Here is a 55,682-nt window from a genome sequence, read left to right as displayed (position 1 = left end):
TCCGCGATGACGAGGTCCGCCCAGCCGTCCGCGACCTTCTCGAGCGCCTCGCGGGCATCGGCGCCCCGCACCCGTATCCGGGCCTGGGGGTCCAACGGCAGCTCGCGGCGGACCAGTTGGACCAGGGCGGAGTCGCGCTCGACGACCTGCTGGGTGGAGCGGGGGCGGGTCGCGGCGATGTAGCGCGCCATCGTGAGGGCGCCGCCGCCCAGGTGCAGGGCGTGGACGGGCTTGCCCGGCGGGGCGACGAGGTCGGCGATGTGGCCGAGCCTGCGCTGGTACTCGAAGTCGAGGTGGGCGGGGTCGTCGAGGTCGACGTGCGACTGCGGGGCACCGTCCACGAGCAGCGTCCAGGCGCGCGGCCGGTCCCGGTCGGGCATCAGCTCCGCGAGCCCGCCGTCGACCTTCTCCACGACGGCTTCCCGCGCGCTGTCCCTGGACCGTGCCTTCCTCGCCATCGGGCCATTATCCGCGGCCGCGGGGGCGCGCACCCGTTGATCTCCCGGGGGCCTGCCCGGGGCCGGGGTCAGCGGCAGTTGTCGGCGGCCTCGATGGTCCGTGCCGCCTGGCCGAGCGCGGCGCGCAGGACCACCGGGTCCGTGACCGGGTCGGCCTCGCGGGGCGGCACCAGCCAGCCGGTCCCGGCGACGGGCGGCGCGGGGTCGAGCTCGGGGCGGGTCTCCGGGGCGAGGGACACACCGCGCCCGTACGTCTGCGTGCACGCGCTGCCCGGCAGGTCCCAGCCGTCCGCGGTGCCGGGCGGCACCAGGAAGCCGAGGGTGTCGCAGCCGCCGTCGTGCAGCACGGGCCCCACGCCGTCCCCGGCCCCGCGGCGCAGGATGTCGACCGCCTCCAGGCCCTGCCGGGCCGGGACGGTCACCAGGTCGCAGGGGGCCGCGCCGGACGGGGGCGCGCTGTGCTCGGGCGTCGGCCGGTGCCGGGCCGTGGTCTGTGAGGGCTGGGGGGACTGGGGCTGGGGCTGGGGGGACTGTGGGCTCTGTGGGGGCTGTGGGATGCCGCCGAGGCGGCTGCTGTCGCCGATGCTCTCCATGCCGACCTCCAACAAGGGAACCCCTCCTCGTCAGTGCGGAAGCCGCATGGTCGCGGCGCTCCCTCTCCGCATGGTTCAACGCGCGACGTCGTCAACGGCTACGGCGCCACGCCGCCGCAAAGGATGGCACTTCATGGCAGATCGCGGGTGAGATATCCGGTTTGTAGCCAAACTCCGCGTGCCGGAGCGGTCACAGCCGGTACCTTCGTGCTCCGCCGGAACAGGGGCAGCGATGCGGGGTCCCGACCGATCCCGCACCACTCGTCCGGCACGCTCCGCACGAGAGGGCAAACGGCCATGGCGTCGTCATCGATGGCATCGTCAGCGCAAGCACCGCAGTCCCCCGCTCCGGGGGACCCGCGGCCCAACCTCGTCTTCCGCAGGCTGCGCGGGCAGCTCTCGCCGGGCGAGTTCGCCGCCGCGGTGCGCCGGGCCGCCCGCGAGATCGGGGAGCGGGTCAGCTGCGACGCCCGCTACATCGGACGCGTCGAGGCGGGCCAGATCCGCTGCCCCAACTACGCGTACGAGCGGGTGTTTCTGCACATGTTCCCCGACCGCACGCTGACGGACCTGGGATTCGCGCCCCGCGAGACGGTGCGCGGGCGGGGGGCGCAGACCGTGGGTGCGGCGCCCCCGCCGCACCCCGAACTCTCCACCGCCACCCAGCCGTTCGAGATCCAGCACAGCGAGATCCAGAGTTACGAGGAGAGCGACGTGCAACGTCGCGCGTTCATGACCGGCTCCACGGCCACCGTGGCGGCCGCCTCTTTGGTGCCCTTCGGCCTCAACGTCGGGGAGCCCGCCGAGGCCCTCGACCGACGGGCCCATGACATCCGCCGGGTGGGCGAGGCGGAGGTGAGCGCGGTCGAAGAGGCCGTGCGCAGGATCCGGCTGCTCGACGACCGGCACGGCGCCGACGGGCTCTACCGGCGGGCCGCCGCCCCGCTGCGCACCGCCTTCGACCTGCTCGACGCGGGCACCACCCGCCAGTGCACGGCCGACCGGCTGCACGCGGGCGCCGGTGAACTGGCCATCTCCGTCGGCTGGTTGGCGCACGACTCGGGCCGCTTCGACGACGCCCGCTCGCACTACGCGGAGGCGCTCGCCACCGCGCGGATGGCCGGCGACCCGGGCCTCGAGGCGCACGCCTTCTGCAACACGGCCTTCCTGGCCCGCGACGCCGGGCGCCCCCGCGAGGCGGTGCGGGCCGCGCAGGCCGCCGCGCGCGCCGCCAAGCACCTCTCCTCGCCGCAGCTGCTGTCACTGCTCGCGCTGCGGGAGGCGGGGGGCTGGGCGGGGCTCGGCGACCGGGCGGGCTGTGAGCAGTCCCTGACCCGCGCCCACGCCCTGTTCGACCGGGGCCCCTCGGACGCCGACCCGGAGTGGATGAGCTTCTACGGGGAGGCCGAGCTGGAGGGCCTGGAGGCGCAGTGCTGGTCGGCGCTCGGCGACTGGGCGCGCGCCTCCCGGCACGCCCGCCGCGCGGCCGCCGTGGCCTGTGCGCAGACCCCGCAGTTCACCCGGAACATCGCGCTCTACACCGCCGAGCTCGCCGACGACCTGGCCCGCGCGGGGCGCCCGGACGAGGCGGCGACGGCGGGGCTGCGGGTGATCGCGCTCCTGGACGAGGTGCAGTCCTCGCGGATCCAGTCGATGCTCGCGACGACCGCGCGGGTGCTGCTACCGCACCGGCGCGCCTCGGGGGTCGGCGGGTTCCTGGAGCGGCACGCGGCGCTGCCGAGGGCCGTGTAGGCACGTGCTTCGCCGTGACCGGTTACACGTGCTCCAGGTGGCCCGTCTCGTTCCAGGACTCGATGGCCGGGGCGCCGTAGGCCCAGCCGAGGACGGACAGCGAGGTGGGGCTGAGCCGGATACGGGCGGCGAAGTCGATGTCCTCGCCGAGCCAGCGCGCGCCGATCGCCCGCAGCATGTGCCCGTGCGCGAAGACCAGCACGTCGCGGTCGGCCTCGCGGGCCCAGGCCACCACCTCGTCCGCGCGCGCGGTGAAGTGCTCGATGGTCTCGCCCCTGGGGACGCCGTCGCGCCAGATGAACCAGCCGGGCCTGATCTCCTGGATCTCGGCGGGCGTCATCCCCTCGTACGCGCCGTAGTCCCACTCCATGAGCGTGTCCCACGTGGTGGCGCGGTCCCCGAAGCCCGCCAGCTCGCAGGTCTCCCGCGCGCGGGAGAGGGGGCTGGTGCGGATCTCCACTTCGGAGAGGCCGTCGAAGGGGGCGCGGTGCAGGCGCTCGCCGAGGAGCTTGGCGCCGCGGCGGCCTTCGTCCAGGAGCGGGACGTCCGTCCTGCCGGTGTGCTTCCCGGACAGCGACCAGGCGGTCTGTCCGTGCCGGGCCAGCAGGATGCGCGGTGCCATGAGGGGGGCCTTCCGACTTGGGATGATCTGTGCTGCCTCTCCATCATCACTCACTCGTACGGGAGGCAACCCGCTCGTGGATCTCAGCGTCTTTGTCGACCAGGGGCAGCCCTGCGGGTGCCACGGCACGCCGTAAAGTGTGGCGGCGGCCTTGCCGCAGGAAGTCCAGAGATTTGATTTGGGGGAACCACCGGATGCCGCAGACCGACGCTCCGGGCACCGCGGGCATATCCGGGCACCGGCTCCGCTGGTGGACCGAGCTTCCGCTGATCGTCCTCGTGTACGCCGCCTACTCGGCGGGACGGCTGCTCGCGCGCGGGTCCGTGCAGAGCGCCGTGGACCACGGCGTCGGGATCCTCGACATCGAGAAGGCCCTGCACATCAACGCCGAGAGCCCGCTGAACCGGCTCTTCACCCAGCAGGCGTGGATCGGCGTCCCGGCCGACTTCTGGTACGCCTCGCTGCACTACCTGGTCACGCCCGCGATCCTGATCTGGCTCTTCCGCAGCCGCTCGGTCCACTACCGGGCCGCCCGCGCCTGGCTGATGACCTCGACCCTGATCGGCCTGATCGGCTTCACGCTCCTGCCGACGTGCCCGCCCCGGCTGCTCAGCGCGGGCCATGGCTTCGTCGACACCATGGCGCAGTACAGCAACTGGGGCTGGTGGGGCGGCGAGGCGAGCGCCCCGCGCGGCATGGGCGGCATGACCAACCAGTACGCGGCGATGCCCAGCCTGCACGTGGGCTGGGCGCTGTGGTGCGGGATCATGCTGTGGCGGCACGGGCGCTCGCCGCTGACCAGGGTGGCCGCGGTGGTCTACCCGCTGGGCACGACGATCGTGGTGATGGGCACCGCGAACCACTATCTCCTCGACGCCGTCGCGGGTGTCGTGGTGATGGGCATCGGGTTCCTGCTCGCCAAGCCGGTGATGCGCGTCGCGGACCGGGTGAAGGCCCGCCTGTTCCCGTCCCTCGCGGGCTCCCCCGCCGCCTCTGACGACGCAGAGTCCTCAATTGTCGGTGCCGGGTGCCAGACTTCCCCGCGTGAGCGAATTCCCCGACAGCGCAAGCAGCCTGCCGAGCCGGGAGCCAGTGCGGGATCCGGTCCGGGAGCCAAGACGGGTACCCAGCCCGCCGACGCGGACGACGGCGCTCCGGCACCGGCTCGCTGAGCTGCGCGGCCCGGACGTCCCCGCGAAGGCGCTGGACGCCCGCGCCCTGGCCGCACTCGCCGCCAATCCCGGGTGCCGGCGCAGAGCGCTGCTGGACGGCGCAGGGGTGGACAAGGCGGCGCTCGCGGACTCGCTGGGCGCGCCCGGCGCCTTCGGTCAGTCCCAGTTCGCGTTCATGCGCGGCAACGCCTTCGAGGCGAAGGTGAAGGCCGACGGCGGCGCGGAGCTGCTGCGGCTCACGCACACACACGTGGGCGGCGGCGACGAGCCGCTCCCCGGTGAGGCGGCCGTGCCCGACCTGTCGGCGGTGGGCCCCGAGGGCCGGGCCGCCCGCACGGCGCTCGCCCTGCGCGAGGCCACGCATTCGGGAGGCTGGACGCTGCTCGACCACCCCATGCTGGCGCTCGACGTCGCGGGCACCCCGGCGTTCCTGGAGCCGGACGCGGTGGTGGTCGCGCCGGACGGGAGCTGGACCGTCGTCGAGATCAAGTCCTTCCCGATGATCGACGGCGCGGCGGACCCGGCGAAGGTGGGCGCCGCGGCCCGGCAGGCGGCGGTGTACGTGCTGGCGCTGGAGCAGGTCGCGGCCCGGCTGCCCGAGCCCGCCCCGCGCCTGCGCGACCGGGTCCTCCTGGTCTGCCCCAAGGACTTCTCGAACCTCCCCACGGCGGCCGCGATCGACGTCCGCAAGCAGCTCTCGGTGACCCGCCGCCAGCTGGCCCGGCTCACCCGCGTCGAGGACATCGCGGCGGAGCTCCCCGAGGGCACGACGTTCGACGTCTCCCGCACCCCCGAGGAGCTGACGTCGGCGGTCGCCTCGGTCCCGGCGACCTACGCCCCCGAGTGCCTGGCCGCCTGCGAGCTGGCCTTCCACTGCCGCGACCGCTCCCGCGCGGGCGGCGAGGTCACGTCCCTGGGCCGGTCCCTGCGCGGCGAGCTCGGCGGCCTGACGACGGTCGAGGGCGTGCTGTCGGCGGCCTCGGGCCACACCGGCGATCCGGACGACCCGGCGGTGGCGGCCCTGCGCAGGGCGTCGGCGCTGCGCGCGGAGGCGCTCTCCGGGGCGGGTGCCGCACGCACGGCGGGGGTGCCCGCGTGTCTCTGATCGACAACCTGGCCCGCCTCGAAGCGGTCTCCACGGGCCGCGCGCAGCCGCGGGCGACCGTGCGGCACCGGCGGCTCTCGCAGCGGCCCCTCGTCCTCGTCCCGCTCACCACGGCGGGCGAGGCGGGGGCGCCGCTCGGGGCTCTCGTGGGGACGGAGCGGACCGCGCCGCGGCTGCTGTTCGTGGCCCAGCCGCGCGACCGCGACCTGCGGTTCACGTTCCTGGCCGAGCTCGCCGACGTCGTCCTTCCGTACGTGGAGTCGTATGCCACGGAGATCGAGGCGGTCGAGCGCAAGGAGACCGACGCGGAGACCGGCAAGCGCATCACCGTCGAGGCCGAACTGTGCGCGGACGCACCGCAGTTGATCGTGCCGAGCCGCGCGGGCATCGAGTTCGTACGGCTCCTGGGGCGCTCCATGCGGTTCCGGCGCACCGCCGAGCAGGACCCGGACGCCCCGTATCCCGCGCCGCCCCGCGTCCCCCTCCTGGGCCGCTGGCTGACGCACTTCGGGGAGCGCGCCCGCGTGCCCGGCTCGTCCCTCCTCACGGCCATGACGGACCTCCTGTCGCGGCACTGGGCGACGGGCCAGTCCACCCTGGAGGAGCAGCACCTGGGCGCGCTGCTCGCCTGGATCGAGGCCCCCGAGGGCACGTCGGGCGCCGAGGCCGCGCTCCGCGCCGAGCTGGGCCGGGACGCGGCCGGACAGCTGCTGTGCCCGCCCGCGGGCCCGGCCACCGACCCGGCGTTCGACAACGACCTGCTGGCCCCGGCCATCGAGCGCCACGACCGCGCGCGCAGCTCCCTCGCGGCGGCGGAGGACGGCGTCGAGGCGGACGCGCGCCTGGCCGAACTGGCCGTGGCGGAGCGGGAGATCCGCGCCCTGATCGAGAGCCGCACCCGGCCCACGTGGGACGCGGTGTGGCGCGGCCTGGACGCCCTGTGCACGCTCCCCGAGGCCGCGCACGCCGAGGACCGCTGGACCCGCGACCGCTGGTCGTTCACCGGCCACCGCGACCGGGTGAGCGCGGGCGAGCCCCCGCAGCCCCGCCTGGACGACGCGGTGACGGCGGCGAACAAGCTGGCCACGCGCGAGCGCGAACAGGCCCGCCTGGACGCCCAGGAAGCCCTCGACGACCCCCTCGTCATGGCGGGCCGCCGGCTCGCGGGCGAGGCGTTCGCGGGCGAGGTGACGGAGGCGGTCATGGCGTACAGCGAGAAGGGGCGCCCCCGCCCGCTGCTCACCGTCGCCACGGACGACCGGCCGCACCTGGGCGAGCGCACGAAGGTGTACCGCTCCCTCGAAGGCAAGCCCCAGTCGGCCGAGTTCGTCGCGTACGAGGAGGAGGGCGACGTTCAGGTCGTGGTGCTGCGCCTCCTCGACAAGATGGGCCGCGGCAAGGAGCCCGACGCCGGCTCCGTACCGGAGAAGGGCGACCGGATCTGCTGGACGCTGTTCGAGCACGAGCAGCGCGGCGGGCCGAAGCTGCCGGACCCGGAGGAGACGCCGTGGACGCACGGCGGCCCGCCCGCCGCCACCGCCGAGAGCCCCGACCCCGTCACGCCGGAGGACACGCTGTGACCGATGTGACTACTGCGACCACGCGGCACACCCCCTTCGACCCGGCGGCCGCGGCGACGCGCGCCACCGACGCGATCCTCCACGACACGCTCCACGGCGAGCACCGGGGCGTCGTGGTCGACTCCCCGCCGGGCGCGGGGAAGTCCACGCTCGTCGTCCGCGCGGCCCGCGAACTGGCCGCCGCGGGCCGCCCGTTGATGGTGATCGCGCAGACGAACGCGCAGGTGGACGACCTCGTCCTGCGCCTCGCCGAGAAGGACCCGGAGCTGCCGGTCGGCCGTCTGCACAGCAGCGACCCGGACGCGTACGACAAAGCCCTGGACGATCTGCGCAACGTCCGTACGTCGACGAAGGCGGGCGACCTCGCCGGGCTCGACGTCGTCATCTCCACGGCCGCGAAGTGGGCGCACGTGAGCAACGTCGAGCCGTGGCGGCACGCGATCGTCGACGAGGCGTACCAGATGCGTTCGGATGCGCTCCTGGCGGTGGCCGGGCTCTTCGAGAAGGCCCTCTTCGTGGGCGACCCGGGCCAGTTGGACCCCTTCGCGATCGTCGGCGCGGAGCAGTGGGCGGGGCTGGCCTACGACCCCTCGGCCTCCGCCGTCTCCACGCTCCTGGCGCACAACCCGGACCTCCCCCAGCACCGCCTCCCCGTCTCCTGGCGCCTGCCGGCCTCGGCCGCACCCCTGGTCTCGGACGCGTTCTACCCGTACACGCCGTTCCGCAGCGGCACGGATCACGGCGACCGGACGCTCAACTTCGCGGTCCCATCTGACGGTTCGGGCCCGGACCGGGTCATCGACGAGGCGGCGCAGGCGGGTTGGGGCCTCCTCGAACTCCCCGCGCGCCACACCCCGCGTACGGACCCGGAGGCGGTACGGGCACTCGCCCAGGTCGTCCGCCGCCTCCTGGACCGGGGCGGCGCGGCGACGTCGGAGCGCTCCCCGTCCCCCACCCCCCTCACCGCCGACCGCATCGCCGTCGGCACCGCCCACCGCGACCAGGCGGCGGCGGTCCGCGCGGCCCTCGCCGAACTCGCCGTCACGGACGTCACGGTGGACACCGCGAACCGCCTCCAGGGCCGCGAGTTCGACGTGACGGTCGTCCTGCACCCCCTCTCGGGCCGCCCCGACGCCACGGCCTTCCACCTGGAGACGGGCCGTCTCTGCGTCCTGGCCTCCCGCCACCGCCACGCCTGCATCGTGGTGTGCCGCGCGGGCGTGGGCCCCCTCCTCGACGACCACCCGTCGACGGACCCGGTCCAACTGGGCGTCACGGTCAAGTTCCCTGATGGCTGGGAGGCGAACCACGCGGTGCTCGCGCGCCTTGAGGAGCACCGGGTGGCGTGGCGGCCCTGACCCGGTGGGCGGGCCCGCCGACGTACTTGCGGCTCCAGGGACAATGGGAGACGGCCCAGTGCCGAGTGGCCGGTGTCGATGAGGAGGAGTGACCCATGGCGGAGCCCGAGCGGCCCACGGAGCAGCGGCGGATGCGACCCGCGCCGTTGCTCTTCGAACCCGCGGAAGCCGCCGCCGATCCGGAGAACTTCTTCGACCTGGAGAAGATCGAGGACCCCCGCGAACTGCTCTCCCGGGCCACGGAGCTGACCCACGCCTTCCGAGCCGCGACGGACCGCTCCATCGAGTTCCAGGCCATCGCCGCCGCCCAGCTCGCGGATCCGCGCCGCTTCGACCGGCTGACCGCCGCGGCGATCGCCGAGCGCGCGGAGTGGACCGAGGACTACGCGAAGAAGATGGTCGAGTTCGGCCGTGACCTGCTGCGCGGGCGGGCGGCAGGCGAGTCCTGAGCCGCAACTGAGCCGCACGGGCAGCGATCACCCGAGCCGTTCCGAAGGCCCGCACACGATCTTCTGGCATATGCCAAGGGGGCAAGGTACTCCACCCCACCCACCCTTGTCCCGTTTTCCGGCAACTCTCAGAAATGGAACCCTCACTACCGGTAGATGTATCCGGCATGAGCAGCACACCTCTCCCCACACATCCCGCTCTCCCCGCGCCGCACCCCCACGAGGTCACCTCCGAAGGCGCCGCCTGGCTCGCCTCCGCCGAAACGTATCCCCGCAGCGCCCTCACCCACTGGCGCGCACGGCCCGCCGCCCCGGCCGTCCTGCCCTGCGGCTCCGTCTTCGACGTGGTGAGCGTGCCCGCGGTCTTCGGGCGGCGGATGCTCGACCGGTTATGGGAGGACGGGCCCGGCTCGGGCCCCGTCGCCGCGCACCGCGGCCGTGTGCTGCTCTTCGCCGCCCCCGGCACCGCCCACCGCCTCCCGTCCCTCCTGGAGTGGGAGGAGTGGGGCTCCGCCGTGCCCTCGGTCCTCTGCCACGGCGTGGGGGACGCGGTGACCGTCCCGCCGCCCACCACGGGGGCCGACACCCCGCCCGCCGCCCGGCCCTCCCCCCGGCTCGACTCCCGCTGGCTGGTGGCCCCCGACACCCGCCACCCCTGGCTCCCGGGGCCCGAGGTCATGCTCTGGGCCTGCGTCCGGGCGGCCCGCTCGACCTCGGCTTCCACCGTGCGTATATCGATTTTTCCTCCCGCCGATCAGGATGCTAAGGTCTACGACGTCAGCAGGCGCCGCTAGCTCAGTTGGTTAGAGCAGCTGACTCTTAATCAGCGGGTCCGGGGTTCGAGTCCCTGGCGGCGCACGTGACGAGTGGCGGGTTGTGATCGCAGAAAGCGCGATCGCAACCCGCCACTTCTGTTTCTGCGCGGCTTCGCCGCGCGTTGTGGGGGCTCCGCCACCCACACCCCCCAGTAGGGCGCCCTAGCCGGAGACGACCTTCACCGTCCACGCTCCCGAAGCCGTCCGCCCCTCCACCGTGACCCGCACGTCCTCGCCCGGCACCGTGAAGCTCTCGCCCGCGCGCACCGGCGCGTCCGCGAGCGGTGGGTAGACCGACTCCGACCAGCAGGACTCCGAGCGGGGATGGGCGTCGACGACCTCGACGGGGCCGCGGCCGGACGCCGCCGCGCCGCTCACCCGGTAGACCAGGACGCCCTGGCTGCAGGTGGCGTGGTCGTTGCCGGAGGGGCCGCGGGCCTCCAGGGCGATGGCCGAGTCGCGGCCCGTACGGATCACCGCGAGCTTCGCGCCGCCCACGTCGCCGCGCACGGGGGCCGAGGAGAGCGGCTCCAGGGTGAGCCGGTCGGTGCCCGGGGTCACGCACCGCACCTGCCGCGGGTCGAGCCAGCCCAGCTTCCACTTGTGCCAGCCGAAGAGGTCCGGGGCGAGCCCGAACTGGCTGCCCATGACGTCCCAGTCGCCGACGTAGGTGTCCCAGTCGCCCTTGCCGTCCGAGGGGCGGTGGTAGAGGTCCGGGAGGTCGAAGACATGGCCCGTCTCGTGGGCGAGGACGTTGCGGTCCGGCGGGTGCTGCTCGAAGACCGTGACGATCCGCTTCAGGTCCGTGCCGTCGGCCCGCATCGGCTCGTCGAAGTTGACCACCTTCGTCGCGTCCGAGTCGACGCCCGGGGCGTCCGGGTCGGCGACGAAGTAGACGATGTCGTACTTGCCGAAGTCGACGTGCGGATCGGCGGCGGCCACCGCGTCGCGGAGGTAGGCGGTGCGCCGCGAGGCGTTCCAGTCACGCTGTATCTCGTACGAGGTGGAGTCCTCCGGCATCTCGATCCACTCGCGCTGAGGGTGCGGGCGCAGCGTGAACTTGCCATACGAGGCGCGCTCGAAGAACTGGCTGGTGGCCGGGAAGTAGTCGGCGGTCAGCTCCTCGGGCGTGGTCAGCGGCGGGGAGTCCGGGAACGAGAGGAAGACCATCACCGCGTCCAGGTTCCGGTCCGGCCGCGGATAGGCCGTGTTCCAGCTGTCCAGGCCCTCCGAGTGGTGGGCCGAGGTGCGCTGGAGGGCGCACGGGGGCGCCGCGGCGTGGGCGGTGGTGGGTCCGGCGACGAGCCCGGTGGCGGCGAGGGCGGTCAGGGACGTGAAGGCGGCGGCCGTGCTGCGGAGCCAGGGCCGCTCCCCTCCACGGGTGAGTCCCCAAGGGGGGAGCTGACGCGGCACGTCGACCTCCGGGTGCGGAATGCGGGACACCCCACCCACCCTGTGATGTTTTGTTGAACTTCGCCCTGTTTGTCTGACCCGGGAGAGTGAGTGGACGGCTCCCGGACCATTCACGGAATGTCACAAGCGATCGGTTCGGGACCGTAGGCGACGGGAGCGGTCGGGGGCCGAGCAGAAATCGTCGGCCGCCCGGAGCGGCCGCCACGCGAGACCGGGACGTGGCTGGAACGCCGCTCTGGCCTGCCTCTATGATCGGCACACTTTCCTGCGCGGACCCGGCCCGATTGGCACTGCCCGAGATCAACTGCACTGCGGGAGCAAGCGGTGAACGGAACGTCTGAAGGGCCCACGCCCACGGCGGTATCAGAACCCGAACCAGTGAGGCCGCCCGTCACGGAGCGTCGCACCCCGCCCCAGGGCGAACCGTGCGCGGATCCCTTGGCGCAGGGCGGCCGGCACCATCGCAGCACCGACTTCTCCGCGGCCTTCGCCGCGGCCCCCCTCCCCCTCGCCGTCGTGGACCGCGACGGCCACGTCGTCGCCCCGAACGACGCCTTCGCCGCCCTCACCGGCGTCTCCCCGGCCGAGCTGACCGGGAAGATCGCCGCCGATCTGGTGGACCTGGCCTCCGACGCCCGCACCTGGCACGCGTACCGCGAGGTGCTCCGCGGCCGGCAGGCCCGGCTGCGCTGCACCCGGCGGCTCAAACACCCCGACGGGCACTCCCTGTGGGCGCAGATCACCGTGACGCCGATGCCGCACGGCGCCTCCGCCGTGCTGCTCTCCGTCGCCGACATCAGCGCGCGCCGCGAGCTCCAGGCCCGCCTGCGCCACCTCCAGATGCACGACCCGGTGACCCGCCTGCCCAACCGCAGCCTCTTCTTCGAGCGGCTCGCCACGGCGCTCGAGGCGGGCGCGTACGACGACACCAGCACCGGGCGGATCGGGCTCTGCTATCTCGACCTGGACGGGTTCAAGGCGGTCAACGACACCCTCGGGCACCGCGTCGGGGACCGGCTGCTCGCCGCCGTCGCCGAGCGGCTCACCCGCTGCGCCGACCAGGCCGGGTACGGCAGGGCCGCGGCGCCGCTGGTGGCCCGGCTCGGCGGTGACGAGTTCGCGCTGCTCGTGGAGGACTCCACCGGCACCGACCAGCTGGCCGACCTCGCCGAGGCGGCCCTCAAGGCGCTCCAGGAGCCCTTCGACCTGTCGGGGCAGCGGCTCGCCGTCTCGGCCTCCATCGGCGTCGTGGAGCGGCGCGCGGCGGGTACCACGACGACCGGTCTGATGCAGGCCGCGGACACCACGCTGTACTGGGCGAAGACCGACGGCAAGGCCCGCTGGACGCTCTTCGACCCGGAGCGCAACGCGCACCGCATGACCCGGCAGGCCCTCTCCAGCTCGCTGCGGCCCGCCGTCGAGCGCGATGAATTCGTCCTGGACTACCAGCCGTTGGTGAGCCTGGACGGCGGCGACGTGAGCGGGGTCGAGGCACTCGTGCGCTGGCGGCATCCGCAGTTTGGCCTATTGACGCCGAATCGGTTCATCGGCCTGGCCGAGGAGGACGGGTCGATCGTGCAGCTGGGGCGGTGGGTGCTGCGGACCGCCTGCCGCCAGGCCCGTCGCTGGCAGCTCGAACACCCGGACAGGGATCCGCTGTTCGTGAGCGTGAACGTCGCGGTGCGGCAGGTCTGGGACTCCGACCTGGTCGCGGACGTCGCGGAGATCCTCGCCGAGACGGGGCTCGCGCCGCGCCTGCTGCAGCTGGAGCTGACGGAGTCCGCCGTGATGGGGTCGGCGGGCCGCCCGCTGCAGGCCCTCCAGGCGCTCAGCGACATGGGTGTGCGCATCGCCATCGACGACTTCGGCACCGGCTACTCGAACCTCGCGTATCTGAGCCGGCTCCCCGTCTCCGTACTGAAGTTGGACGGATCGTTCGTCCGGGGCTTCCAGTACGAGGCGAACGCGGATTCCGGCGAGGCGCCGCACATCAACCCCGCCGACGAGGTGATCGTCGAGGCGCTGGTGCAGCTGGCGCACCGGCTGGGGCTGACCGTCACCGCGGAGTGCGTGGAGACCTCCGGCCAGGCCGAGCGGCTGCGGCGGATCGGGTGCGACACGGGGCAGGGGTGGCTCTACTCGCGGCCCGTGGCGCCGGATCGTATCTCCGCGCTGCTCGCCGCCGGCTAGGACGCGGGTTCGTCCGGCCGGTGTTCACCCCGTACGGCGATCGAAGCCTGTACGAAGTCCCGTACCACCTCCGGCACTTGACCCCCCTTCGGCCACGCCACCCCCACCTCGCTCGGGCTCACCCCGCGCACCGGGCGGTAGACCACGTCGGGGCGCTGGTAGAAGCGGGACGTGGCCTCGGGGGTGAGGGAGACGCCGTAGCCGTTGGCGATGGCGTTGAGCCACTCGTCGGGGTTGTGGGCGACGGCGCCGATCGTCGCCGGGTGGCCCTCGCGTTCGTCGGTGGCCAGCCAGTAGTCGCGCCACCAGCCGGACTCGGGGGGCGTGGCCACGAAGGGCTCGTCGAAGAGGTCATGGAAGTCGATCGTCTCGCGGGCGGCCAGGGGGTGGGTCGCGGGCAGCGCCACCCAGCGCTGTTCGGTGATCAACACCTCGGTCCGCAGGGCGTCCTGGCCGGGGCAGGGCAGCCGCAGCAGGGCCGCGTCCGCCGCGCCGCTCGCCAGGCCCGCGGTCGGGTCGTCCCAGGCGGTCTGGGTGAGCTGGACCCGCCAGCCGGGGCGGCGGCGCGCGAACTCGGCGACGATGCGCTGCGTCAGCTCGTTGGCGCCGCTCGCCACGAACCCGACCCGCAGCACCCGCGCCGCCTGGCTCGCGGCGCCGCGCGTGGTCCGCAGGGCACCGTCCCAGGCGTCCAGGACGGCGGGCGTCGCGGCGGCCAGGGCGCGGCCCGCGTCGGTGAGCGCCATCCCCGCCCGTGAGCGCGTGAAGAGCTCCACGCCGAGCTGGGCCTCCAGCTGCTTGATCTGCTTGGTCAGGGCGGGCTGCGAGATGAAGAGGCGCTCGGCGGCCCGGGTGAGATGCCCCTCCTCCGCGACGGCGGCGAAGTAGCGCAGCAGGCGGGTGTCGATGTCCATGCCATCAGGTTATGGAAAGGGGTATTGGACCGGGGTGCGGGGGCGGGGCGAAGCTCAATGCGTCACCAGGAAAGCCACCCGGCAACAGACCACGGACACCGGACAACGGACAACAGACAACGGCCTTATGGAAAGGGGGAGATCACGATGGCGCTCACCGGACCCGAGCTCGTACGGCGCTTCTTCGCCGCGTACGCCACCGGCGACCTGCACACGCTGCGCACCGCCGTCCTGGCGCCCGACGCGGTGTGGCACGTGCCCGGCGACCATCCCCTCGCCGGGACCCACCGGGGCGCCGACGCGATCGTCGCGTACTTCCGGCGGCTCGCGGAGTGCGACTTCCGGGCCGAGGTGCTCTTCCAGGGCGCCGACGACCGGCACGTCGTCGAGGTGCACCGGTGCCGCTCCGACGACGGCACGCTCGACACGACCTGGGTGCTGATCTTCCGTATCAACGACGGAGTCGACGGAATCGACGGCCGACGGATCGCCGAGATCCGGAAGTACCCCGCCGACCAGGCGCAGGCGGACGCCTTCTTCCGCCGCGTGTACACCGCCTGACGCTCACTCATTTCCCCTTCCTTCCCCTTCTGCTGAGGAACCCCATGACCACCTCCCTGGACACCCGTTTGCCGGAAACGGCCCCAACCATCCCTGTTTCCCAGGGATTTGGGCTTCGCGCCTGGCTCATTCTCATCACCCTCGCCGGGGCCTCCTTCATGACGGGCCTCGACTACTCGATCGTCATGGTGGCGCTGCCCGAGATCGGCCGCGATCTGGCCTTCGGATCCGCGAGCACCCTGCAGTGGGTGGCGACGGCGTGCCTGCTGCCCACCGCCGGGCTGCTTCCGCTCTTCGGGCGGCTCTCCGACCTGGTGGGCAGGCGGCGGCTCTTCCGTCTCGGCACCTTCCTGTTCACCGCGCTGTCCCTGGTGGCCGCGGCCGCCGTGTCGCCCGCCATGCTGATCGCGGCGCGCGCCGGGCAGGGGATCGCGGCCGCGATGATCGCGCCGACCGCCATCGCCCTGATGACCTCGGCCTTCCCCGAGGGCCCGCAGCGCACCAAGGCGCTCTCCGTGAACGGCGCCCTCGTCTCGCTCGGCTTCGTCGTCGGCACCATCGGCGGCGGCGTGATCACCAGCGGGCTCAACTGGCGCTGGACGATGGTCCTGCTGATGGCCCTCGGCTCCGTCGTCCTGCTCGGCTCCTTCACCGTCCTGCCCAAGACCGACGTCCGCCGCGCCAACCGGCTCGACCTGCCCGGCGCCGTGCTCTCCAGCGCCGGCCTGACCGCCCTCGTGTACGGCATCTCCACCGGCTCGGACGCCGGGTGGGCCGCGCTGCCGACCCTCGCGTCCCTCGTCGGCGCGGTGGCCCTGCTCGCCGGGTTCTTCGCCGTCGAGGCCCGCCACCCGGCGCCGCTCGTGCCGCTCGGGCTGCTGAAGCGCCGCACGGTCAAGTGGGGCTTCCTCGTCGGCACGATCACCTACGGGATGTGCGGCGGCGCCACCCTGCTGCTCACCCTCTACATGCAGGACGTGCTCGGCTGGTCGCCGCTGGCCACCGGCTTCGGGTTCCTCGCCGAGGGCGTGGCCGCGATCGCCGGCGGCACGCTGGCCGCACGGGTCATCGCCCGGCGCGGCACCGCCGCGGCGCTCCTGCTCGGCCTGGCCGTCCAGGCCGCCGGGACCACCGGGATGTTCCTGCTCCCGGCCGACGCCAACCTGCCGCTGCTGCTTGTCACTTCGGGTGCGATGGGCTTCGGCCACGTGCTGTCGGTGGTGGCAGTGGTCGCCACCATCACCTCGGGTCTGAGCGAGGACGAGCAGGGCGTGGGCGGTTCGATCGCGCAGATGCCGCTGTACGTCGGCGCGATCGGCACGGCGATCCTGACGGCCGTCGTCTCGGCGAGCGGGACCGACCTGGTCGCCGGGCTGCACCACGGCTTCCTGGTGGCGGGCCTGATCGCGGCCGCCGGGCTGCCGGTGGTGGCGACGGCGCTGCGGCGCCGGTGAGTTGAGAACGTACGACGTACGCAGGTGCCGCCCCCTCACCGGGGGCGGCGCCCGCGTGTGTGCTCAGGAAGCGTCCGGCAGCCCGTACGCGTCCGCGATCAGCTCGTAGCTGTGCACGCGGACGTCGGAGCTGTGCGCGTTGGCCGTCAGCATCAGCTCGTCGGCGCCGGTGCGCTTGGCCAGGTCGTCGAGGCCGGTGCGGACCTCGTCGGCGGTGCCGTGGATGACGTTGGAGTTCCAGTTCGCGATGAACTCCCGCTCCATCTCGTTGAATTGATACGCCTCGGCCTCCTCGGGCGTCGGCACGAGACCCGGGCGGCCGGTGCGCAGCCGGACCATGTTGAGGGCGGCGGCCATGACCTGGCGGCGGGCCTCCCGCTCCTCGTCCGTCGCGAGCGCCGAGACGCCGATCAGGGCGTACGGCTCGGCGAGCACCGCCGAGGGGCGGAAGGACTCGCGGTAGAGGTCGAGGGCCGGGACCGTGTTCTGCGCGGAGAAGTGGTGCGCGAAGGCGAACGGCAGGCCGAGGACCCCGGCGAGCCGGGCGCTGAAGCCGGAGGAGCCGAGCAGCCAGACCGGGGGCCGGTGCGCGGACTGCACGCCACCGGGCGAGGTCGCCTGGATCGGGCCCGGCACGGCGTGGATGCGGGCGTACGGGTGCCCGTCCGGGAAGTCGTCGTCGAGGAAGCGGGTGAGCTCGGCGAGCTGTTCGGGGAAGTCGTCGGCGCCTTCGTTCAGGCGGTCCGTGCGGCGCAGGGCGGCGGCCGTGGCGCCGTCCGTGCCGGGCGCGCGGCCGAGGCCCAGGTCGACGCGGCCCGGGGCGAGCGCCTCCAGGGTGCCGAACTGCTCGGCGATGACGAGGGGCGCGTGGTTCGGCAGCATGACGCCGCCGGAGCCGAGCCGGATGCGGTCGGTGTGGGCGGCGAGGTGGGCCAGGATCACGGCGGGCGAGGAGGAGGCGACGCCCGGCATCGAGTGGTGCTCGGCCACCCAGTAGCGGTGGAAGCCGCGCCGCTCGGCGAGGCGCGAGAGGGTCACGCTGGTGCGCAGCGCGTCGCTCGCGGTGCGCCCGGCGCCGACGGTGACCAGATCGAGGACGGACAGGGGCACGGGTGCGGTGCCGTGCCGCTCGCCGCGGATCCCGTCGCCCGCGTCGCCCGGTTCGCCCGCGCGCCCTTCGTTCCGGTCCACTGCGTCCTGTGCCACGGGGGCCTCCTGCTGCGTTCGCTGTGCTGCGTCCGTACGTACGTCGTGTGGGTACGCCATGGGTGCGTCATGAGGTACGTCATGGGGTACGCAGAGGCGAACAGGAGTGGTTCTCCGTTTATTCCCGGACCGTGGGACCGCGGGACCGTGCCCCGGGAACGGCTCAGCCGCCGCCGAAGAACCGCCACAGCGCGTAGATGAGCCCGTACACGACCATCGCGAGCAGCCGGTGCAGCACGAACGCGAGCAGACAGGCGCAGGCCCCGAACGCGATGCGCCCGCCGCGCCAGGTCCGCGTCACGGGGACCAGCCAGCTCGCGACGAGCAGGGCGAGCGACGGCGCGTAGACGACGAACCATGCGGCGGGCAGCGGCATCGCCGACTGGTTCAGGTACACGATGAGGAGCGCGAGCGGGGTGCAGAGGGCGGGGGGCAGCCACCACAGGGGGTCGGGTGGGGCGGGCGGGCGGCGCACCCAGGGTGCGGGGGGCGGCCGAGGTGCGGGTGGCGGCCACGGCCCGGGGGGCGGCCATGGTGCGGGCGCGTACGGGTTCGGGTGGCTCGGGTCGCTCGGATGGCTCGGGTCGCTCGGGTGCCTCATGCGGTCAGTCCACCGCCCGCCCGGGAGAGCGGGCAGGGCACTCCTACTCAGTACGCGGGCACCCCGTACTCAGCTCCCGGCGCCCCGGAACCCGTACTCACCTCCCGCCGCCCAGGAACCGCAGCACCGCGAGCACCCTGCGGTGGTCCGCGTCCGCCTTCGGCAGGTCCAGCTTCGCCAGGATGCTGTTGATGTGCTTGGCGACCGCGCTCTCGCTGACCACGAGGCGGGCCGCGATGCCCGCGTTGGAGCGGCCCTCCGCCATGAGGGCGAGCACGTCGCGCTCGCGCTCGGTGAGCCGGTCCAGGGGGTCGCTGGGGCGGCGGACCAGGAGCTGGGCGACGACCTGGGGGTCCAGGGCGGTGCCGCCCGCCGCGACCCGGCGCAGCGCCTCGATGAACTCCTCGACGTCCGCGACCCGTTGCTTGAGGAGATATCCGATGCCGCTCGTGTTCGTGGCGAGGAGCTCGGCCGCGTACCGCTCCTCCACATACTGGGAGAGCATCAACACCGCGGTGTCCGGCCGCTGTTGGCGGATGGCGAGAGCCGCGCGCACCCCCTCGTCGGTGAAGCCGGGCGGCATCCGCACGTCCACGACGGCGAGGTCCGGGCGGTGCGCGTCGACGGCGGCGAGCAGCCCGTCCGCCTCCCCCGCCTCCGCGACGACCTCGAACCCGGCCATCTCCAGGACCTTCACCAGGCCGACGCGGAGCAGGACCGAGTCCTCGGCGATCACGGCACGTCGTCGTACGTCGGGCACGGCAGCTCCACGCTCATCACGGTCGGGCCCCCCACGGGGCTGCTCATCCGGAAGGTTCCGTCCACGGACCGCACTCGCTGGGCAAGCCCCTTGAGTCCGCTCCCCTTGGCCGGGTCGGCGCCGCCCGAACCGTCGTCGGCGATCACCACCCGCAGTATGTCGCCGAGCCGGGTGACCGTCACCTCGGCGCGGGTCGCGTCCGGGGCGTGCTTGGCGATGTTGGTCAGCGCCTCGGAGGCGACGAAGTAGGCGACGGCCTCCACGGCGGGCGCGGCCCGGCGCGGCAGCTCGGAGCGCAGCCGTACGGGCACGGGGGCGCGGGCGGCGAGGCCCGACAGGGCGGCGTCCAGGCCGAGTTCGTCGAGGACGGCCGGATGCAGCCCGCGCACCAGCTGGTTGAGCTCCTCGATGGCCTCCTTCGCCTCCCGGTGCGCCGTGTCGATGGCCTCGCGGGCCTCGGGCGGCAGATCGGTGAGCGTCGCCCTGGCCAGACCGAGGCCCAGGGCGAGCGAGACGAGGCGCTGCTGGGCGCCGTCGTGCAGGTCGCGCTCGATGCGGCGGCGCTCGGCGTCCGCCGCGTCGACGGCGCCCGCGCGGCTCTCGGTGAGGTCCTCGACGCGCCGCTCCAACTCGTCGGAGCGGCTGACCCCGAGGACACCTCGTCCGACGAGGTTCTCCAGGCGGACGAGCCCGGCGGCGCAGGCCGGCACGGCGGCGAGCAGGCCGAGCCCGAGGGCGGAGATCACCGTGGCCCAGGTGCTGTAGCCGGGGTGTCCGGCCCGCCAGTCGACGGGGACCAGCCAGACCCACCCGATCGCGAGGGCGGCCGCGACCCCCGTCAACGCGGCGCCCAGCAGGGCGAGTTCGAGGATTCCGAGCAGCGGGCCGACCAGCCAGTTGTAGCCGAACTGCCGCTTGGGCTGGGTGAGGCCGAGCCGTGGCAGGTCCACGCCGCACAGGGTGCGGAAGCGCCTGCGCTGCACTTCTGTGAGGCCGTATCCGGTGAGGAGCAGCAGCCCGAGGGGCGCCGGAATCATCATCGGGGCGGCGTCCGAACCGCCTTCGAGGATCTTGATGAAGAGGCCGAGCGCCCAGAAGAAGAGGGCGACAGGGATCAGATGCGGCAGCACCCCGGCGGCGGCGAAGAGCAGGTCGCGCCGGAGCCGGGTGAGGGCGCGGCGCAGCCGGGGCGGAATGGTCATGATCAAACGATAGGGCGCGGGGGGTGACGGCCGCGCTGCACGCAGTTTCCGTCTTCGGGGTGCAACCTGTGCCACCCCAAGACGGATACGGGCGTTACTGACGGGGGCCGCGCGGTGGCGGAGCGTGGTGAGGGAGCCCGAAGGCCGGGTTCACCACAGCCGGAGGCACGACGTGATGACCCTCGCCCCTTCCCCCCACTTCATTTCCCCCAACTCCATTTCCCTCAACTCCCCTTCTCTTACGAGTGGTCGGACGCCCGTCGACACGCGGCGCCGTCGGCGGTGGCAGGGCCGGGTCCTCGTCGGCGCGGGCCTCGCCCTGCTCCCGTGGATGGGCTACCTCGCGGGCACGCTCCCGCCCGCCCAGGCCGCGGCGTGGGTGGCCCTGGACGCCCTGGAGGCGGCGTGCCTGTGCGCGGCGGGGGCGCCGCTGCTGCGGGGCGAGCCGGTGCGGAGGGGTGCGGCGTTGGGGGCCGCGGTGCTTCTGGTGGTGGACGCGTGTGTGGACGTGGCGACGGCGGGGGCAGGGGTGGAGCTGGTCCAGGCGGTGGGGATGGCGGTGGGGGTGGAGTTGCCGTTGGCGGGGTTGTGCGGGGGGTTGGCGCGGAGCGGCAGGTGACGGCAAGAGCGCCACCCGCCCCCCGGGGGGGGCGGGACCGGCGCCCTAGACCTGCACCACGGGCTCGCGGCTGAACAGCGCCCCCAACCCCGGCGCGTTGACCCTCCGGCCCGCCAGCCGAAGGGCCTCCCACAGCGTGACCTGGTTCGCGGTGAGCACCGGCTTGCCGAGCGCGGCCTCGACCTCCGCGACATACGCGGCCGTGTGCAGCGCGGTATCGGGCAGCAGCACCGCCTCCGCGTCCGGGTGGTCGCCCTCGCGGGCCAGCGCGAGCACCTCGTCCCGCCCCCACGTCCCCACCTCCGCCGCGGTGATGATCCCGCTCCCCCGCATCGCGACGACCTCGGCCCCGGCCGACTTCAGGAACGCCGCGAAGTGTCCCGCGACGTCCTCCGGATACGTGGCGGCGACCGCGACCCGGGCGGCGCCCACCTCCCGTACCGCATGGGCGAACGCGAACGACGTCGAGGACGCGGGCAGCCCCGCCGCCCGCGCGAGGCCCCGCACCTGCTCGTGCGCGCCCTCCCAGCCGAAGACGAAGCTGGCGCTGGTGCACGCCCACACCACGGCCTCCGCGCCGGTGAGCCGCAGCTCCTCCACCCGGTCCGTGAGGCGCTGCGCGGAGCCCATCTCCAGGAGCGCGTCCACCCGGTGGGCGTCCTCGCCGATGTCCGTGTGCACGACGTGCAGCCGTACGTCGCTGTCGAGCATCTGCTCCATGCGGGGGTAGTCGTCCTCGGCGGAGTGCCCCGGGTAGAGGAATCCCAGTGCGGTCACGTCGTCCAGCCTCCTTCTGACTCTGCGGGCGGTGGCGGCCCTTCGGGCAGTCCCGTCAGCTCCCCTCCCGGTACCCCGGGCAGCCCCGGTGTCTCCGCCGGGGGACCGAGCGGCGTCTCCGGCGGCGCGGCGACCGCCGGCGGCAGTGGCGGCGCCAGCGGCTCGGCGCCCGGCCGCGCCGCCGGATCGATCAGAGCCTGGTACGGGCCTACGGCACGCGTACCCACGCGGCGCAGGGCCGACCACATGGTCACCTGGTTCGCCGAGATCACCGGCATCCGCAGCTCGGCCTCCAGCTGCGGGATCACGTCGTAGGTGGGGAGGTTGGTGCAGCTGATGAAGAGCGCCTCGGCCGGGCCGTTCCCGTCGCCGAGCACGGCCCGGCGGGCCATGTCCGCCACATCCCGGTACGGCACCTTCCAGATGTGCCGGGTCAGCCCCAGATAGGCGCGTCCGACGACCCGGACCCCGGCCTCCTGGAGGTACTCCTCCAGCGACTGCGTGACCGACCAGGTGTACGGCGTGACCAGCGCGATCCGCCGCACGTCCAGCTCGGCGAGCGCCTCCAGGAGCGCGCCCGACGTGGTCACGGAGTGGATGCCGCCGCCCTCCCGCGTCATGGCCTCGCACATGGCGCGCTCGCCCGCGGTGCCGCCGACGAAGCTGCCGGACGTACAGGCGTAGGCGAGGACTTCCGGTTCGGCGGCGCTCAGCGCGCGGACGGCCTCGGCGAGCGTCTCGTGCTCGCTGACCAGGCGGGCCAGGTCGAGGCTGACCTCGACGGGGACGAACGGCGTACGGGTGAGATGCAGGGAGACCTCGTCCGGAACCCAGCGCCACAGTTCGCGGTCGAGGGCGAAGTCGAAGGGGGCGACGACGCCGACACCGCGTTGTGGGTGCGGTCCGCCGAGGAAGGAGACGTCCATGAGCAGGCCCCAAGATCGTCGTGCGTGTTGACATGAGGGACCGGCCGGGGGCCGGGAGGAGCAGTTGCCGGCGACGCGCCGGGACGTCGGGACGGGGACGGTTCGGCCACGGGGCTCTTTGGCCACCGTGCCTTTGTGCCGCTGTGCCTTTGTGCCTCAGGTGTACCGCTGGTGTGCCTCAGGTGTGCTTCTGCGCAGCTGATCCGCTGTCGGTCCACTGTTGATCCGCTGTGCGGTTGTGCCTCTGTTGACGAAGGTAGGTTCCGGTGCCAGCGTGGTCAATCCGCACACCAATCCGTACATCCCAGACGGCTGCCGACGCCGGCTCATAGTGGCGGCGGACGCCGGGGACTCCAGAAAAGCGGAGGCTCGTTGCCGAACGGTTTCCCCTCGATGTCCGACGCGTCCCGGCCGACGTCCGACACGTCCCGGCCGCCGACGTCCGACACGACCTTGCCGACCCTCCTCGTGCTCGACGCCGGGCCCGATGTGCCGCCGCCCCGGCTCGGCCGCCTGGCCGGGCGGGTGCACGTCCGGCACGCCGACGCGTCGACGCTCGCGGACCGACTCCCGTCCGCGGACGCCCTGCTGGTGTGGGACTTCGCCTCGCACGCGGTCCGGCACGCCTGGCCGGGCGAGGGGCCGCGGCCGCGCTGGGTGCACACGGCGAGCGCGGGCGTGGACCACCTGATGTGTCCCGAACTCGCCGCCTCCGACACCCTCGTCACCAACGCCCGCGGCGTCTTCGACGCGCCGATCGCGGAGTACGTCGCCGCGCTCGTCCTCGCGATGGCCAAGGACCTGCCGCACACGCTCGCCCTGCAGGCGGAGCGCACCTGGCTGCACCGCGAGACCCGGCGCGTGGCGGGCACGCGCGCGTGCGTGGTGGGCTCGGGTCCGATCGGGCGCGCCATCGTCCGCGTCCTGGAGGCGCTCGGCATCACCGTCGCCCTGGTCGGCCGGACGGCGCGGGCGGACGTGCACGGGCCGGACGAGCTGGACCGGCTGCTCACGCGCGCCGACTGGGTGGTGTGCGCGGCGCCGCTCACCGATGACACCCGGGGCATGTTCGACGCGCGCCGCTTCGCGCTCATGCCGCCGTCGGCCTGCTTCGTCAACATCGGCCGCGGCCCGCTGGTCGTCGAGAAGGACCTGGCCCTGGCCCTCACGGACCGGGGGCTCGCGGGCGCGGCCCTGGACGTCTTCGAGCAGGAGCCGCTGACGCCGGACAGCCCGCTGTGGTCGGCGCCGGGCCTGATCGTCTCGCCGCACATGAGCGGCGACACGGTGGGCTGGCGCGACGAACTGGGCGCACAGTTCGTCGAGTTGTACGAGCAGTGGGAGGCGGGCAGGCCGCTCGCGAACGTGGTCGACAAGAAACGTGGGTATGTCCCAGGACATTGATCACGCGCACGGAGCCACGTAGTGATGTGACCACGCAGCCATGTGGCCACGCAGCCACGAAGTCATGTGGCCACGTAGTGCCGTGATGCCGTAACGACGCAGGAGGCTGGATGTCCGAGCTCACCGACCTCACCGCCGTACAACTCCTCGACGGCTACCGCAAGGGCGAATTCGGCCCCGTCGATGCGACCCGCGCGGCGCTGCGCCGGGCCGAGGAGACCGAGCCCGCGGTGAACGCCTTCGTGCGCCTCACCCGCGACGAGGCTCTCGCCCAGGCCGAGGAGAGCACACGGCGCTGGCGGGCGGGCGAGCCACAGGGGCTCCTCGATGGCGTGCCGGTCTCGGTGAAGGACATCCTGCTGCAGCGCGGCACCCCCACCCTGCGCGGCTCCAAGACCGTCTCGCCGGACGGCAGTTGGGACGAGGACGCGCCCTCCGTGGCCCGCCTTCGCGAGCACGGCGCGGTGTTCATCGGCAAGACGACGACGCCGGAGTTCGGCTGGAAGGGCGTCACCGACAGCCCTCTGAACGGGGTCACGCGCAATCCGTACGACCCCTCGCGCACCGCGGGCGGCTCCAGCGGCGGCAGCGCGGCGGCGGTCGCCCTCGGCGCGGGCGCCCTGTCGCTCGGCACGGACGGCGGGGGGTCGGTGCGCATCCCCGGCTCCTTCTGCGGCATCTTCGCGCTGAAGCCGACGTACGGGAGGGTGCCGCTGTACCCGGCGTCGCCGTTCGGGACGCTCGCGCATGTGGGGCCGATGACGCGGGACGCGGCGGACGCGGCCCTGACGATGGACGTGATCAGCGGCCCCGACTGGCGGGACTGGTCCGGGCTCGGCCCGGCGGCGGGCGACTTCCGCTCGACCGTGGGAGGCGGCGTGCGCGGCCTCCGCATCGCCTACTCCCCCACGCTCGGCGGCCAGGTGGCGGTGCGCCCCGAGGTGGCCTCGGCGGTCCGGCGCGCGGTGGAGGCCCTCGCCGCGCAGGGCGCCTGGGTGGAGGAGGCCGACCCCGACTTCTCGGACCCCGTGGAAGCCTTCCACACCCTGTGGTTCAGCGGGGCGGCGCGCGTGGTGCAGCATCTGCCGCCCGCCAAGCGGGAGTTGCTCGACCCCGGCCTGCGCGAGGTCGTCGGGGCGGGCGCGCGGTACAGCGCCCTGGACTACCTCGCGGCGGTCGACGTACGGATGGAACTGGGCCGCCGCATGGGCCGCTTCCACTCGACGTACGACCTGCTGGTGACGCCGACGCTGCCGATCACCGCTTTCGAAGCGGGCGTTGAGGTGCCGAAGGGCACGGGATCCCGGCGCTGGACGGGCTGGACCCCCTTCACGTACCCCTTCAACCTCACCCAGCAGCCCGCGTGCACGGTGCCGTGCGGGGTGGACGGCGACGGGCTGCCGATCGGGGTGCAGCTGGTGGCGGCGCGGCACGCGGACGCGCTGGTGCTGCGGGCGGCGCACGCGCTGTACGGGGCGGGGACGGCCGACATCGCCGCCCCCGGCAACCCTGGACCCACGTCCGGCGAAACCCGGGCTACGCCCGGCGGAAGCTGAGGGTCTCCCCCAGCGCCCCGCCCCGCCACAGGTCCTGACACGCCTCGGCCATCCGGTCGAGGCCCTCGACCACCTGGCCCCACACGATGCCGGGGACCCAGCCCACGTCACCGTTGATCAGGAGATTGTTGCGCTCATAGAAAAGGGCCAGATCGACGACCGTGCCCTGCTGGTCCTTTTCGTAGCCGTACGACTTGGTGCCCAACTCCGTCCCGGTGAAGGTGAAATAGCAGAGGTCACCGGGGATGGGGGTGATGGTGGGGTTCTCGAGGGGCGGCTCTTGTGGGGCGAACGCCGGGAAGAGGGCGTAGATCTCGTTGCGGGCGTATTTCGCGTGATAGACGTCGCTGCCCAGGGGGAGGGCGTCCCACACGGCCGCGCAGGTGCGCGGGGCGCGGTCGTCGAGGAGTTTGGCGGTGCAGCGCACATCGCGCTTGTCGAGCGAGACTTCGATAAACCGGTCTGCCATACGGTCTCCTTGCCCTTTTGGACACCTCACCAAAAGACAGTAGAAGCGACTCCAACGAGGCGAGCAGAATCTCTGGGGCCGCATTTTGGGATGTCGAGCGTCCCATGTTGCAGCACGCAAGGATCTCTCGCAATGCCCCGGGGCGCGCGCCCTGGATCTAGTGGAGGAGATGGTGGAGTTGACCGAAACGATGACCCCACGCGCCGACGAAGCGCCGCGTGCACGGCGCATGACCCCGCGCATGAGGAAGGGCGCACTCGGCCTCGCCACCGCCGCACTCGGCATCGGCGCGACATTGGGCGGTGCCTCGGCGGCCCAAGCCGATCCGGTGCCGACGAACAAGGGCCCGCACTGCTACCACGGGCCTGCCAACTGCACGCTGACCAAGTACCACCCCCGTAAGGGAACGGTCATCGTCAAGATAAACCTCAGCGGTCACAATAAGCAAAGGACTTTCGGGTGGGACATCCGCAAGGGCAACAAGCTCAAGTGCTGGGGCACCGTAAAGGAAAGCTGGAAGACCAAGACATATAAGTGCAAGAACGTCCCGAAGGGCAAGATAATGCTCATCACGCCGTACCCTCACTCGGCCTCTATAAGCATGAAGTGGTGACCTTCGGACAGAAAAGCAAATCGTCCCCCCGGTGAAGACGCAGAAAGTCGCGACCCAGCAAGGAGAACCATGCCCACTCTCCGCAGTCTCCCCACCCGGCGCGGTGCCGTAGCCATGACAGCCGCAGTTGCGACACTCAGCCTTATAGGCGGCGCCGCAGCCTCTACCGCCTCTGCCTCGCCGTCCACGGGTAAGCACGCCGTACCCAAGCCGGTCATCGGAAAGAGCAAGTACGGCAAGTGGGTAAAGATGGGCGTATACAGGTCAAAGTGCCGCGTCCAGCTCTCCATTGCGGCGGGTAACACCGTCAGCGGCGGAGCGGAGGGGTACTGCAAGAAGAAGTCACAGCAGGCCGTCGTGGGGCGCATTTACTTCGACGCCAGCGGAAAGTACAAGGACATCAAGAAGCTGGGTACCGGCAAGTACGTCGGCGTGGGCGGCGGAGAGATGAAGAACCCGAAGGGGAAGCAGAAGATGTGCATCGTGGGATACACACAGAGCCCCTGGGACGGCGGCGAGCCTTGGCGCCGCAGCGAAGCGAAAGTTTGCATCACGTACTGATAACTCGCCGGTTTCAGACCGAAGCTCCCGATGAATGCACGTGCATTCATCGGGAGCTTCGTGCATGTCACCAGGAAGGCGAACGCCGCGAGTTCGAATGTTGACAGAGTGCAGGCATGGACAAACAGACACTCCCAAAGCAACCTAGAAACAGGATGTCACGATATGTGTGATTCATTCACATGTGCACCAACCTCGGCACGCCTAACTCGGATCAAGGGCTTGAATCAATTGGCATACGTGGAGTCGATCCGGGTAGCCGCGCGCCCATGGCTCCACCACTTTGGAACGACCCAGAGAGCAATGAGACGGAGAGCTCCCCTGCCAGGGGGGCGATGGGCGCGGCGGATACGGCGTCGCATAAGACGACAGGCTCGTCGAAATCAGGCCATAGCCTGATACGTCGGCGTTCGCTGCTCCTCGGCGCCACGGCATTCGGCGCCGTGGGCGCGCTCGGCGCGGCCGGGTGCAGCAAGATCCCCACCGGGGACACGCTGGCACGCCTGAAGTCACAGGGCACCGTGCGGCTCGGCATCGCGGGAGAGGCGCCGTACGGCTACATCGACGAGGACGGGAAGTTCACGGGTGAGTCGGTGGAGCTCGCCAAAATAATCTTCAAGCGCCTGGGGATCGATCACGTGCAGCCCGTGGCCACCGACTTCTCCTCGCTCATCCCCGGCCTGAACACTCAGCAGTTCGACGTGGTCTCGGCGGGCATGTACATCAACAAGGACCGGTGCTCGCAAGTCATCTTCTCGGACCCCGAGTACCAGATGCTCGACTCGTTCATCGTCCGCAAGGGCAACCCGAAGAACATCCACAACTACGCCGACGCCTTCAAGGCCAAGGCGAAGATGTCCAGCGGACCCGCCTACACCGAGATCGAGTATGCGATCTCCGCGGGCTACAAGCGCAACGAGATCCAGATCTTCACCGACCCGGTCATCGGCATGAACGCTGTCGAGGCGGGCCGTGTCGATGTCTTCGCGGGCACCGCGCTCACCAATCGCAATGCCACGCGCAAGAGCAGCAAGGCCGAGTCGACGAAGCCCTTCAAGCCCATTGTGGACGGCAAGCCGCACGTCGACGGCGGCGCCTTCACCTTCCGCCCCGACGACACCAAGCTGCGGGACGCCTTCAACGTGGAGCTCCACAAGATGCGGAAGAGCGGCGAGATCTTCCGCATCCTGCGGCCGTTCGGCTTCACCAAGACCGAGATGACCCAGCTGACCGCAGAGGAGCTGTGCAAATGACAGCGGGACTGTGGCAACACTGGGTGCTCCCCGGCATCTGGATCACCATCCAGCTGACCGTCTACAGCGCGGCCCTCGCGACCGCCGTCGCCTTCGGTATCGGCATGGCCCGCACCCACCGGCTGTGGATCGTGCGCTTCCTCGCCGGCGTCTACACCGAGATATTCCGGGGCACGTCCGCCCTGGTCCTGATGTTCTGGATCTTCTTCGTCCTGCCCCAACTGGCGGGCTGGGCCCTCGTACCGATGTGGGCCGCAGTGCTCGCCCTGGGCCTTTCGTACGGTGCCTACGGCGCCGAGATCGTGCGCGGCGCCCTCAACGCGGTGACCCCTGCACAGCGCGAGGCGGGGGTCGCGCTGAGCTTCACGCCCTGGCAGCGGATGCGCCTCATCCTGCTGCCGCAGGCCGTACCGGAGATGATCCCGCCGTTCTCCAACCTGCTGATCGAGCTCCTCAAGGGCACCGCCCTGGTCTCGATGCTCAGCATCGGGGACGTCTCCTTCGCCGCGAACCTGGTGCGGCTCGCGACCACCGAGAGCGCGGAGATCTACTCGATCACCCTGGTCATCTACTTCGTGATCGCGTTCCTGCTGACCCGCCTGATGCGCGGCCTCGAGCGCAAGGCAAAGGCGAACATCGGGCAACGGCCCGATCCGGGCGTCGGCATCATGCGCAAGCTCAACATGCGTCAGACGACTGAGGCAGCCAATGTTCCCCCCGGCAGCGGTGGAGGCGTCGCAGCATGAGTAACACGACAAACATCGCAGCCGCCCAGACCGACAACTGGGACTGGGGCGCCGTCTCCGACTTCATGCCGCACTTCTGGGACGGGCTGCTCGTCACCCTGCAGATCCTCGCCCTCGGCTCGCTGATCTCCTTCACGCTGGGCCTGGTGTGGGCGCTCGCGTTCCGCGCGCCGACCCGCTTCGTCCGCTGGCCGGTCGGGATCATCACGGAGTTCATCCGCAACACCCCGCTCCTGGTGCAGCTGTTCTTCCTGTTCTTCGTGCTGCCGGAGTGGGGCGTCCAGTTCTCCGCCCTGACCACCGGCATCATCGCGATCGGCCTGCACTACTCGACGTACACCGCGCAGGTCTACCGCGCGGGCATCGAGGCCGTGCCGGTCGGCCAGTGGGAGGCGGCCACCGCGCTGAGCCTGCCCTACCGGCACACCTGGACCGCGGTGATCCTGCCGCAGGCGTTCCGCCGCGTGGTCCCGGCCCTCGGCAACTACGTCGTCGCGATGCTGAAGGACACCCCGCTCCTCTCGGCGATCAGCGTCCTCGAGCTGCTGCAGCGCGCGAAGCTCCAGGCGGGCGAGACCTTCCAGTACACGGAGCCGCTCACCGTCGTCGGCGTCGCCTTCATCCTCATCGCCTACCCCGCTTCTCTTCTTCTCCGAGCCCTGGAGCGTCGTCTTGTCCGCTGACACCACTGACACCAACTCTTCCCAGGAACAGGCCAATCCGGCGGTCGACGGCAGCGAGCTGATCCGCTTCGACAAGGTCGTCAAGCGCTTCGGGTCCAACACGGTTCTCGACGAGCTCGACTTCTCGGTGGCCTCCGGCAAGCACGTCACGCTGATCGGCCCGTCCGGCTCCGGCAAGACGACGATCCTGCGGCTGCTGATGACCCTGCTCAAGCCCGACGAGGGCACGATCAAGGTCGGCGGCGAATACCTCACGCATGAGGAGAAGAACGGCAAGCTGATCCCCGCGGGCGAGAAGCACATACGGGAAGTCCGCAAGAACATCGGCATGGTGTTCCAGCAGTTCAACCTCTTCCCGAACATGAAGGTCCTGCGGAACATCACCGAGGCCCCCGTCACCGTCCTCGGCCTGCCCAAGGACGAGGCGGAGGTCCGCGCCCGCGAGCTGCTCGACCTGGTCGGGCTCGGCGACAAGCACGACGCCTACCCGACGCAGCTCTCCGGCGGCCAGCAGCAGCGCGTCGCGATCGCCCGCGCCCTCGCCATGCGCCCCCAGATCCTGCTCCTCGACGAGGTCACCTCGGCCCTGGACCCGGAGCTGGTGGCGGGCGTCCTCGACGTCCTCCGCGACATCGCCCACACCACGGACATCACGATGCTCTGCGTGACCCACGAGATGAACTTCGCGCGCGACATCTCGGACCAGGTCCTGATGTTCGACGCGGGCCGCGTCATCGAGTCCGGGACGCCGGAGAAGATCTTCACGGACCCGGAGCACGAGCGGACCCGGGAGTTCCTCAGCGCGGTCCTCTGAGGGCCCCTCCGCAAAGACGGAGGCCCACCGCCTGGGGCATGACCTGGGCATATGCCAGGGTGGCGCGTTCCAGCTGACAGGTCTGGAGCGCGCCGCCCTTTCTCGCCAACAGCAGCTCCGCAAAAGGCTCTTGGCCGTTATCGTGGAACACGAAAGACCGACGAAAGAGCCGGACGAAAGACCGACGGGCTGTCCTAGCATCGCAACGCCGCAGGGGGGAAGCCGTGGCGCTGAAGCACGAGCCGACCACACCGGACTCCATCCAGAGCGCCCTGCGGGTGCTCGAACTCGTCGCCCGCCGGGGCACGGGGGTCACCGAGACAGAGCTGTCCCGCGACACCAAGCTCCCCGCCGACCGCCTCACCCCCCTCCTGCGCATGCTGCGCCGCGAGGGCTACGTGGAGCAGATCGCCGACGGCGCCTACGTCACCGGCGAGTCCCTGGCCCGGCTGAGCTCCACCCACCACCACAGCCAGGCGCTGCGCGAGCGGCTCCAGCACACCCTGGACGGGCTGCGCGACTCGATCGGCGCCGCGGTCTACTTCAGCCGGTACGAGGACGGCGAGATCAAGATCACCGACGTCGCCGAGGGGCCCCGCACCCCGAAGGTCAACGAGTGGGTGGACTTCCGCTCCTCGGCCCACGCCAGCGCGGTCGGCAAGAGCCTGCTCGCCCAGCTCGACGTGGACGGCCGCCGGGACCACCTCTCCCGCCACCGAATGGCCCGCCTCACCTCGCGCACGATCACCAACGAGCGGGTCCTCCTGAACCGCCTCGCCTCCCAGCCCGCGACGGTCCCCGTCCTCGACCTCCAGGAGTACGCGGTCGGCACGGTCTGCGCCGCGGTCCCCGTCACCGCGGGCGCCGCCGTCGGCTGTCTCGCCCTCTCCCTCCCGGTCGAGCACGCCCACCGCCTCCGCGAGGCCGCGGACACCCTGAACCGCGGGGCGGCGCCGGTGCTGCTCTCCCTGTCCATCTGAGGCCGGTCCATCTGAAGCCCATCCGTCTGCGGCCGGGCCGTCCCCGTACCGCCGTGGTCGGGAGCACCCCCGCGGACCAGGTACTATTTACGAGTCAGCAGGCGCCGCTAGCTCAGTTGGTTAGAGCAGCTGACTCTTAATCAGCGGGTCCGGGGTTCGAGTCCCTGGCGGCGCACAGACAGGCAAGGCCCTCCGTGATCACGGGGGGCCTTCGCTTTTGGACCGCGCCCGGCAGCAACTCCCGAAGGCGGCTGGGGGTCCGGGGGTCATCCCCCGGGAGATGCAGCATCAGCGGGTCCGGGGTTCGAGTCCCTGGCGGCACACGATGCGACCAGGTCGCTTAGATCGCTGACAAGGAGCCCCTCGGTTCTCCGAGGGGCTCCTTTCGTGTTCCGTGACTCAAGCGCCGGCGAACGAATCCAGGAAGTCCTTCAGCACAGCGGCCGAGAAGGCGTCGGTGGCCGGATCCTCCGGAGTGACAAGGCTCACCCCGTAGTACTGGGCCAGGAGCAGCATCGTGCCCTCCACGGCCTGTGCGGCCTCCGGATCCGGGCAGCGGACCCCCGAGACCTCGTCAGCGCGCAGCGGCTGTGAGCGCATCCTGTAGAAGACCGAGTACGGGCCCTCTCCGGCCTCGTCGAGGGCATAGCCGTTCTCTTCCCAGAAGTCCTCCATGTCCTGGCCGGAGGAGAAGGAGACAAGGCCCGGAACAGTGTCGTCGGGGGAGTTCTCGGGGAGGTTCCACGACTCCAGCGCCGGTGCCGGACCGGCTGCCTCTCCGTCGAGGAACAGGCCGGGCCAGCGCAGCTGCGAGCGCAGGGCGAAGCGCCTCATCGCCGCGGGAAGGGACAGGTCCACGATGAAGTCGGTCGAGTGCCCGGTGATGTCCATGAGGTTCCTTGACGTGCCGTGGAGTTCTGTGGGGGCGGGTGCGGGTCCGGTCAGGAGCTCCATTTCGCCGTGGGACCGTGATACTTGATCGCTTCGCGCGGAATGGTGACGTCCTGCTTGGAGAACCAGACGTGGTCCCGGCCTCCCTTCAGGCGGCCCGAGAACAGCTTCTTCTCCATTTCGAACTCAATCATGTACTCGCTCTTCTCACGGGTCAGGCCGAGATACTTCTTGAACCCGCCCGGCGCCTTGGCCACGTCCGCCGGACTCATCGGTGTCACGTACACCGCCGAGGCGTTCTTTCCCTTGGAACTCTTGGGAACCTTCAGCGTGATCGCGTCCTTGCTTCCGCCGCTCATGATCTTCTGGTAGCCGTCCTTGGTCGTGTAGTGCCGGATGACGGCCTTGCACGACGGGGCCAGGCCCAGCGGGTCGATCCAAGTGAGGGGGTTCACCACGTAGTTGTGGTGGTGCGGCGCGGGCTCGAGACCGAGCGGATCCGGGCTGCAGTAGCGCGCGGAAGCCGGGTCGTAGTAGCGGTACTGGTTGTAGTGCAGGCCGGTCTCGGCGTCGTGGTACTGGCCGGGGAAACGGAGCGGGCAGTGGACGCCGCCGTCGAGGGCGTCGCCGGCCGGCAGCCCCCACAGGGACGTCCGGGCACGCCAGGCCGTGCCGCCCTTCTCGTCGATGAGTTCGGTCGGTGTACCGACGGCGTCCGTGACGATGGAGTAGAACTGGCCGTCCACCCAGTCCTGGTCGTCCACTCGCCCGCGCAGGTCTGCCCCGGCCCGGCCCGGGCGGGTCACCTGCCGCTGCACCACCGGGCGGTCGCTGCCGGGCTCCCAGTCCCACGTGGTGATCTGTCCGTGCTCGTCGGCCTGTTCCGCCAGGGACCGGCCGTCCCACACGAAGTCGGTGCGCTCGGCCACGGTCTCACCGTCAGCGGCGAGCAGCTCCTTGGCGATGCGCCTGCCCAGGGGGTCGTAGAGGTAGCGCCAGCGCCGTCCGTCCGGCGTGGTGACCGTGCGCAGACGGTCGTCGGCGTCCCACTCGAAGTCCCATGTGCGCGCCCCGCCGGAGAGCAGTGCCCGGACATGGCGGACCACCCGGCCCTGCCCGTCGTACTCGTACCGGGACCGCCCCTCTGTCCGCAGCAGCGTCCCGGAGTACGCCAACTCGGCTCGGCTGTCCGGCCCTTGGGGTGCGGCGGCGACGAGGTTGCCCACCTTGTCGTATGCGTACGCCTCGCTGCGGCCGGTGCCCGTCACGGCCGTCACCCGGCCGTTGACGTCCAGTTCGTACGCGGCCGACGTGCCCGCGGCGTCGTCGGCCACCGACGTGATCAGGCCGTCGGCACGATGCGCGTAGCGGCGCTGGACCGCGGCGGACCGGGCACCAGCCCCGTGGAGTGCCTGGGAGCTGAGGCGGTGCCCCGCGCTCCACTCGTGCGCGAGCGTGACGCCCGCGGGCAGGAGGCGCCGGGCCTCGTTGCCGACCGGGTCGTACCGGAAGCCCACGGTGCGGCCGGAACCGCGCAGCTCCACGGGCTGGTCCGCGGCGTCGTACGTCCACTCGCTGACCGCGCCGCTCGGCGTGACCCGGCGTACTCGGCGCCCCACGGCGTCGTAGGTGTGGGTCAGGACGCGGCCGTTGCAGCTCTCCGAGAGAACGCGGCCGTGGGCGTCGTACGTGAAGGTGAGTTCCGCGTCGGCGTTGGCGGCCCGGACGACGCTGCCTGCCCGGTCGTACGCGAACGTCGTGACGTTCCCGTCGGAGTCCCGCTGCTCCACCACTCGGTCGAGCGCGTCATGGACGTAGTGGATCGACTGCCCGGCCCCGTTGGTACGGGTGGTCAAGCGGCCCGCCGCGTCATAGGCGTAGGTCAGCTCGCGGCCGTTGAAGTCCGTCTCGCGGACGACGCGGCCCAGGGCGTCGTACACGTAGGTCCAGTGGGCGCCCTGGGCATCGGTCACGCGGACCGGGCGGAGCTCGGTGTCATAGGCGATGGCGGTGCGGGCCCCGTCCGGTCCGGTCCGCGCGGTGGCCTGGTCGAAGGGGGCGATCTCGTAGCGTGTGACGCCGCCGAGCACATCCGTGTGTGACAGCGGATTGCCCTCGGGGTCGTACGTCCAGCTCTCGACGGACCCGTCCGGGTGCTCCCGCCGGGCCGGCAGCCCTTCGGCGGTCCAGGCGAAGCGACCGGTCGCGCCGTCGGCCTGGCGGACCTGCCGGATCCGCCCGAAGGCGTCGTGCTCGAAGTGGGTGCTTTCGCCGAGGGGGGAGATCATCGCCGTGGCGAGGCCGACCGCGCTGTTCTCGACGCGGCTCTCGTGGCCGAGCGCGTCCGTGACGGAGGCGACGGCGCCCCGTTCGTCGTACGCGTAGTCAGTGGCGGCACCGGTCGGGTCGGTGAGCCGCACGACGTTCCCGCGGTCGTCGTACGCGAATTGCCAGTACGCGCCGTCCTGCTCGGTCGTCGAGACGAGTGCACCGTGTGCGTCGTGCTCGTACGCGGTGAAGCTGCCGTCGGGGCGCACGACACGGACGGTGTTGCCGGATGCGTCGTACGTGTACGCGGTGGTGCGTCCGAGCGGGTCGGTGACGGACTCCAGGTTGTCGTAGCGGTCCCAGAGGCGGGTGGTGACCTGGCCCAAGGGGTCGGTCTCTGCTGTCAGTTGATACGCGTCGTTGAACTCATAGGCGGTCGTGAAACCGAGAGAGTCGGTGGCATGCGAGAGACGGCCCGCGCTGTCGTACGCGTAGGAGTAGGCGAGGATGCCGTCGGTGCCCTGAGTGCGCACGCACCGGCCCGTGCTGTCGTACTCATAGTGGTACGAGGTGCCGTTGCGGTCCTGCCACCCGGTGATGCGGCGCCCGTCGTCGTAGGTGAGGCGCTGCGGTGTCCCGGAGGAGTTGTAGATCTCGGTGAGGTTGCCGCGGTCGTCGTAGCCGTAGCGCAGAAGGACGGGCTGCTCGGGATCGTTGAGAAGAGTGAGCGCCGTGATGCGGGCGTCTTCCGTGGTGACCCCGATGCGGTAGCCACCGCTGTGGGCGATCTCCCGCGGAGTGCCGTCGGTGTCGTAGGCGACACCGATCTCGTTGCCGTTGCGGTCAGTCACGGCGGCGAGGGGCAGCTCGGCGGGCGAGCGGCCGGGCAGCGGGCGGAAGTGGAGCGTGAGGCCGGAGTCCGGCTGCCGCACCGTCATCGTGCCGCCCGCCGAGCCGTCCCAGGAGAGCGGCCAGCGCGGGCCCTCGACCGGGTGCAGCGCCAGGTCCGTCTCCGGCACCGGATAGTGCAGGATCATGCCGTCGGCCGTGGAGAAGCGGACTCCGTCCCGGTCCAGGACGAGGCGTTGGTCCAGCGTGGACGCCCAACTCGGTCCGAACCAGCGACCGGTGCGCAGTCCACTGCGGTGGTGCCGCTCCAGCTCCAGAGCGAGCACGCCGGGCAGCTCGACATCGGTCTCGGACATCACCACCTGGCCGGTGGCCATGTCGATGGGGTCGCCGCAGGTGAACAGCTTCTTCATCTGCCGCCCCAGCGCACGGCCGCCCTTGCCGAGCCCCTTGGCTCCCATGGCCATGCCCTTGAGGCCGACCTTGCTGAGCCCCTTGATCCCCTTGGCCAGACCGCGGAGGGACGTCAGCCCCTTCATGCCGGGTATGCAGTCCAGGGCGGCGAAGCCCACGTCCCAGAGCGATGCTTGTCCGTTGGCGTATTTGTTGAGGGTGTCGGCCAGGACGACGAGGGCGGCGACCAGCACGATCGCGCCGAGGATCGGCCCACCAATGATCATGGCGACGATGCCGAGGACGGCGACGACGACCTTGCAGACGGCGACGATGGTGTCCCAGTTGTCGGAGACCCAGTCGCCGACCTCCTCCCACCACTTGCGGTTGTGGATGCCCGCGTCGGAGGCTTCGTCGATCTTCTTCTTCGCCGTGCCCGCGGCGTCCTCGCGCATCTTGCGGGCGTCTTCCGCCATCTTCTTCGCGGCGTCGAGAGCGTTCTGCGCGTCGGTCACATCCGACTTGGCCGCTGTCTGGGCCTTCTCGGCCGCGTGCGCGTTGCGGGTGGCGGCCTTGACCTTGTCCTCGTCCGGCTTGGGGACATCCCCCTTGCCCCCGCCGTCCTTGTCCTTGTACTTGTCGGCTTCCTTGCCCGCCCGGTCCACCCACGAGTCCGCCGAGGACAGCTTCGACTTCGCGGAGGACAAGTCCCCTTGTGCTTCACGGCCCTTGGCGAGTGCCTTGTCGGCCAGGGCCTGGGCGCGCTCCAGCTTGGGCCAGTAGTCCGCGAGGGCGTCGCCCGCCATCTCGTAGCTCTTCTTGAGCTTCTTCAGCTTGCCCGGAGCATCCTCGAACTCGGCGGTGAACGAGTCCGCCGTCTTCCCCGCCCAGGTCAGGATCGCGTCATCGCCCGCCATCCCCTTGATGTCCCGGAGCACATCGGACACGTCGTCCGCGAAGTCATGAAGATTCTTGGCGAGTTGGCGAACTCGCTGCGGATCCCCCGGAGTCGGATCCTTGTCCAGGTCGAGTATGTGCCAATCGGCCGGACGGTATGACACTGTTCAATCCCCCGTGAAACTTGCCGACTGCGCCTGTCCAGCTGGCTGTCCAGCTGACTGTCCACGTGATCGTAGCCTCGTTGAACCAGCGCGGAGGCGCCCGCTAAGCGGCCGCGGTGGTCCTCGCCGGGCTCGGGAGGCCGCGTGTGTGGAGGCGGTGCAGGTACTCGTACGCCGTGGGCAGTGTCTCCAGGAGCGTCCGCTGCTGGCGGCTGATCCTCGTGAAGTGCTCGTCCGCCCTGCGGGCCGCCACCGTGTGGTGGCTCAGGGCGGGGGGCGGGGTCGCGCCCCTCGGGTCCAGGGCCGTCAAGAGGGTGCGGAGCCTCGCCTCGTGCGGGTCGTGGGGGTCAGGGGGGAGGCCCGTCGTGTGGTTCTCCAGGCACGTCAAGAGGCGCTCCGACAGCGGGAGTTCGTGGCGTGAGCGCCAGAACGCGGTGTCCTTGCGGGGGGAGGCCCAGTAAAGGAGGCGGGTCGTGTCCGTCGCCTCCTCGTACGCGGTGCGCGTTGCCCTGTCGTAGCCGGGGGACGGGGCCTCCCGTGCCTGCTGCGACGGGAGGCTTCTGATCATGTACGTCAGTTGGGACAGCACCTCCGTCAGGCCCGGGGGCGTGAGCGGGTCCGTCCGCCAGGCCGCCTCGCCCAGCGCCACGCAGTTCTTCACCCACGCGCTGCGGGACCGGCCCGCAGCATGGAGCGTGTGGACGTGGTCCACGCCGGTCCGGTCCAGCAGGGGGCGGCGCCACACCCAGCCGTCCGGGAGTGCGGTGAGGGTGCTGAAGGGGGCGACGGAGCCGGTCCGTGCCATCGCCGTGGGGTGGGGGATCATCACTCTCGTCACGGTGTCGGTGCCCTTTCCCTCCGCTCCCAGCCATTCCTCCCCCAGGATCGCGGAGAAGAGTTTCCGCTCCCTTCCCGTGCAGTCCACGAAAAGATCCGCCTTGATGGCCCGGCCCTCTTCCGTGTGCAGTGATGTGAGCATTCCGTTCTCGTCGCGGGTCGCCCGGAGCGGTGTTCCTGTCACCGCCCTGGCCATTCCGTGCGCGATCGCCGTCCTGCGCAGGAAGTTCCTCAGCATTCCCGCGTCCGCGTGCCAGCCGTACGGAACCGCCGTCCTGCCGTCCAGCCAGCGCGGGGACTTCCCCGCGTCCAGGAGCGGGGGCTCGCGGAAACAGGCGTAGTCGTACGGTTCTGTGGTGCGGCCCTCGGCGCGGCGCAGGCGCCAGAAGTCGGAGAGCGGGAAGTTCTCGCACTCCGGTGTGCCCGCCCACGGCAGATAGAAGTGGTCGGGTGCCGCGACGGCGTTCGGGGTGCGCCAATTCTCGTGGCGCACGGCCAGGTTGAAGGTCGCCGACGCCGCCCGCATCCAGGTCTCCTCGGGGATGCCGAGGGGGTCGAAGAGGTCCCGCTGCACGTGCGGGGCCAGGGTGATGACCTGGTCCGTCTCCGTCGGTGCGGTGGTGCGTCGCGGGGGTTCGAGGACCGTGACACGGACCGTGCCGGGGAAGGCCGAGGCCAGTCGCGCGGCCGCGGTCCAGGCGGTCAGCGTGCCGCCGACCATCACTATGTCTTCGATTCTCCTGTCCATACGGGGAGGGTTCTCCCGTCTTCTGTATTTCAGCTGTATACGGGCTATGGAATCCCCTCCAGTTACTTTCTTCCCGGCTATAGGGCGGGCGGGGAATTGGTATAGCGCCGAGCTCCACTCTGTTGGTGCGGGACCTGAACGGGACCCGATACACACAGGAGGAGAAATGTTCGACAACGAGATTCCCCCGGCCCAGGTCCAGCACCCCCTGGAAGTTCTGACCGAGATCGAGCGCAGCGCGGCGATGGACCAGGAACTCCTGCTCCGGGACGGCGGGACCCCTTGGTCCGATCTGCTGGCCGAATACGTCGACGCCCTGAACGCGCTCGCCACCGACGGCACCGTCGAGAACGGATTCATCGCCACATACGGTCTTGACGAAGGCCATGCGGGCGGCTGCGGATAGCACGCGGGAACGGCCTGGTGGCCGACCGGGAGAGGACATCCGGTCGGCCACCAGGCCGTGAGAGAGAAAGAAGAAAGGGAAAGGGAAGGAAAAGAAGGGGGAAATCAGCGGGAGAGTGCCGGCACTCGCGTCTCCTCCCGCGCCAACAGCGCCGCCAACGGCAGCAGTTCGTACTCCGGCACCTCGCCGTCTGCCCACGGCTCCGCCAGGCGCGCGTCGGTGAGCTGTTCCAGGATCTCCTCCGCGTCGTCGGGCGGCAGGTCGAGCAGGGCCGCCGCGTCCGTCGCCGTGAGGCGGGGCAGGCGGGCCGTCGCCAGCGTCGTGAACGCGGCCGACAGCGGTGGGGCGAGGGAGGTCAGGGCCGGGCGCAGGGTCGCGGTCAGGTCCAGGCTGCCGATGCGGAGTTCGGTGAGCCTGCGGTCCTCGGGGGCCAGGCGGTCCGCGAGGCGCTGGGGCGGCCAGTGCGGGCGGTCGGCCAGGCGGGCCGCGGCGATGCGCAGGGCCAGCGGGAGGCGGTCGCAGAACTCCGCTATGTGTGCCGCTACTTGGGGTGCCGGAGCGAGGCGGTCCGCGCCTGCGATCGTCGCCAGCAGCGCGGTCGCCTCCGTCGGCGTCATGCGGCCCAGGCGGAGCAGATGTGTGCCCGCGAGGGTGGCCAGGGCCGGGCGGACGCCGGTGACCAGGGTGCGGCCCGCGCCGCCGCCCGGGAGCAGGGGGCGCACCTGTGCGTCGTCGGCCGCGTTGTCGAGGACGACCAGGACGCGGCGGCCGGCCAGGAGCGTGCGGTAGAGCTGGGCGCGTTCGTCCAGGCCGGCGGGGAGCTCGTCGTACGGGGCGCCCAGGGCGCGCAGGAACCAGCCGAGGACGTCGCGCGGGGAGCGGGGCGTGCCGTCGTCCGTGCGCAGGTCCGCGTAGAGCTGGCCCTCGGGGAAGTCGGTGCGGCAGTGCTCGGCGGCCCACAGGGCGAGGGCCGACTTGCCGGTGCCGGGGGCGCCGGTGATCGCCACGTCCTGCCCGGTGCGCAGGGCGGACAGGATCTCGTCCGTCGCGGCCGCGCGGCCGGTGAAGTCGCGGGGGGCGGCGGGCAGCAGGGCGGGGATGGGGGCTGCGGTAGCCGCGGTAGCTGCGGTAGTGGACGTCAACTCGGCTTCGAGCCCTGGGGTTTCGAGATCCCGCACCCGTAGCTCCGCCGTCCCCCGCTCCCCCGCAGACACGCCGGGCGCGCCCGGTGCCCCCGCCAGCGTCCCCGTCAGGATCTCCTGGTGCAGGGCGCGCAGCCCGGGGCCGGGGTCGATGCCGAGTTCGTCGGCGAGGACGGCGCGGCCCTCCTCGTACGTGGTGAGGGCGTCCGCCTGGCGGCCGCAGCGGTGGAGCGCCGTCATCAACTGGCCGCGCAGCACCTCCCGTACGGGGTGGCGGGCCACCTGCGCGGTGAGGGCCGGGACGAGTTCGGTGTGGCGGCCGAGGGCGAGGGCGGCCTCGGTGTGCTGCTCGGTGGCGGCCAGTCGGGCCTCCTCCAGGTGGGGGCCCTCGGCGGTGGCGAGCTGCTCGGTGACACCGCTGAGCGCCGGGCCGTGGCAGAGGGCGAGTGCCGTGGCCAGCTTGCTCTCCGCGGCCGCGTACCGGGTGGCCGCGAGGTCGGTCCTGGCCTCGGCCGTGAGCGTGCGGAAGGTGTCCCAGTCGAGGGTGGCCGTGCCCGACTCCAGGCGGTAGCCCGCTCCTTGGCGCTCCGGGCCGTGGCCGGGGCCGAGGCGGGTGCGGAGGCGGGACATGTAGGTGTAGAGCTGGTTGGTGCTGGTGGCCGGGGGCTCCCAGCCCCAGAGGAGCGTCGTCAGGCGCTCGTCCGTGATGACCTGGCCGTGCGCGAGCAGCAGGGCCGCGAGCACGGTGCGCTGCTTGGCGCCGTCCAGGGCGACCTGGCGGCCGTCGAGCTCGGCCGACACCGGTCCGAGGATCTTGAAGTCCATGCGGGCCTCCGCCGTTTCGCGGGCCCGTTCCCTACCCGGGCCATCTGCCGCGAAAAGCTACTGACCTGCTGTTTTCTCGCGCTGTTGGTGCGGTTTCGAGGCTTCGAAAGAGCTTTGAAACCGGTGGAAAAGAGCGGCTCCGTAGCTTTCTTGGCATGCCGCAGGGCAGCCGCCCACAGCGGACACCGGGAACCCGGGAACACCGGGGACCCCGGGGACATCGAGCGTCCGGGAGGACATCATGAACCGCGTCATCAACTCCGCCAGGAAGTACGCCGCCACCGCCCCCGCGGGCCGGTTCGCGGCCGGGGCCGTGCTGCTGCTCGCGGCGGCCGGGACCGTGGGCGCGACGCAGGGCATGACGCCGTTCGCGGCGCAGCACCCGACGGCCGCGGTCGCCGGTGCCGCCACGGACGATCCGTGGACCGTGGGGCCGCGCACCGACGATCCGTGGACCTCCGCCCCGCACACGGACGACCCCTGGACCTCCGCCCCAAAGAACGCGACGGCCACCACCGACGGTGCCCGGACCGACGACCCGTGGACGTGAACCGGAGCGGGGGCCCGGGGGCCGTCAGGGACGTACGAGGGCGAACAGCCGCTCCGAGTCGGCCTGTTCGTCTTGCGCGAGCGCCACCAGGAGCTGCTCCACCCGCTCGCGCCAGGTGCGCACCCCGGCCTCCGCGAAGAGCTCACCGGCCGCGTTGAAGCTGGCCGCCGCGCCCGCCCGGTCCGCGCGCAGCGCCCGCACACAGCCGAGGACGGCGCCCGCCCGGGCCTTCAGATAGCGGTCCGGCACCTCCTCCGCGGCCCGCACCGCGTCCCGCAGGACCGTCTCGGCCTCCGCCAACTCCCCCCGGCGCCACAGGGCTTCGCCCAGGGCGCGCAGCACATGCGCCTCGCCCCGCCGGTCCCCGCTGCCCAGGACCAGGTCGAGCGCGCGGCGGCACGCATCCTCCGCGCGCTCCCCGTCGCCCTGGTGGATCAGCGCCTCCGCGAGACGTACGGTGCTCATCGCCTCGCCCCGCACCGTGCCGAGGCCCCGGCTCCGCGCGACCGCCTCCGAGGAGAGGACCAGACTGGCCTGCGGGTCGCCGCGCTCCAGCTCGATCTGGGCGAGCAGCCCGAGCACATGGGCCTCGGCGTAGTGGTCGCCGACGGCACGGAACGTCTCCAGTGAGCGGCGGCCCGTGCCGTACGCCTGGTCGAGGTCGCCGCGGTGGCGCTCGCACAGGGCGAGGTTGCGCAGCACGAGGGCACGGCCCTGGTCCTGGCCGAGCTCGTCGAAGAGCGTCAGGGCGCGGCCGAGGCGGTCGTAGGCGGAGTCGTACTCCCACTGCACGATCTCCAGGGTGCCGAGGGAGTGCAGCATCGCCGCCTCGCCGAGCCCGTCCCCGGTGCGGCGGGCGGCGGCCAGGGCCGCGTCGCCGCACTGGGCCCAGTCCTCCAGGTAGTTGCGGTTCTGGAAGAGGGTCACGGCGGTCATCGTCAGGTCCCAGGCGTACGCGGACTCGTCGTCCCGGGCGAGCTGGTCGATGAGGCCCGTGAGGGCGAGGCGCTCCGTCTCGAACCACTCCAGCGGGTCCTCCAGGAGGCTGTCCACGTAGTGCGCGGGCAGCTCCCGCAGCGGTGCGGAGCCGTGCACGACGGTGTAGTCGCCGCCGTAGACGCGGCGGTGCGCCTCCCGGGCCAGGCCGAGCCAGCCCGCGCCCGCGCGGCGCAGCGCCGCCCGCCGGGTCTCCTCTTCCTCCTCGGCGAGCCCGCACTCGCGGGCGAAGAGCCGCAGCAGGTCCTGGAAGCGGTAGCGGACGTGCCCGGTGGTGGCGTGCAGCGGCTCCAGGAGCTGGGCGTCGACGAGCTGCTCGATGAGGTCCTCGGCGTCCACCGGGTCGATGTCGAGGAGGGCCGCGCCCGCCCACGCCGAGAACTCGGGCACGCACACCGTGCCGAGCAGCCGGAACATGCGGGCGGTGGCGGGCGCGAGGTCCCGGTAGCTGAGCCGGAGCCCTGCGCGGACGCCGCGCGCGTCGATGCTGAGCTCGTCGAGCCTGCGGTGCTGGTCCTCCAGGCGGGACACCAGCGTCCGTACGGACCAGTGGGGTTTGGCCGCGAGCCGGGCGGCGGCGATGCGCAGCGCGAGCGGCAGCCGGTCGCAGAGCTCGCTGAGCCGGGCGGCGCCCACCGGGTCGGCGCTGAACCGGTCGTCGCCCGCGACCCGGGAGAGCAGCGCGAGCGACTCGTCCTGCGCGAGGGAGCCGAGCTGCAGTGGTACGTAGGCGTAGTCGCCGGCGAGCGCGCCGCCCATGCTGTCGCGGCTGGTGACCAGGACGCAGCAGCCGGAGGTGCCCGGCAGGAGGGGCCGGATCTGCTGGTAGGAGCGGGCGTTGTCGAGGACGATCAGGACCCGGCGGCCGTCCAGGACGCTGCGGAAGAGGGCGGTGCGCTCCACCTGGTCGGCGGGGATCTGCGGGCCGGGCACGCCGAGGGCGCGCAGGAACCGGTCGAGGACGGCGCCCGGCCTGCGCGGCGCCTCGTCCTCGTCGTAGCCGCGCATGTCGGCGAAGAGCTGGCCGTCCGGGAAGCGGGCGACGACCTGGTGCGCCCAGTGGACGGCGAGCGCGGTCTTGCCGACGCCGCCGGTGCCGGTGAGCGAGCCGACCGGCAGTGCGGTGCCGCCGAGGTGGTCCAACAGGCGGTCCAGGGCGGCGAGTTCGGGGGCGCGGCCGGTGAAGGAGGCGGGGCTGGGCGGCAGGTGGGCGGGGACGGCGGCGCCCTGGACGAGGGTGGCGTTCTCGGTGGGCGGGAGCAGCTTCGGGGAGTCGGCGAGTATCTCCTCGTGCAGCTCCTGGAGGGCGGGCCCCGGGTCGATGCCCAGCTCCTCGGCGAAGAGGCGGGCGCCGTCGCGGTACGCCTCCAGGGCTTCGGCGCGGCGCCCGGAGCGGTAGTGGGCGAGCATCAGCAGGGCCACGGCCTTCTCGCGCAGCGGGTTCTCGCGCACGAACCCGGAGAGTTCCGCGATGAGTTCGCCGTGCAGGCCCAGGTCGAGGCGGAGCGCGGTGAGCTGCTCGTACACGTCGAGGCGCAGCTCGGTCAGGCGCGCCGACTCGGCCTCCACGCGCTCCGCGGTGATCCCTTCGAGCGCGGGTCCGCGCCACATCGCGAGGGCCTCCTCGAAGTGGCCGATGGCCTCGTCGCCGCGGCCGCGCCGGGCGGCTTCCCGGCCCTCGCCCGCGCGCTCCTCGAACTCGACGGCGTCGATGCGGTGTTCGCCCGCGTAGAGCATGTAGCCGGGGTGGCTGGTGACGAGGATGTCCTCGACGCCGACGGCCGCCTTGAGGGTCTTGCGGAGTGCGGAGACGCAGATGGCGAGCTGATTGCGGGCGGTGGCGGGCGGGTTGCCGTGCCAGATCGCGTCCGCGAGGGCGTCGGTGGAGACGACCTTGCCGGGGGCGAGGAGGAGCATGGACATGAGGGTGCGCTGGCGGGCGCCCTGGAGGGGGACGGGGCGGTCCTCGACCCTGATGTCGAGGGGGCCGAGGATCCGGAACACCACCTGCAGCACGCGGGGCTCCCCTCTTTTTTGTCCTGGTCGCGCTCTCTCTTTGCTTGGGTAACAAGGGCCCTTGCCGGGTCGCAATGAGGGCGGCAGCAAGCTGCCAGGGCCCTCCCGGGCGGGGGCGGGATCCGGGGGGGGGTGGGGGCTCGTTCTCACCCGCGGGCCGGTGGGGGCTTGTCGCGCAGTTCCCCGCGCCCCTTACGGGGCACGATCGGGTGGTCGCGCCCACGCGGCGGAGCCGCATATCGATACAGCCCCGCGCCCCTTACGGGGCACGATCGGGTGGTCGCGCCCACGCGGCGGAGCCGCACATCGATACAGCCCCGCGCCCCTTACGGGGCGCTCTAGATCGCCTTCCAGGACGACGGGGGTGTTGCCTCTGCTCTGGTCCAGCGGGCCGTTGCGCCCCGGTCCTCCTCCCCGTTCGGCGGCGCGCCGGCGGTCAGTGCCGTCAACAGCGCCACCACCGCCGCCAGTTCCTCCGGGGTCGGGCTGCCGTGGATCACCTTGAACAGGGTCGGGGCCAGCGGGCCCTCGAGGGCGGGGGCGGGTGCGGGTGCGGGTGCGGTCATGGGAGGGCTCCTCACATCGGGGGGTTGCCGTGTTTGCGTGTGGGCAGCGCTGCGTGTTTGGGGCGGAGCATCGTGAGCGTCGCGATCAGGGCCGAGCGGGTGTCGGCGGGGTCGATGACGTCGTCGACCAGGCCGCGCTCGGCGGCGTAGTAGGGGTGCATGAGCTCCGTCTTGTACTCCTTGACCATGCGGGCGCGCATCGCCTCGGGGTCGTCGGCGGCCGCGATCCGGCGGCGGAAGACCACGTTCGCGGCGCCCTCCGCGCCCATCACGGCGATCTCGTTGGCGGGCCAGGCCAGGGACACGTCGGTGCCGATGGAGCGGGAGTCCATGACGATGTAGGCGCCGCCGTACGCCTTGCGCAGGATGACCTGGACCCGGGGGACGGTGGCGTTGCAGTACGCGTACAGGAGTTTGGCGCCGTGGCGGATGATGCCGCCGTGCTCCTGGTCGACGCCGGGCAGGAAGCCGGGCACGTCGACGAGGGTGACCAGGGGGATGTTGAAGGCGTCGCAGAGCTGCACGAAGCGGGCGGCCTTCTCCGAGGCATGGATGTCCAACACACCTGCCAGGGCCTGGGGTTGGCTCGCGACGATGCCGACGACCTGGCCGCCGAGGCGGGCGAGCGCCGTGATGACGCTGGTGGCCCAGCGCTCGTGGACCTCCATGTACTCGTGGTCGTCGACGAGTTCCGAGATGACCTCGCGCATGTCGTAGGGCCTGCTGCCGTCCAGGGGCACCAGGTCCAGGAGGCGCTCGCAGCGGCGGTCCGCGGGGTCCTCGGGGGTCGAACCCGGGGGTGTGTCGCGGTTGTTGGCGGGGAGCAGGGAGAGGAGGTAGCGGACCTCCGCCAGGCAGGTCTCCTCGTCGTCGTACGCGAAGTGGGCGACGCCGCTGACGCCCGCGTGCACGTCCGCGCCGCCGAGCCCGTTCTGGGTGATCTCCTCGCCCGTGACCGCCTTCACGACGTCCGGGCCCGTGATGAACATCTGCGACGTCTCCCGGACCATGAACACGAAGTCCGTCAGGGCGGGGCTGTAGGCCGCGCCGCCCGCGCACGGGCCGAGCATCACGCTGATCTGCGGGATGACGCCGGACGCCTTCGTGTTGCGCTGGAAGATGCCGCCGTACCCGGCGAGGGCCGAGACGCCCTCCTGGATGCGGGCGCCCGCGCCGTCGTTCAGCGACACCAGGGGCGCGCCCGCCGCGATGGCCATGTCCATGATCTTGTGGATCTTCGTGGCGTGCGCCTCGCCGAGGGCACCGCCGAAGATCCGGAAGTCGTGCGCGTAGACGAAGACCGTGCGGCCCTCGACCGTTCCCCAGCCCGTGATCACCCCGTCCGTGTGCGGCCGTTTCGCCTCCAGGCCGAAGCCCGTCGCGCGGTGCCGGCGCAACTGCTCCACCTCGTTGAACGAGCCCGGGTCAAGGAGGAGTTCGATGCGTTCGCGCGCCGTCAGCTTGCCCTTGGCGTGCTGCGCCTCGGTGGCCGCGGGGACGCCGTCGAGGACGTCGCGGCGGATGCGGGTGAGCTCGGCGACCCGCTCGGTCATGGTCATGGACTCCAACTCCCTGTCCGTCGGCTGGTGCGGAGCTCCGTCAGCTGGTGCGGAGCGCGACGTAGTCGCAGAGCGCGTGCAGCGCACGGCGGGCCGGGAGCGGCGGCAGCGCGCGGAGCGCCTCGCGCGCCCGGTCGAGGCGGCGCCGCAGCACCGCCTCGGTCTCGGTGAGGGCGGACGAGCGGGCGAAGAGGGCGAGGGCGCGGTCGGCGTCGGCGGGTGCGAGGGGGCCGTCCGCGAGCAGGTCGCGCAGTTCCGCGTCGGCCGGGTCGGCGCCCTCGCGGGCGAGGACGACGGGCAGGCTGGGGACGCCGGCCAGGAGGTCCTTGCCCCGCTGCTTGCCGGTGAGTTCGGCCGGAGAGCTCAGGTCGAGCAGGTCGTCGGCTATCTGGAAGGCGATGCCGAGCTGCTCGCCGTACTCGGTCAGGGCGGCCACCTCGGGGGCGGCCGTGCCCGCCTGGAGGGCGCCGATGCCGAGGGACATCGACAGGAGGGCGGCGGTCTTGCCCTCGGTCACCTGGAAGTAGTGGGTGACCGGGTCCATGTCGGGTCCGGGCCCGCTCAGCTCGCGCAGCTGCCCGGCGACGAGGCGGCCCGCGGCCTGCGCGTTGAGGTGGACGGCGCCGGGGCCGAGGTCGGCGGCGAGCTGGGCCGCGCGGGCGAGGAGCCAGTCCCCGCCGAGCACGGCGGCCCGCTCGCCCCAGCGGGCGTGCGCACTGGGGACGCCGTGCCGGGTCTCGGCCTCGTCCATCACGTCGTCGTGGTAGAGCGAGGCGATGTGCACCAGCTCGGCGATGACGGCGGCCTGTGTGACACCGTCCCGCCACGGCTCGCCGAACTCGGCGCCCAGCAGCACCAGCAGGGGCCGCAGCCGCTTGCCGCCCGCGTCGGCGAGATGGCCGGTGAGGGCCGCGACACGGGGGTCGAGGGAGCCGTGCGCGGTGGACTGGAGCCACTTCTCGGCGCGCTCCAGGGCCTCGCTGAGTCTGTGCTCGAACCCGGGGTCCTCCAGGGCGAGTCGGCCGAGGAGCCCGGCTGTCTGTCGTACGTCCATGGGGGAGCCCCTCTGCCGTGCCCGTGTGCATCGGTGATTTCACGTATTCGGATACGGAAATCAACTCTCGGTCGCACCCAAATCCCCTACAACGGGCCTGACATGAAGGTGTTACGGCTGTCAGCTTCCTGACGTGCTTTCCTGCGGCCACCGAATAGGGATTTCCCGTGGATACGCTCCCTGCGATCTCCGGTCTCCGGTCTCCGACCCCTTGGGGAAAGGCATGGAAATGCGTATCCGAATAGCCTTCGCCGTGGCGGGCGCCGCCGCGCTGCTCGCCCTCTCCGCCGCCCCCTCCGCGGCCGGCGGCGCCACCGCCGAAGGCCCGCGCGACTGCGGTGCACTGCGGCTCACCGGCTCGCTGCCCGCACCCGCCCCCGGCACGGCGGTGCGGCAGGAGGTGACGGTCGGCGCGGACTGCCGGCCGCATCTGGGAGAGGTGCGCGTGACGCCGCTCGCGGCGGGCTCCGACCATCGGCTGACGAGCTGGAACGAGATGTACGACTGCTGCAACATCCGCATGACCGGCCTCTACACGACGTCTGACTGGACCACCGACGGCGGGCGGATAGCGCGGGCGAACACCGACGTCACCCAGCAGTGGAACCGGGAGCCGTGGAACGCCGGCTGGTCGCTCGCGGACTCGGCCAAGGGCACCGACTGCCTCACCGACTGCGCGGTGTCCCGCACCGAGGCCCGCGCCCGCTTCACGTACAAAGGCATCTTCGACACCTCCGGCAACCGGTACGAGAACGCGCACCACTCGTCCATCGAGCTGACCGGCGACGGGACCGGGACCTGCACGTTCGACGTGGAGCTCAAGCACACCTTCGTCGGCTGGAACTGGCAGCGGGGCTGCTCCTGACCCGCGCGTACACAGGGTTGGCAGCAAGCTGCCACGCGGCTTGAGGCATTGGCCAGACCCCGCCACCCGCATTGTCAGGAACCGGCAAGGGCCCGGGTGGAATCAAGTGCCGCTGCCTAGGCTCCCCCAGGAAATCCCCGTACTCCGGCACTCCCGGTACGCCATTTCTCGCGAAGGAGTCTCATGTTCGGACGGATTGGACGTTTAGCCGTCCACCGGCCCTGGGTGACCATCTCGGTCTGGATCATCGCCGCGGTGGCGCTTGTCGCGCTCGCGCCCCAGTTGAAATCCACCAGCGACCAGGCCGACTTTCTCCCGTCGCACTACGAGTCGGTCCAGGCGGAGAAGACGCAGGAACGCGCGTTCCCCCAGCATGAGCAGCCGGCGGCCGTCGCGGTGTTCCAGCGGGCGGACGGGCAGCAGCTGACCGGGGCCGACAAGGCCGCGGTCGGAAAGGTCGCCGCGGGGCTCCAGGACCGCGGCTTCGAGAAGATCAAGGGGGTGCGGACCAGCCCGGAGGCGGTCTCGCCCAACGGGAGGATCGCCCTCGCCAACGTCGTCGCGACCGTCAAGGACCCGTACGACGAAGGGCTTTCGGAGTCCGTCAAGAAGCTGCGCCAGGCTGCGAAGCCGCTGCTCGACGACACCGGTCTGAAGGTCGGCTTCACCGGGCAGGCGGCCAGCGCGCTCGACTCCAAGGAGGCGTCCGGCGACACCGACGCCATGATCATGTCGGCGACGCTCGCGCTCATCGTCGTGCTGCTGCTCATCCTCTTCCGCAGCCCGCTGATCGCCGTGCTCCCGGTGCTGATCATCGGGGTCGCCTTCATGGTGGCCACCGGGCTCATCTCCACCGCCGCCGAGCTCGGCGGGCTCAAGGCCGACAACTCGATCTCCGCGATCCTCATCGTGGTCCTCTTCGGTGTCGGCACCGACTACATCCTCTTCCTGCTCTTCCGCTACCGCGAGCAGCTGCGCGGCGGGCAGGACCCCAAGCAGGCCATGATCAGCGCGGTCGCGCTCGTCGGCGAGACCATCGCGTCCGCGGCGGGCGCCGTCATCGTCGCGTTCCTCGCGCTGCTCCTGTCCACCATGGGCATGCTCCGCGCGATGGGCCCGTCGCTCGCGATCTCCGTCGCGGTGGCGCTGCTCGCCGGACTCACCCTGGTGCCCGCCGTGTTCTCGCTGCTCGGCACCAAGGCGTTCTGGCCGTCCAAGGCGTGGCGCAAGGAGCCGAAGGCCACCGTCGCGGGCCGCGTCGGCTCGCTCGCGGCGCGGCGGCCCGGCCCGGTCGCCGCCCTCACCGCGGGCGTCCTCGCGGTGCTCGCGCTCGGGGTGCTCAGCTTCCGCGCGGAGTTCGACACCGACAGCTCGCTGCCGCAGAACCTGGAGTCGGTGCGGGCCATGAAGGACATGCAGCAGGGCTTCTCCGCGGGCCAGACCGACCCGACCTCGGTCTATCTGGAGAAGACCGGCGGCGGCACCCTCAGCAAGAGCCAACTGGCCGACTTCCGCGCCGCGTTGCAGAAGGTCGACGGGGTCAGCCAGGTCTCCCCCGCCGTCAGGGGCACCGAGGGCTCCATCGCCCAGTACGACGTGGTCCTCAAGTACCGGCCCGCCGAGGACAAGGCCATCGACCTCGTCTCGGGGCCGCTGCGGGACGCCGCGCACCAGGCCGCGCCGGACGGCACGAAGGCGCTGGCGGGCGGGACCACGGCGGTGCTCGCCGACATCCAGACGGCCGTGAACCACGACTACAAGGTGGTCTTCCCGACCGCCGGGCTCGCCATCCTGATCATCCTGGGGCTGCTCCTTCGCAGCGTCGTCGCCCCGCTGTACCTGATGGTCTCGGTGGCGCTCGGCTTCGGTGCCACACTGGGCGCGACGGTCTGGATCTTCCAGGAGGGGCAGGGCAAGAACGGCCTGCTGTTCACGCTGCCGGTGATCGTCTATCTCTTCGTGGTCGCCATCGGCACCGACTACAACATCCTGATGGTGGCCCGCCTCCGGGAGGAGATCGAACAGGGCCGCTCACCGCGCGAGGCGACCCTGCGCGCCGTCTCCCGCTCCGTGCCGACCATCGGCGCCGCCGCGGTCATCCTCGCCGGCACCTTCGGCGTCCTGATGCTCGCCAAGAACTCCATGCTCCAGCAGATGGGCTTCGCGGTGGCCTTCGGGATCCTGCTGTCCGCCTTCGTCATGGCGATGCTGCTGGTGCCGACCGTGACCACGCTGCTCGGGCACCGGGCGTGGTGGCCGGGACACCGGCCCGTGGCGCCGCCTGCGGCCGCGTCCGGAACCGAGCCGTCCGCACCGGTGGGCCGCTCCGACGACGACCGAACACTCGTGTAATTCCCGTGACTTGTACGAGAGGAGGGCGCCGCCCGGGCCCCGCCGCAGCAGCGGTGGGACCCGGGCGGCGCACCCGCGTATGGAGCTGACCCTCTTTCTGTTCATCGCCGCCGTCACCCTCGTCCTCACCGTCTCGCTGCTCTCCGTCGGGGCCCGGCGCCTGCTCGGGCTCCGCATCGGGAAGGTGCGGGCCACCCTCACCGGGCTCGTCGCCATGGGCTCGAGCGGGCTGATCGGCGCCGCCATGGGTGAGGCCCGGCGCGGGGCGCTCATCTCGGTGCAGATCGGCCTGACCGTGCTCGTCGCGGTGGGCTTCCTCGCCCTCTCGGAGGCCGTGCTGCCCTCCGGGTCCATCTCCGGTGTGGTGCGCTGGCCGCAGGCGGTGCGCCGCCGCCTCGCCCGCACCCGCCGCTACGCCCAGCTCTCCCGGATCGCGGTCCGCCACGGCCTGGGCGGCGCGGTGCGCGGCCGGGGGCTGCGGGGGCCCGACGCGGCCGGGGAGCGCGGCCGGGTCGCGGGCGATCTGCGGCTCGCCCTGGAGGAGGCGGGCGCCACCTTCGTGAAGCTCGGGCAGGTCCTGTCCACCCGCTACGACCTGCTGCCGCCCGAGTTCGTCACCGAGCTCACCAAGCTCCAGCACCAGGTGGCCGCCGAGCCCTGGGCGGAGGTGGAGAAGGTCCTCACCGAGGAGCTCGGCAAGGAACCCGCCGTGTTCTTCGCCGAGTTCGACCACGAGCCGCTCGCCGCGGGCTCCATCGCGCAGGTGCACCGGGCCCGGCTCAGCTCCGGCGAGGAGGTCGTGGTCAAGGTGCAGCGGCCCGGCGCGCGGCCCGTGGTCGACCGGGACCTGGACATCCTGTTCCGGATGGGCCAGAAGTTCGAGGAACACACCGCGTGGGGGCGGGACATGGGCGCCCTGGAGCTCGCCGAGGGCTTCGCCACCTCCCTCAACGAGGAGCTGGACTTCCGCATCGAGGCCCGCAACATGGCCACCATCAGGGCCGCCGCCGACCGCCCCGACGTGGTCTCCACCGTCCGCATGCCCCTCGTGCACGAGGACCTGTGCGGCAAGCGCGTCCTCGTCCTGGAGTGGCTGAGCGGCACCCCGCTCAACGCGGCGGGCGGCCTCATCGAGGAGCGCGGCCTGGACCGCACCGAGCTGGCCCGCCGGCTCCTGGAGTGCGTCCTCGAACAGATCATGATCGGCGGGGTGTTCCACGCCGACCCGCACCCCGGCAACATCATGCTGCTCGACGACGGCGACCTCGGCCTGATCGACTTCGGCTCGGTGGGCCGCATCGACCGGGTGCTGCGGGCCGCGCTGCGCAATCTGCTGCTCGCCATCCACCGCAGCGACCCGGTGGCGCTCTCCGATGCGCTGCTCGAACTCGTCGACCGCGGCGAGGAGATCGACGAGATGCGCCTGGAGCGGGCCCTCGGCCGGTTCATGGCCCGCCACCTCACGCCCGGGGTGCGGCCCGACCGGGAGATGTTCGCCGACCTGTTCCTGCTGGTGGCCCGGCACGGGCTGACCGTGCCGCCGGAGATCGCCGCGACGTTCCGGGCACTCGCGACCCTGGAGGGCGCGATGGAGCAGCTGGTGCCGGGCTTCGACATCGTCGCCGAGGCCCGTACGTTCGCCACCGGGCAGCTGGAGCGCAAGCTCAGCCCGAAGTCGCTCGGCGAGGTGTTCTCCGAGGAGGCTCTCGCGCTGGCGCCGCTGCTGCGGCGGCTGCCCCGGCGCGTGGAGCGGATCACCAACTCCCTGGAGCACGGGCGGCTCGGCGTTCGGGTGCGGCTGCTCGCCGACGAGCGGGACCGGCGGTTCGTCCGGTCCCTCGTGCACGACGTGCTGCTCACGTTCCTGGGCGGGGTGACGGGGCTGATCGGTGTGCTGCTCCTCGGGACCGACAAGGGGCCGACGCTCGGCGACTCGCTCAGCCTCTTCCAGCTGATCGGCTACAACCTGATGGTGGTGAGCTGTGTGCTCGTGATCCGGGTGGTGTTCGGGATCTTCAAGTCACAGCGCACACCTGGCCGGTAGGCAGCGGGAGAGCGCCGTGGGGGCTGCTGTGATCCGGCACCTGCGGGCTGCCTGTGGCTGGTCGCGCAGTTCCCCGCGCCCCTGACGGGGCGCCTCTCACGCCGCCCCGAAAGCCACCGGCGCGTCGCTGAACCCGTACAGGAAGTTGGAGTACACGCGCCGCGCCTCGCCGCGCGGCTCGATCGTGGCGACCATGTCGCGCAGCGCCGCGAGGAGGGCCTTGAGCTCCTCGCGGCCGAGGAAGGCGCCGAGGCAGAAGTGCGGTCCGTGGCCGAACGTCACGTGCTTGTTGGGGGTGCGGGACAGGTCGTAGCGGAGCGGGTCGGGGAAGACTTCCTCGTCGAAGTTGGCGGAGGTGTTCCAGAGGGTCACGATGTCCCCGGCGGGGATCGTGCGGCCGCCGATCTCCACGTCCGCGACGGCCCGCCGGCCGAAGTGCATCGCGGGCGTCGTCCAGCGCAGCACCTCCTCCGTGGCGCTCTCCACGGTGACCTCGCCGGAGCGGAACGCCCGCCACTGGTCCGGGTGTTCGATGAAGGCCAGGATCGCGCCGATCGACGCCATGCGGCTGGACTCGTCGCCGCCGATGATGAGGCTGTAGCAGTTGAAGACGATCTCTTCCTCGGTGAGGGGCCGGCCTTCGATCTCTCCCGTCGCGAGGGCGCTGATCACGTCGTCGCCCGGGTTCTTGCGGCGGGCGCGGGAGAGGTCCGAGAAGTACAGGAGGATCTCGTTGCGGGCCAGCCACGCGTCCTGGGCGGTGGCGTCGCCGCTGTCCGCGCTGAGGACCTGCTTGTTCCAGTCGAGGAGCGCCTGGCGGTCCTGCGGGGGCACCGCCATCAGGTCGCAGATGGTGCCCATGGGGATGTGCTCGGCGACGGCCTCGGCGTAGTCGAAGCCGTCCCCGCGGTCCAGGACGTGTGAGATCAAGTCCCGCGTACGGACGTTGACTTGCTCGACGACGTGGCGCAGGGCGCGCGGGGAGAACGACTTCAGCATGAGGGTGCGGATCGCCCGGTGCCGGGCCCCGTCGCTGACCGCGAGCATCTTCCCGGCCGCCGAGTCGCCGCCCTGGAGGAGCGTGGACAGGACGTTGCCGCGCTCGGAGGTGAAGCGGGTGTTGTCCTTGTAGACGGCCATCACGTCGGCGTAGCGGGTGAGCGCCCAGAAGGGCGGTAGGCCGCCGCGGGCCGGGTGGTGGTGGACGGGCCGCTCGTCGCGGAACCGCCGCCACAGATCGTGGAGTTCGTCCGGCGTCCCGGTGACGAAGGTCTTGGGGTCGGTGAGGTCGACGGCGTCGAGATCGCCTGGGGCGTACGTCTCGCTGGTCATGGTCATGTCCGCTCTCACAGTCGGTTCAGGGGCCGGTGCGAACTGTCGGTTCAGGGCCGGTGCGAACTGTCGGTTCAAGGGCCCGTGCGTACGGGGAGTTCTGCGCGTCTGCGGATGCCGTGCAGCCAGTCGCGGCGGATGAGCCCGCTGGGCAGCCGGATGAGCAGCCAGTAGCGGGCGAACGCGCGGCGGGCCCGCTCGTCGGTGCTGACCACGCGCGTCTCGGTGGTCAGCTCTCCTTTGTCGTGCCGGAAGTTGAAGGCCACCTTGTAGTAGCCGGGCCGGTCGAAGGCGCGGAAGGACTCGCCGGGCGGCGCGGCGAGGAGGGCCGGGCCCTTGGGGTCCTCGACGGCCACCACCGCGCCGATCACCAACTCCGACTCGTCACGGTGCAGTTCGGTGAAGCCGCCGCCCGTCATGGCGCCGAGGAACGGCTCCTCGGACTTGGTGCGCTTGGTGCCGAGGGAGCCGATCAGGAGCAGCGCGTGGCAGAAGGGGACCTCCCGCCAGCGGGTCTCCTCGACGGCCCGCAGCACCCGCTCGCGGGGCGCCCGGACCGCCGTAGCGTGCCGCTCCCGGTGGTCCCAGCGCGGAAGCAGCCGGTCAAGTGCCGTGTCGCTCATGGACGTTCACCTCCTGGTGCGCTGGTGCGGCGCTGGAAGTCGAGGGCGAGCACGGTGAAGAGGAGCCCGCCGAGCATCCAGTACGGCTCGTACAGCAGGACGCTGAACCGGTCCTCGCCCGTGAGCGGCTCGTCCCGCTGCCCGGTGAGGTAGACGGCCAGGTCGACCATGGCGGGCGCCGCGTGGAAGACCATCAGGGCCGCGCAGCCCCAGGCCCCGGTGAGCACGAGGCGGCGCGGGAAGACCAGGCCCCACGGCTGCACCAGGGCGAGCGCGAGGGCGGCGCCGCCGAGGTTCATCGGGATGGCGATCAAGTCGATGACGAACAGCGGGGTGTTGTCGACCAGGGACTCCCCCGGCGGCAGCCCGAAGGTGCCGCCGAGGGCCCAGTAGCAGTGGAACGCCGCGAACACGACCATCCACGCGCAGGCGACGACACCCGTGCGCCACGGCCAGGCCGCCGCGGCGGGATAGTTCTCGCGCGCGGCGTCGAGCCGCTCGGTCACGGTGGTCAGGACGGAGCGTGCGTGATCCATGGCGGTCCCATCGGGGTCAGCGAGGGCCTGTCCGGTGGGTCAGGCCGCATAATTTCCAGGGTGCCGTGCATCGCCGGTGAGCGGGGGCTGGTGCGCCGAGATGCAAGGCGGAGGAGGGCGACAACGCGGAGCGTTGGCAACCGACGACAACGCCGCAGATCGG

The 55,682-nt window shown here is 71.8% G+C and carries 48 protein-coding genes and 2 tRNA genes (1 of these 50 running past the window's edge); 27 read left to right on the top strand and 23 right to left on the bottom strand.

From position 1 onward, the window contains the following. Together ACFWYM_RS07860 and ACFWYM_RS07855 are read right to left on the bottom strand one after the other, a co-directional pair. Window positions 1-458: the 5' portion of a spermidine synthase gene (locus ACFWYM_RS07860; RefSeq protein WP_384831641.1), read on the bottom strand. 406 nt of this gene lie to the left of the window's left edge; only the first 458 of its 864 coding nucleotides appear in the window; it begins with the start codon at window positions 456-458; its stop codon lies off the left edge, out of view. 68 nt (window positions 459-526) lie between these two features. After that, window positions 527-1,051 (bottom strand): hypothetical protein, encoded by a 525-nt coding sequence (locus ACFWYM_RS07855; RefSeq protein ID WP_384831638.1) that lies wholly within the window; start codon window positions 1,049-1,051, stop codon window positions 527-529. Between the two features lie 297 nt (window positions 1,052-1,348). Between ACFWYM_RS07855 and ACFWYM_RS07850 the strand changes: the two genes are divergently transcribed. Continuing rightward, on the top strand, window positions 1,349-2,803 hold the full coding sequence (locus ACFWYM_RS07850; RefSeq protein ID WP_384831636.1) for a tetratricopeptide repeat protein: 1,455 nt from the start codon (window positions 1,349-1,351) through the stop codon (window positions 2,801-2,803). A 22-nt stretch (window positions 2,804-2,825) separates the two neighbouring features. On the opposite strand, the gene ACFWYM_RS07845 is transcribed toward ACFWYM_RS07850, so the two are convergent. After that, a complete protein-coding gene (locus tag ACFWYM_RS07845) occupies window positions 2,826-3,425 on the bottom strand; it encodes a histidine phosphatase family protein (RefSeq protein WP_384831634.1) in 600 nt (199 codons plus the stop codon). 194 nt (window positions 3,426-3,619) lie between these two features. Between ACFWYM_RS07845 and ACFWYM_RS07840 the strand changes: the two genes are divergently transcribed. From ACFWYM_RS07840 to ACFWYM_RS07810, 7 genes are all read left to right on the top strand, one after another. Beyond that, complete coding sequence (locus ACFWYM_RS07840) at window positions 3,620-4,597, top strand: phosphatase PAP2 family protein (protein WP_384831631.1); 978 nt, start codon at window positions 3,620-3,622, stop codon at window positions 4,595-4,597. Further along, the gene (locus ACFWYM_RS07835; protein WP_384832089.1) at window positions 4,518-5,702 is read left to right on the top strand and encodes a hypothetical protein; all 1,185 of its coding nucleotides are present in this window, start codon (window positions 4,518-4,520) and stop codon (window positions 5,700-5,702) included. Before ACFWYM_RS07840 ends, ACFWYM_RS07835 begins: the two co-directional genes overlap by 80 nt. Further along, entirely contained in the window at window positions 5,693-7,282 is a 1,590-nt protein-coding gene (locus tag ACFWYM_RS07830) for a hypothetical protein (RefSeq protein ID WP_384831628.1), read from the top strand. The genes ACFWYM_RS07835 and ACFWYM_RS07830 overlap by 10 nt, the downstream gene beginning before the upstream one ends. Continuing rightward, the gene (locus ACFWYM_RS07825; protein WP_384831625.1) at window positions 7,279-8,640 is read left to right on the top strand and encodes an AAA domain-containing protein; all 1,362 of its coding nucleotides are present in this window, start codon (window positions 7,279-7,281) and stop codon (window positions 8,638-8,640) included. The genes ACFWYM_RS07830 and ACFWYM_RS07825 overlap by 4 nt, the downstream gene beginning before the upstream one ends. 95 nt (window positions 8,641-8,735) lie before the next feature. Then, complete coding sequence (locus ACFWYM_RS07820; protein ID WP_384831622.1) at window positions 8,736-9,089, top strand: hypothetical protein; 354 nt, start codon at window positions 8,736-8,738, stop codon at window positions 9,087-9,089. Between the two features lie 167 nt (window positions 9,090-9,256). Beyond that, the gene (locus ACFWYM_RS07815; protein WP_384831619.1) at window positions 9,257-9,883 is read left to right on the top strand and encodes a bifunctional DNA primase/polymerase; all 627 of its coding nucleotides are present in this window, start codon (window positions 9,257-9,259) and stop codon (window positions 9,881-9,883) included. Continuing rightward, window positions 9,874-9,947: transfer RNA gene (locus ACFWYM_RS07810), tRNA-Lys, on the top strand. Before ACFWYM_RS07815 ends, ACFWYM_RS07810 begins: the two co-directional genes overlap by 10 nt. A 119-nt stretch (window positions 9,948-10,066) precedes the next feature. On the opposite strand, the gene ACFWYM_RS07805 is transcribed toward ACFWYM_RS07810, so the two are convergent. Next, the gene (locus ACFWYM_RS07805) at window positions 10,067-11,347 is read right to left on the bottom strand and encodes a M6 family metalloprotease domain-containing protein (protein WP_384831616.1); all 1,281 of its coding nucleotides are present in this window, start codon (window positions 11,345-11,347) and stop codon (window positions 10,067-10,069) included. 294 nt (window positions 11,348-11,641) lie between these two features. Here ACFWYM_RS07805 and ACFWYM_RS07800 point away from each other — a divergent pair, with 294 nt between their 5' ends. Beyond that, a complete protein-coding gene (locus ACFWYM_RS07800) occupies window positions 11,642-13,507 on the top strand; it encodes a putative bifunctional diguanylate cyclase/phosphodiesterase (RefSeq protein ID WP_384831614.1) in 1,866 nt (621 codons plus the stop codon). Here ACFWYM_RS07800 and ACFWYM_RS07795 read toward each other — a convergent pair. After that, the gene (locus ACFWYM_RS07795) at window positions 13,504-14,421 is read right to left on the bottom strand and encodes a LysR family transcriptional regulator (protein ID WP_384831611.1); all 918 of its coding nucleotides are present in this window, start codon (window positions 14,419-14,421) and stop codon (window positions 13,504-13,506) included. The two genes, ACFWYM_RS07800 and ACFWYM_RS07795, sit on opposite strands and share 4 nt — an antisense overlap. 147 nt (window positions 14,422-14,568) lie before the next feature. On the opposite strand from ACFWYM_RS07795, the gene ACFWYM_RS07790 reads away from it, so the two are divergent. Together ACFWYM_RS07790 and ACFWYM_RS07785 are read left to right on the top strand one after the other, a co-directional pair. Beyond that, the gene (locus tag ACFWYM_RS07790; protein ID WP_384831609.1) at window positions 14,569-14,982 is read left to right on the top strand and encodes a nuclear transport factor 2 family protein; all 414 of its coding nucleotides are present in this window, start codon (window positions 14,569-14,571) and stop codon (window positions 14,980-14,982) included. Between the two features lie 44 nt (window positions 14,983-15,026). Then, on the top strand, window positions 15,027-16,436 hold the full coding sequence (locus tag ACFWYM_RS07785) for an MFS transporter (RefSeq protein WP_384831606.1): 1,410 nt from the start codon (window positions 15,027-15,029) through the stop codon (window positions 16,434-16,436). A gap of 63 nt (window positions 16,437-16,499) precedes the next feature. On the opposite strand, the gene ACFWYM_RS07780 is transcribed toward ACFWYM_RS07785, so the two are convergent. From ACFWYM_RS07780 to ACFWYM_RS07765, 4 genes are all read right to left on the bottom strand, one after another. Further along, window positions 16,500-17,642: an LLM class flavin-dependent oxidoreductase gene (locus tag ACFWYM_RS07780; RefSeq protein WP_384831603.1), complete on the bottom strand. Its 1,143-nt coding sequence runs from the start codon at window positions 17,640-17,642 to the stop codon at window positions 16,500-16,502. Window positions 17,643-17,805: 163 nt separating this feature from the next. Further along, window positions 17,806-18,243, bottom strand: a complete 438-nt coding sequence (locus tag ACFWYM_RS07775; RefSeq protein ID WP_384831600.1) for a hypothetical protein — start codon at window positions 18,241-18,243, stop codon at window positions 17,806-17,808. Between the two features lie 97 nt (window positions 18,244-18,340). Then, complete coding sequence (locus ACFWYM_RS07770; RefSeq protein ID WP_384832086.1) at window positions 18,341-18,979, bottom strand: response regulator; 639 nt, start codon at window positions 18,977-18,979, stop codon at window positions 18,341-18,343. Then, window positions 18,976-20,205, bottom strand: a complete 1,230-nt coding sequence (locus ACFWYM_RS07765) for a sensor histidine kinase (RefSeq protein ID WP_384831597.1) — start codon at window positions 20,203-20,205, stop codon at window positions 18,976-18,978. Before ACFWYM_RS07765 ends, ACFWYM_RS07770 begins: the two co-directional genes overlap by 4 nt. Window positions 20,206-20,380: 175 nt before the next feature. Here ACFWYM_RS07765 and ACFWYM_RS07760 point away from each other — a divergent pair, with 175 nt between their 5' ends. Continuing rightward, the gene (locus ACFWYM_RS07760; RefSeq protein WP_384831594.1) at window positions 20,381-20,824 is read left to right on the top strand and encodes a hypothetical protein; all 444 of its coding nucleotides are present in this window, start codon (window positions 20,381-20,383) and stop codon (window positions 20,822-20,824) included. Window positions 20,825-20,869: 45 nt separating this feature from the next. On the opposite strand, the gene ACFWYM_RS07755 is transcribed toward ACFWYM_RS07760, so the two are convergent. Then, window positions 20,870-21,601 (bottom strand): decarboxylase, encoded by a 732-nt coding sequence (locus tag ACFWYM_RS07755; protein WP_384831591.1) that lies wholly within the window; start codon window positions 21,599-21,601, stop codon window positions 20,870-20,872. Next, window positions 21,598-22,527, bottom strand: coding sequence for a decarboxylase (locus ACFWYM_RS07750; RefSeq protein WP_384831588.1), 930 nt, complete (start codon window positions 22,525-22,527; stop codon window positions 21,598-21,600). Before ACFWYM_RS07750 ends, ACFWYM_RS07755 begins: the two co-directional genes overlap by 4 nt. A 393-nt stretch (window positions 22,528-22,920) precedes the next feature. Here ACFWYM_RS07750 and ACFWYM_RS07745 point away from each other — a divergent pair, with 393 nt between their 5' ends. Then, a complete protein-coding gene (locus tag ACFWYM_RS07745) occupies window positions 22,921-23,931 on the top strand; it encodes a D-2-hydroxyacid dehydrogenase (protein ID WP_384831586.1) in 1,011 nt (336 codons plus the stop codon). Window positions 23,932-24,041: 110 nt separating this feature from the next. Then, window positions 24,042-25,487 carry an amidase gene (locus ACFWYM_RS07740; protein ID WP_384831583.1) on the top strand — a complete coding sequence of 482 codons (1,446 nt, stop codon included), beginning with the start codon at window positions 24,042-24,044 and terminating at the stop codon, window positions 25,485-25,487. Here ACFWYM_RS07740 and ACFWYM_RS07735 read toward each other — a convergent pair. Next, window positions 25,468-25,956, bottom strand: coding sequence for a DUF3830 family protein (locus ACFWYM_RS07735; RefSeq protein ID WP_384831580.1), 489 nt, complete (start codon window positions 25,954-25,956; stop codon window positions 25,468-25,470). The genes ACFWYM_RS07740 and ACFWYM_RS07735 overlap by 20 nt on opposite strands. 169 nt (window positions 25,957-26,125) lie before the next feature. On the opposite strand from ACFWYM_RS07735, the gene ACFWYM_RS07730 reads away from it, so the two are divergent. The 8 genes from ACFWYM_RS07730 to ACFWYM_RS07695 all read left to right on the top strand — a co-directional run bounded on the left by ACFWYM_RS07730 (window position 26,126) and on the right by ACFWYM_RS07695 (window position 31,781). Next, window positions 26,126-26,569 (top strand): hypothetical protein, encoded by a 444-nt coding sequence (locus tag ACFWYM_RS07730; protein WP_384831578.1) that lies wholly within the window; start codon window positions 26,126-26,128, stop codon window positions 26,567-26,569. A gap of 69 nt (window positions 26,570-26,638) precedes the next feature. Beyond that, window positions 26,639-27,130: a hypothetical protein gene (locus tag ACFWYM_RS07725; RefSeq protein ID WP_384831575.1), complete on the top strand. Its 492-nt coding sequence runs from the start codon at window positions 26,639-26,641 to the stop codon at window positions 27,128-27,130. 398 nt (window positions 27,131-27,528) lie between these two features. Further along, on the top strand, window positions 27,529-28,383 hold the full coding sequence (gene ehuB, locus ACFWYM_RS07720; RefSeq protein ID WP_384832083.1) for an ectoine/hydroxyectoine ABC transporter substrate-binding protein EhuB: 855 nt from the start codon (window positions 27,529-27,531) through the stop codon (window positions 28,381-28,383). After that, complete coding sequence (gene ehuC / locus ACFWYM_RS07715) at window positions 28,380-29,129, top strand: ectoine/hydroxyectoine ABC transporter permease subunit EhuC (protein WP_384831572.1); 750 nt, start codon at window positions 28,380-28,382, stop codon at window positions 29,127-29,129. Before ehuB ends, ehuC begins: the two co-directional genes overlap by 4 nt. Beyond that, a complete protein-coding gene (gene ehuD, locus ACFWYM_RS07710; protein ID WP_384831569.1) occupies window positions 29,126-29,812 on the top strand; it encodes an ectoine/hydroxyectoine ABC transporter permease subunit EhuD in 687 nt (228 codons plus the stop codon). The genes ehuC and ehuD overlap by 4 nt, the downstream gene beginning before the upstream one ends. After that, window positions 29,802-30,626 (top strand): ectoine/hydroxyectoine ABC transporter ATP-binding protein EhuA, encoded by an 825-nt coding sequence (gene ehuA / locus ACFWYM_RS07705; RefSeq protein WP_384831566.1) that lies wholly within the window; start codon window positions 29,802-29,804, stop codon window positions 30,624-30,626. Before ehuD ends, ehuA begins: the two co-directional genes overlap by 11 nt. 224 nt (window positions 30,627-30,850) lie before the next feature. Further along, on the top strand, window positions 30,851-31,606 hold the full coding sequence (locus tag ACFWYM_RS07700; protein WP_384831564.1) for an IclR family transcriptional regulator: 756 nt from the start codon (window positions 30,851-30,853) through the stop codon (window positions 31,604-31,606). A 101-nt stretch (window positions 31,607-31,707) separates the two neighbouring features. Then, window positions 31,708-31,781: transfer RNA gene (locus tag ACFWYM_RS07695), tRNA-Lys, on the top strand. Window positions 31,782-32,005: 224 nt separating this feature from the next. Here ACFWYM_RS07695 and ACFWYM_RS07690 read toward each other — a convergent pair. The 3 genes from ACFWYM_RS07690 to ACFWYM_RS07680 all read right to left on the bottom strand — a co-directional run bounded on the left by ACFWYM_RS07690 (window position 32,006) and on the right by ACFWYM_RS07680 (window position 38,653). Further along, window positions 32,006-32,497, bottom strand: coding sequence for a hypothetical protein (locus tag ACFWYM_RS07690; RefSeq protein ID WP_384831562.1), 492 nt, complete (start codon window positions 32,495-32,497; stop codon window positions 32,006-32,008). A gap of 50 nt (window positions 32,498-32,547) precedes the next feature. After that, window positions 32,548-37,068, bottom strand: a complete 4,521-nt coding sequence (locus ACFWYM_RS07685; protein ID WP_384831559.1) for a DUF6531 domain-containing protein — start codon at window positions 37,066-37,068, stop codon at window positions 32,548-32,550. Window positions 37,069-37,171: 103 nt separating this feature from the next. Further along, window positions 37,172-38,653, bottom strand: a complete 1,482-nt coding sequence (locus ACFWYM_RS07680; protein ID WP_384831557.1) for a tryptophan 7-halogenase — start codon at window positions 38,651-38,653, stop codon at window positions 37,172-37,174. 166 nt (window positions 38,654-38,819) lie between these two features. Between ACFWYM_RS07680 and ACFWYM_RS07675 the strand changes: the two genes are divergently transcribed. Beyond that, on the top strand, window positions 38,820-39,059 hold the full coding sequence (locus tag ACFWYM_RS07675) for a DUF6269 family protein (RefSeq protein WP_384831554.1): 240 nt from the start codon (window positions 38,820-38,822) through the stop codon (window positions 39,057-39,059). Between the two features lie 104 nt (window positions 39,060-39,163). Here the strand turns inward: ACFWYM_RS07675 and ACFWYM_RS07670 are convergent, their stop codons facing one another. Beyond that, window positions 39,164-41,026: a BTAD domain-containing putative transcriptional regulator gene (locus ACFWYM_RS07670; RefSeq protein ID WP_384831551.1), complete on the bottom strand. Its 1,863-nt coding sequence runs from the start codon at window positions 41,024-41,026 to the stop codon at window positions 39,164-39,166. Between the two features lie 241 nt (window positions 41,027-41,267). Between ACFWYM_RS07670 and ACFWYM_RS07665 the strand changes: the two genes are divergently transcribed. Next, on the top strand, window positions 41,268-41,576 hold the full coding sequence (locus ACFWYM_RS07665; RefSeq protein WP_384831548.1) for a hypothetical protein: 309 nt from the start codon (window positions 41,268-41,270) through the stop codon (window positions 41,574-41,576). Between the two features lie 24 nt (window positions 41,577-41,600). On the opposite strand, the gene ACFWYM_RS07660 is transcribed toward ACFWYM_RS07665, so the two are convergent. The 4 genes from ACFWYM_RS07660 to ACFWYM_RS07645 all read right to left on the bottom strand — a co-directional run bounded on the left by ACFWYM_RS07660 (window position 41,601) and on the right by ACFWYM_RS07645 (window position 47,767). Then, entirely contained in the window at window positions 41,601-44,588 is a 2,988-nt protein-coding gene (locus ACFWYM_RS07660; RefSeq protein WP_384831545.1) for a BTAD domain-containing putative transcriptional regulator, read from the bottom strand. A 338-nt stretch (window positions 44,589-44,926) separates the two neighbouring features. Beyond that, complete coding sequence (locus ACFWYM_RS07655) at window positions 44,927-45,154, bottom strand: acyl-CoA carboxylase subunit epsilon (protein WP_384831542.1); 228 nt, start codon at window positions 45,152-45,154, stop codon at window positions 44,927-44,929. An 11-nt stretch (window positions 45,155-45,165) separates the two neighbouring features. Continuing rightward, window positions 45,166-46,713, bottom strand: a complete 1,548-nt coding sequence (locus tag ACFWYM_RS07650; RefSeq protein ID WP_384831540.1) for an acyl-CoA carboxylase subunit beta — start codon at window positions 46,711-46,713, stop codon at window positions 45,166-45,168. A gap of 40 nt (window positions 46,714-46,753) precedes the next feature. Continuing rightward, entirely contained in the window at window positions 46,754-47,767 is a 1,014-nt protein-coding gene (locus tag ACFWYM_RS07645) for a polyprenyl synthetase family protein (RefSeq protein ID WP_384831537.1), read from the bottom strand. A 229-nt stretch (window positions 47,768-47,996) separates the two neighbouring features. Between ACFWYM_RS07645 and ACFWYM_RS07640 the strand changes: the two genes are divergently transcribed. The 3 genes from ACFWYM_RS07640 (at window position 47,997) to ACFWYM_RS07630 (ending at window position 53,028) form a co-directional block, all read left to right on the top strand. Continuing rightward, complete coding sequence (locus ACFWYM_RS07640; RefSeq protein ID WP_384831534.1) at window positions 47,997-48,632, top strand: hypothetical protein; 636 nt, start codon at window positions 47,997-47,999, stop codon at window positions 48,630-48,632. Between the two features lie 183 nt (window positions 48,633-48,815). After that, on the top strand, window positions 48,816-50,984 hold the full coding sequence (locus tag ACFWYM_RS07635; RefSeq protein WP_384831531.1) for an MMPL family transporter: 2,169 nt from the start codon (window positions 48,816-48,818) through the stop codon (window positions 50,982-50,984). A 79-nt stretch (window positions 50,985-51,063) separates the two neighbouring features. After that, on the top strand, window positions 51,064-53,028 hold the full coding sequence (locus ACFWYM_RS07630; RefSeq protein ID WP_384831528.1) for an ABC1 kinase family protein: 1,965 nt from the start codon (window positions 51,064-51,066) through the stop codon (window positions 53,026-53,028). 96 nt (window positions 53,029-53,124) lie between these two features. Here ACFWYM_RS07630 and ACFWYM_RS07625 read toward each other — a convergent pair whose 3' ends face one another. The 3 genes from ACFWYM_RS07625 to ACFWYM_RS07615 all read right to left on the bottom strand — a co-directional run bounded on the left by ACFWYM_RS07625 (window position 53,125) and on the right by ACFWYM_RS07615 (window position 55,519). Next, a complete protein-coding gene (locus tag ACFWYM_RS07625; RefSeq protein ID WP_384832080.1) occupies window positions 53,125-54,360 on the bottom strand; it encodes a cytochrome P450 in 1,236 nt (411 codons plus the stop codon). A gap of 74 nt (window positions 54,361-54,434) precedes the next feature. Beyond that, window positions 54,435-54,983 carry a hypothetical protein gene (locus tag ACFWYM_RS07620; protein WP_384831525.1) on the bottom strand — a complete coding sequence of 183 codons (549 nt, stop codon included), beginning with the start codon at window positions 54,981-54,983 and terminating at the stop codon, window positions 54,435-54,437. Further along, window positions 54,980-55,519, bottom strand: a complete 540-nt coding sequence (locus tag ACFWYM_RS07615; RefSeq protein ID WP_384831521.1) for a DUF3995 domain-containing protein — start codon at window positions 55,517-55,519, stop codon at window positions 54,980-54,982. The genes ACFWYM_RS07620 and ACFWYM_RS07615 overlap by 4 nt, the downstream gene beginning before the upstream one ends. Between the last annotated feature and the right edge of the window lie 163 nt (window positions 55,520-55,682).

The organism is Streptomyces sp. NPDC059009 (assembly GCF_042740175.1).
Classification (GTDB): Bacteria; Actinomycetota; Actinomycetes; order Streptomycetales; family Streptomycetaceae; genus Streptomyces.
Note: the sequence above shows the minus strand (reverse complement) of the source record. Positions and strands in the feature narration are given on the sequence as shown.

What these genes read in the sequence shown, in the direction of transcription:
- ACFWYM_RS07730 (WP_384831578.1), top strand. Translation starts at nt 26,126, where the DNA reads ATGGTGGAGTTGACCGAAACGATGACCCCACGCGCCGACGAAGCGCCG.
- ACFWYM_RS07740 (WP_384831583.1), top strand. Translation starts at nt 24,042, where the DNA reads ATGTCCGAGCTCACCGACCTCACCGCCGTACAACTCCTCGACGGCTAC.
- ACFWYM_RS07785 (WP_384831606.1), top strand. Translation starts at nt 15,027, where the DNA reads ATGACCACCTCCCTGGACACCCGTTTGCCGGAAACGGCCCCAACCATC.
- ACFWYM_RS07630 (WP_384831528.1), top strand. Translation starts at nt 51,064, where the DNA reads ATGGAGCTGACCCTCTTTCTGTTCATCGCCGCCGTCACCCTCGTCCTC.
- ACFWYM_RS07765 (WP_384831597.1), bottom strand. Translation starts at nt 20,205, where the DNA reads ATGACCATTCCGCCCCGGCTGCGCCGCGCCCTCACCCGGCTCCGGCGC.
- ehuD (WP_384831569.1), top strand. Translation starts at nt 29,126, where the DNA reads ATGAGTAACACGACAAACATCGCAGCCGCCCAGACCGACAACTGGGAC.
- ehuC (WP_384831572.1), top strand. Translation starts at nt 28,380, where the DNA reads ATGACAGCGGGACTGTGGCAACACTGGGTGCTCCCCGGCATCTGGATC.
- ACFWYM_RS07850 (WP_384831636.1), top strand. Translation starts at nt 1,349, where the DNA reads ATGGCGTCGTCATCGATGGCATCGTCAGCGCAAGCACCGCAGTCCCCC.
- ACFWYM_RS07650 (WP_384831540.1), bottom strand. Translation starts at nt 46,713, where the DNA reads ATGACCATGACCGAGCGGGTCGCCGAGCTCACCCGCATCCGCCGCGAC.
- ACFWYM_RS07665 (WP_384831548.1), top strand. Translation starts at nt 41,268, where the DNA reads ATGAACCGCGTCATCAACTCCGCCAGGAAGTACGCCGCCACCGCCCCC.
- ACFWYM_RS07640 (WP_384831534.1), top strand. Translation starts at nt 47,997, where the DNA reads ATGCGTATCCGAATAGCCTTCGCCGTGGCGGGCGCCGCCGCGCTGCTC.
- ACFWYM_RS07790 (WP_384831609.1), top strand. Translation starts at nt 14,569, where the DNA reads ATGGCGCTCACCGGACCCGAGCTCGTACGGCGCTTCTTCGCCGCGTAC.
- ACFWYM_RS07620 (WP_384831525.1), bottom strand. Translation starts at nt 54,983, where the DNA reads ATGAGCGACACGGCACTTGACCGGCTGCTTCCGCGCTGGGACCACCGG.
- ACFWYM_RS07675 (WP_384831554.1), top strand. Translation starts at nt 38,820, where the DNA reads ATGTTCGACAACGAGATTCCCCCGGCCCAGGTCCAGCACCCCCTGGAA.
- ACFWYM_RS07690 (WP_384831562.1), bottom strand. Translation starts at nt 32,497, where the DNA reads ATGGACATCACCGGGCACTCGACCGACTTCATCGTGGACCTGTCCCTT.
- ACFWYM_RS07655 (WP_384831542.1), bottom strand. Translation starts at nt 45,154, where the DNA reads ATGACCGCACCCGCACCCGCACCCGCCCCCGCCCTCGAGGGCCCGCTG.
- ACFWYM_RS07795 (WP_384831611.1), bottom strand. Translation starts at nt 14,421, where the DNA reads ATGGACATCGACACCCGCCTGCTGCGCTACTTCGCCGCCGTCGCGGAG.
- ACFWYM_RS07735 (WP_384831580.1), bottom strand. Translation starts at nt 25,956, where the DNA reads ATGGCAGACCGGTTTATCGAAGTCTCGCTCGACAAGCGCGATGTGCGC.
- ACFWYM_RS07775 (WP_384831600.1), bottom strand. Translation starts at nt 18,243, where the DNA reads ATGAGGCACCCGAGCGACCCGAGCCATCCGAGCGACCCGAGCCACCCG.
- ACFWYM_RS07840 (WP_384831631.1), top strand. Translation starts at nt 3,620, where the DNA reads ATGCCGCAGACCGACGCTCCGGGCACCGCGGGCATATCCGGGCACCGG.
- ACFWYM_RS07745 (WP_384831586.1), top strand. Translation starts at nt 22,921, where the DNA reads ATGTCCGACGCGTCCCGGCCGACGTCCGACACGTCCCGGCCGCCGACG.
- ACFWYM_RS07670 (WP_384831551.1), bottom strand. Translation starts at nt 41,026, where the DNA reads ATGGACTTCAAGATCCTCGGACCGGTGTCGGCCGAGCTCGACGGCCGC.
- ACFWYM_RS07750 (WP_384831588.1), bottom strand. Translation starts at nt 22,527, where the DNA reads ATGGACGTCTCCTTCCTCGGCGGACCGCACCCACAACGCGGTGTCGGC.
- ACFWYM_RS07760 (WP_384831594.1), top strand. Translation starts at nt 20,381, where the DNA reads ATGACCCTCGCCCCTTCCCCCCACTTCATTTCCCCCAACTCCATTTCC.
- ACFWYM_RS07625 (WP_384832080.1), bottom strand. Translation starts at nt 54,360, where the DNA reads ATGACCAGCGAGACGTACGCCCCAGGCGATCTCGACGCCGTCGACCTC.
- ACFWYM_RS07680 (WP_384831557.1), bottom strand. Translation starts at nt 38,653, where the DNA reads ATGGACAGGAGAATCGAAGACATAGTGATGGTCGGCGGCACGCTGACC.
- ACFWYM_RS07820 (WP_384831622.1), top strand. Translation starts at nt 8,736, where the DNA reads ATGGCGGAGCCCGAGCGGCCCACGGAGCAGCGGCGGATGCGACCCGCG.
- ACFWYM_RS07815 (WP_384831619.1), top strand. Translation starts at nt 9,257, where the DNA reads ATGAGCAGCACACCTCTCCCCACACATCCCGCTCTCCCCGCGCCGCAC.
- ACFWYM_RS07645 (WP_384831537.1), bottom strand. Translation starts at nt 47,767, where the DNA reads ATGGACGTACGACAGACAGCCGGGCTCCTCGGCCGACTCGCCCTGGAG.
- ACFWYM_RS07725 (WP_384831575.1), top strand. Translation starts at nt 26,639, where the DNA reads ATGCCCACTCTCCGCAGTCTCCCCACCCGGCGCGGTGCCGTAGCCATG.
- ACFWYM_RS07615 (WP_384831521.1), bottom strand. Translation starts at nt 55,519, where the DNA reads ATGGATCACGCACGCTCCGTCCTGACCACCGTGACCGAGCGGCTCGAC.
- ACFWYM_RS07845 (WP_384831634.1), bottom strand. Translation starts at nt 3,425, where the DNA reads ATGGCACCGCGCATCCTGCTGGCCCGGCACGGACAGACCGCCTGGTCG.
- ACFWYM_RS07855 (WP_384831638.1), bottom strand. Translation starts at nt 1,051, where the DNA reads ATGGAGAGCATCGGCGACAGCAGCCGCCTCGGCGGCATCCCACAGCCC.
- ACFWYM_RS07635 (WP_384831531.1), top strand. Translation starts at nt 48,816, where the DNA reads ATGTTCGGACGGATTGGACGTTTAGCCGTCCACCGGCCCTGGGTGACC.